This is a genomic window from Daejeonella sp. (assembly GCF_044342615.1).
Lineage (GTDB): Bacteria > Bacteroidota > Bacteroidia > Sphingobacteriales > Sphingobacteriaceae > Daejeonella.
Window position 1 is genome coordinate 1 of the sequence record NZ_JBIIPN010000003.1, and the last position, 44,479, is coordinate 44,479.

Annotated in this window: 41 protein-coding genes; 15 read left to right on the forward strand and 26 right to left on the reverse strand. The window is 35.3% G+C overall.

The window, feature by feature from the left end; translation table 11 throughout:
- From ACIQ0D_RS00415 to ACIQ0D_RS00430, 4 genes are all read right to left on the reverse strand, one after another.
- The coding region (locus tag ACIQ0D_RS00415; protein ID WP_395802010.1) for a hypothetical protein at window positions 1–258 on the reverse strand (258 nt) is incomplete at its 3' end.
- A gap of 69 nt (window positions 259–327) precedes the next feature.
- Window positions 328–1,200, reverse strand: coding sequence for a glycine-rich protein (locus ACIQ0D_RS00420; protein WP_395802012.1), 873 nt, complete (start codon window positions 1,198–1,200; stop codon window positions 328–330).
- Window positions 1,201–1,214: 14 nt separating this feature from the next.
- The gene (locus ACIQ0D_RS00425) at window positions 1,215–2,684 is read right to left on the reverse strand and encodes a hypothetical protein (RefSeq protein ID WP_395802014.1); all 1,470 of its coding nucleotides are present in this window, start codon (window positions 2,682–2,684) and stop codon (window positions 1,215–1,217) included.
- Between the two features lie 47 nt (window positions 2,685–2,731).
- Window positions 2,732–4,081 carry a hypothetical protein gene (locus ACIQ0D_RS00430; protein ID WP_395802016.1) on the reverse strand — a complete coding sequence of 450 codons (1,350 nt, stop codon included), beginning with the start codon at window positions 4,079–4,081 and terminating at the stop codon, window positions 2,732–2,734.
- Window positions 4,082–4,775: 694 nt separating this feature from the next.
- Between ACIQ0D_RS00430 and smpB the strand changes: the two genes are divergently transcribed.
- Window positions 4,776–5,225, forward strand: a complete 450-nt coding sequence (smpB, locus tag ACIQ0D_RS00435; RefSeq protein ID WP_090698302.1) for an SsrA-binding protein SmpB — start codon at window positions 4,776–4,778, stop codon at window positions 5,223–5,225.
- A 444-nt stretch (window positions 5,226–5,669) separates the two neighbouring features.
- Here smpB and ACIQ0D_RS00440 read toward each other — a convergent pair whose 3' ends face one another.
- The 3 genes from ACIQ0D_RS00440 to ACIQ0D_RS00450 form a co-directional block, all read right to left on the reverse strand.
- Window positions 5,670–6,326, reverse strand: coding sequence for a protein-L-isoaspartate(D-aspartate) O-methyltransferase (locus ACIQ0D_RS00440; protein ID WP_395802018.1), 657 nt, complete (start codon window positions 6,324–6,326; stop codon window positions 5,670–5,672).
- Between the two features lie 66 nt (window positions 6,327–6,392).
- The gene (gene priA, locus ACIQ0D_RS00445; RefSeq protein ID WP_395802020.1) at window positions 6,393–8,876 is read right to left on the reverse strand and encodes a primosomal protein N'; all 2,484 of its coding nucleotides are present in this window, start codon (window positions 8,874–8,876) and stop codon (window positions 6,393–6,395) included.
- On the reverse strand, window positions 8,876–9,262 hold the full coding sequence (locus ACIQ0D_RS00450) for a DUF423 domain-containing protein (protein WP_395802022.1): 387 nt from the start codon (window positions 9,260–9,262) through the stop codon (window positions 8,876–8,878). The genes priA and ACIQ0D_RS00450 overlap by 1 nt, the downstream gene beginning before the upstream one ends.
- An 86-nt stretch (window positions 9,263–9,348) precedes the next feature.
- Here ACIQ0D_RS00450 and ACIQ0D_RS00455 point away from each other — a divergent pair, with 86 nt between their 5' ends.
- Both ACIQ0D_RS00455 and ACIQ0D_RS00460 read left to right on the forward strand, forming a co-directional pair.
- Window positions 9,349–10,962 (forward strand): hypothetical protein, encoded by a 1,614-nt coding sequence (locus ACIQ0D_RS00455; RefSeq protein ID WP_395802023.1) that lies wholly within the window; start codon window positions 9,349–9,351, stop codon window positions 10,960–10,962.
- Window positions 10,963–10,968: 6 nt separating this feature from the next.
- On the forward strand, window positions 10,969–12,408 hold the full coding sequence (locus ACIQ0D_RS00460) for a DUF5723 family protein (RefSeq protein ID WP_395802025.1): 1,440 nt from the start codon (window positions 10,969–10,971) through the stop codon (window positions 12,406–12,408).
- Here ACIQ0D_RS00460 and tsaB read toward each other — a convergent pair.
- The 5 genes from tsaB to mscL form a co-directional block, all read right to left on the reverse strand.
- On the reverse strand, window positions 12,405–13,088 hold the full coding sequence (tsaB, locus tag ACIQ0D_RS00465; RefSeq protein WP_395802027.1) for a tRNA (adenosine(37)-N6)-threonylcarbamoyltransferase complex dimerization subunit type 1 TsaB: 684 nt from the start codon (window positions 13,086–13,088) through the stop codon (window positions 12,405–12,407). The genes ACIQ0D_RS00460 and tsaB overlap by 4 nt on opposite strands.
- A 50-nt stretch (window positions 13,089–13,138) precedes the next feature.
- Window positions 13,139–13,375 (reverse strand): membrane protein insertion efficiency factor YidD, encoded by a 237-nt coding sequence (gene yidD / locus ACIQ0D_RS00470; protein WP_395802029.1) that lies wholly within the window; start codon window positions 13,373–13,375, stop codon window positions 13,139–13,141.
- Window positions 13,369–13,761, reverse strand: a complete 393-nt coding sequence (locus ACIQ0D_RS00475; protein WP_395802031.1) for a ribonuclease P protein component — start codon at window positions 13,759–13,761, stop codon at window positions 13,369–13,371. The genes yidD and ACIQ0D_RS00475 overlap by 7 nt, the downstream gene beginning before the upstream one ends.
- A gap of 78 nt (window positions 13,762–13,839) precedes the next feature.
- Entirely contained in the window at window positions 13,840–13,998 is a 159-nt protein-coding gene (rpmH, locus tag ACIQ0D_RS00480; RefSeq protein WP_079701901.1) for a 50S ribosomal protein L34, read from the reverse strand.
- Window positions 13,999–14,191: 193 nt separating this feature from the next.
- The gene (gene mscL, locus ACIQ0D_RS00485; RefSeq protein ID WP_395802033.1) at window positions 14,192–14,605 is read right to left on the reverse strand and encodes a large-conductance mechanosensitive channel protein MscL; all 414 of its coding nucleotides are present in this window, start codon (window positions 14,603–14,605) and stop codon (window positions 14,192–14,194) included.
- A 151-nt stretch (window positions 14,606–14,756) separates the two neighbouring features.
- Here mscL and rpoN point away from each other — a divergent pair, with 151 nt between their 5' ends.
- The gene (gene rpoN / locus ACIQ0D_RS00490) at window positions 14,757–16,226 is read left to right on the forward strand and encodes an RNA polymerase factor sigma-54 (protein ID WP_395802035.1); all 1,470 of its coding nucleotides are present in this window, start codon (window positions 14,757–14,759) and stop codon (window positions 16,224–16,226) included.
- Window positions 16,227–16,239: 13 nt separating this feature from the next.
- Here the strand turns inward: rpoN and ACIQ0D_RS00495 are convergent, their stop codons facing one another.
- Both ACIQ0D_RS00495 and ACIQ0D_RS00500 read right to left on the reverse strand, forming a co-directional pair.
- Complete coding sequence (locus ACIQ0D_RS00495; RefSeq protein WP_395802037.1) at window positions 16,240–17,256, reverse strand: type IX secretion system membrane protein PorP/SprF; 1,017 nt, start codon at window positions 17,254–17,256, stop codon at window positions 16,240–16,242.
- Between the two features lie 335 nt (window positions 17,257–17,591).
- On the reverse strand, window positions 17,592–18,254 hold the full coding sequence (locus ACIQ0D_RS00500; protein WP_395802039.1) for a bifunctional 4-hydroxy-2-oxoglutarate aldolase/2-dehydro-3-deoxy-phosphogluconate aldolase: 663 nt from the start codon (window positions 18,252–18,254) through the stop codon (window positions 17,592–17,594).
- Window positions 18,255–18,469: 215 nt separating this feature from the next.
- On the opposite strand from ACIQ0D_RS00500, the gene ACIQ0D_RS00505 reads away from it, so the two are divergent.
- Together ACIQ0D_RS00505 and ACIQ0D_RS00510 are read left to right on the forward strand one after the other, a co-directional pair.
- The gene (locus tag ACIQ0D_RS00505) at window positions 18,470–19,495 is read left to right on the forward strand and encodes a PfkB family carbohydrate kinase (RefSeq protein WP_395802041.1); all 1,026 of its coding nucleotides are present in this window, start codon (window positions 18,470–18,472) and stop codon (window positions 19,493–19,495) included.
- A gap of 60 nt (window positions 19,496–19,555) precedes the next feature.
- Complete coding sequence (locus ACIQ0D_RS00510) at window positions 19,556–20,005, forward strand: YhcH/YjgK/YiaL family protein (RefSeq protein ID WP_395802043.1); 450 nt, start codon at window positions 19,556–19,558, stop codon at window positions 20,003–20,005.
- A 62-nt stretch (window positions 20,006–20,067) separates the two neighbouring features.
- On the opposite strand, the gene ACIQ0D_RS00515 is transcribed toward ACIQ0D_RS00510, so the two are convergent.
- Window positions 20,068–20,895 (reverse strand): aminotransferase class IV, encoded by an 828-nt coding sequence (locus tag ACIQ0D_RS00515; RefSeq protein ID WP_395802045.1) that lies wholly within the window; start codon window positions 20,893–20,895, stop codon window positions 20,068–20,070.
- 307 nt (window positions 20,896–21,202) lie between these two features.
- Between ACIQ0D_RS00515 and ACIQ0D_RS00520 the strand changes: the two genes are divergently transcribed.
- Entirely contained in the window at window positions 21,203–22,147 is a 945-nt protein-coding gene (locus ACIQ0D_RS00520; protein WP_395802047.1) for an N-acetylmuramoyl-L-alanine amidase, read from the forward strand.
- Between the two features lie 20 nt (window positions 22,148–22,167).
- On the opposite strand, the gene ACIQ0D_RS00525 is transcribed toward ACIQ0D_RS00520, so the two are convergent.
- Window positions 22,168–23,646 (reverse strand): M14 family zinc carboxypeptidase, encoded by a 1,479-nt coding sequence (locus ACIQ0D_RS00525; protein ID WP_395802049.1) that lies wholly within the window; start codon window positions 23,644–23,646, stop codon window positions 22,168–22,170.
- 81 nt (window positions 23,647–23,727) lie between these two features.
- Here ACIQ0D_RS00525 and ACIQ0D_RS00530 point away from each other — a divergent pair, with 81 nt between their 5' ends.
- Together ACIQ0D_RS00530 and ACIQ0D_RS00535 are read left to right on the forward strand one after the other, a co-directional pair.
- Window positions 23,728–24,615: a serine hydrolase gene (locus tag ACIQ0D_RS00530; protein ID WP_395802051.1), complete on the forward strand. Its 888-nt coding sequence runs from the start codon at window positions 23,728–23,730 to the stop codon at window positions 24,613–24,615.
- A 30-nt stretch (window positions 24,616–24,645) separates the two neighbouring features.
- Window positions 24,646–25,635, forward strand: coding sequence for an FAD:protein FMN transferase (locus ACIQ0D_RS00535; protein WP_395802053.1), 990 nt, complete (start codon window positions 24,646–24,648; stop codon window positions 25,633–25,635).
- An 11-nt stretch (window positions 25,636–25,646) separates the two neighbouring features.
- On the opposite strand, the gene ACIQ0D_RS00540 is transcribed toward ACIQ0D_RS00535, so the two are convergent.
- From ACIQ0D_RS00540 to ACIQ0D_RS00580, 9 genes are all read right to left on the reverse strand, one after another.
- Window positions 25,647–26,429: an SDR family oxidoreductase gene (locus ACIQ0D_RS00540; protein ID WP_395802055.1), complete on the reverse strand. Its 783-nt coding sequence runs from the start codon at window positions 26,427–26,429 to the stop codon at window positions 25,647–25,649.
- A 41-nt stretch (window positions 26,430–26,470) separates the two neighbouring features.
- On the reverse strand, window positions 26,471–27,292 hold the full coding sequence (locus tag ACIQ0D_RS00545) for an amidohydrolase family protein (protein WP_395802057.1): 822 nt from the start codon (window positions 27,290–27,292) through the stop codon (window positions 26,471–26,473).
- Window positions 27,279–28,136, reverse strand: coding sequence for a fumarylacetoacetate hydrolase family protein (locus ACIQ0D_RS00550; RefSeq protein ID WP_395802059.1), 858 nt, complete (start codon window positions 28,134–28,136; stop codon window positions 27,279–27,281). Before ACIQ0D_RS00550 ends, ACIQ0D_RS00545 begins: the two co-directional genes overlap by 14 nt.
- An 88-nt stretch (window positions 28,137–28,224) precedes the next feature.
- The gene (locus tag ACIQ0D_RS00555; RefSeq protein ID WP_395802086.1) at window positions 28,225–28,989 is read right to left on the reverse strand and encodes an SDR family NAD(P)-dependent oxidoreductase; all 765 of its coding nucleotides are present in this window, start codon (window positions 28,987–28,989) and stop codon (window positions 28,225–28,227) included.
- 20 nt (window positions 28,990–29,009) lie between these two features.
- Window positions 29,010–30,674, reverse strand: a complete 1,665-nt coding sequence (locus ACIQ0D_RS00560; RefSeq protein ID WP_395802061.1) for a UxaA family hydrolase — start codon at window positions 30,672–30,674, stop codon at window positions 29,010–29,012.
- Between the two features lie 9 nt (window positions 30,675–30,683).
- The gene (locus tag ACIQ0D_RS00565; protein ID WP_395802063.1) at window positions 30,684–31,013 is read right to left on the reverse strand and encodes an L-rhamnose mutarotase; all 330 of its coding nucleotides are present in this window, start codon (window positions 31,011–31,013) and stop codon (window positions 30,684–30,686) included.
- Window positions 31,006–32,262 (reverse strand): L-fucose:H+ symporter permease, encoded by a 1,257-nt coding sequence (gene fucP / locus ACIQ0D_RS00570; protein WP_395802065.1) that lies wholly within the window; start codon window positions 32,260–32,262, stop codon window positions 31,006–31,008. Before fucP ends, ACIQ0D_RS00565 begins: the two co-directional genes overlap by 8 nt.
- A 276-nt stretch (window positions 32,263–32,538) precedes the next feature.
- Window positions 32,539–33,825 (reverse strand): MgtC/SapB family protein, encoded by a 1,287-nt coding sequence (locus tag ACIQ0D_RS00575; RefSeq protein WP_395802067.1) that lies wholly within the window; start codon window positions 33,823–33,825, stop codon window positions 32,539–32,541.
- 140 nt (window positions 33,826–33,965) lie between these two features.
- Window positions 33,966–34,799 (reverse strand): universal stress protein, encoded by an 834-nt coding sequence (locus ACIQ0D_RS00580; RefSeq protein ID WP_395802069.1) that lies wholly within the window; start codon window positions 34,797–34,799, stop codon window positions 33,966–33,968.
- A gap of 199 nt (window positions 34,800–34,998) precedes the next feature.
- Here ACIQ0D_RS00580 and ACIQ0D_RS00585 point away from each other — a divergent pair, with 199 nt between their 5' ends.
- The 6 genes from ACIQ0D_RS00585 to ACIQ0D_RS00610 all read left to right on the forward strand — a co-directional run bounded on the left by ACIQ0D_RS00585 (window position 34,999) and on the right by ACIQ0D_RS00610 (window position 43,444).
- Window positions 34,999–37,491 (forward strand): cation-translocating P-type ATPase, encoded by a 2,493-nt coding sequence (locus ACIQ0D_RS00585; RefSeq protein WP_395802071.1) that lies wholly within the window; start codon window positions 34,999–35,001, stop codon window positions 37,489–37,491.
- A gap of 58 nt (window positions 37,492–37,549) precedes the next feature.
- Entirely contained in the window at window positions 37,550–39,985 is a 2,436-nt protein-coding gene (locus tag ACIQ0D_RS00590; protein ID WP_395802073.1) for a heavy metal translocating P-type ATPase, read from the forward strand.
- Entirely contained in the window at window positions 39,982–40,143 is a 162-nt protein-coding gene (gene ccoS / locus ACIQ0D_RS00595) for a cbb3-type cytochrome oxidase assembly protein CcoS (RefSeq protein WP_395802075.1), read from the forward strand. Before ACIQ0D_RS00590 ends, ccoS begins: the two co-directional genes overlap by 4 nt.
- Window positions 40,144–40,228: 85 nt before the next feature.
- Entirely contained in the window at window positions 40,229–42,364 is a 2,136-nt protein-coding gene (ccoN, locus tag ACIQ0D_RS00600) for a cytochrome-c oxidase, cbb3-type subunit I (protein ID WP_395802077.1), read from the forward strand.
- A gap of 26 nt (window positions 42,365–42,390) precedes the next feature.
- A complete protein-coding gene (locus tag ACIQ0D_RS00605) occupies window positions 42,391–42,558 on the forward strand; it encodes a hypothetical protein (RefSeq protein WP_395802079.1) in 168 nt (55 codons plus the stop codon).
- A gap of 4 nt (window positions 42,559–42,562) precedes the next feature.
- Window positions 42,563–43,444, forward strand: coding sequence for a cbb3-type cytochrome c oxidase N-terminal domain-containing protein (locus tag ACIQ0D_RS00610; RefSeq protein ID WP_395802081.1), 882 nt, complete (start codon window positions 42,563–42,565; stop codon window positions 43,442–43,444).
- A gap of 171 nt (window positions 43,445–43,615) precedes the next feature.
- On the opposite strand, the gene ACIQ0D_RS00615 is transcribed toward ACIQ0D_RS00610, so the two are convergent.
- The coding region (locus tag ACIQ0D_RS00615) for a murein L,D-transpeptidase (RefSeq protein WP_395802083.1) at window positions 43,616–44,479 on the reverse strand (864 nt) is incomplete at its 5' end.

Sequence of the window (44,479 nt, forward strand, 5' to 3'; positions counted from 1 at the left end):
ACCTGTACCAATTTGACCACTACCAGGAAGAGCTATAAATTGCGCCGCCGGATTTACAGTCATATTTTTACCGTAGAAATAAGCAATAGCTCCATCTTCAATATACACTACCGCATTGGGACCAAAGATTACATCCCCATGCCATACCACTGGGGTACCCGCATTTATATTAAAGGCATCATTAATATAAGTAGTTGTTTGCGCTTTTAAGCCTAGCCAAAATAAGCAAAACGTTAAAAGCAAAAATATTTTTTTCATATTATAATTTCGTATAGTGTAATTTAATATAGCACTACGATATAAAAGCTATCTTAAAGGCAATACATCTTAATAGTAAATGGTTATTTTACCATGACCACTCGTGTTCACATTACCTATATTTAAGGTACCTGGCAAGGCTAAAGAGGTAGGATTGATCCAAGAAGAACCACCACCGCCACCACCTTGTGCAGCACCACCACCGGCACCACCACCACCGCCAAAATAACCAGCGCCGCCTCCGCCGCCACCATTATGTGTTGATGTAGCTACAATTCCACCCTTACCTCCTTTTAAGGCTGTACCTGCAGTGGCGAAAACTGTATTAAAATCCCAATAGATTCCACCAGCACCACCACTAGTTTGATTTGCACCAATACCTCTAACTCTACTGGCATTAAAACCACCTATACCATCAGCACCTAAAAGACCACCACCAGCCCCACCATGTGCAGTTGGCGAATAACCAGTATTACCACCGCCACCACCACCAGCAACTACAAGCGCATTAGCTTGAGTTAGAGGAAATGCAGAAGAAATTGCGCTTAATCCACCACCAGCACCAGCTATCGCCGTTGAATTAGTACAACGACCTCCATCTCCACCACCGCCATAAACAGCAATATTGTTTAGAGATTGACCACCTACGGTAACAGCTAAAACATCACCTGGATTTACCCTAATTCTGCATAATACCCTACCTCCAGCACCACCTAAAGAGGTTATAGTTGTACCTTGTGCTCCAATTACGTCCACATAAATTTCTGAAACTCCTGTGGGTACGGTCCATGTTTGATTTGTTCCAGTATATAGAAAAGTTACAACTGTGCGACTACTTGTTGTTGAAATACCATAGGGGGTACCCACCATCTGACTAAAGCCAATGGTATTGAATAATACCACAAAAGACAATAGCACTAAATATTTTATTCTTGTTATCATGCTAATTTTAAGAATTAAATTCCAGTAGCCATGTAAACATATACATATGTCCCAATTACCAGAAAAGTATACAGAGTTTCACTATTAGCAGTAGTTGGCGAATTGTGATTAGGTCCTTTGACAAAAAAACCGCTTGGTACACTAAAAGTTGAAGTCGCCCCAGTTGTGTTTACCCCTCTAACAGATAAAGTATAAGTACCACCGTCTTTAATATTAGTTAATGTAAATGCACCAGGACTAGCTCCTGTATAAGCCAAATTACTCTTTGAGAAGTCAATCGTAGTACTTGTACCTGCTCCATAAGAGGTTGTATTGGTTGATGAACCATTTACTTCTAAACGTGAGGTAGGATTAACAGTGCCAATACCAATATTATTGTTAGGTAAAATTGAAAGCACGTTGGTATTTGATGTTTGATTCCAAATATCAAATCTACTTGCATTAGCAGAACCTTGCCCTATCAACCTCCATGATTGTGCAGTACCAGTTCTAAAATCAATTGATGTTTGTCCACCAACAGAATTATTTGTCTCTAAAAATGCGGTTGTTGTTCCTGCTGAAAATAAATGCAAGGAGTGTCCTGGTGCCGTAGTACCAATACCTACGTTTCCATTCGCTTGCCAGGTCATTACATTGGATAAAGTTGTATTGTCACCACCATTGGTTAAAGCTAAATCCAATCTAGTATTTGCAGCAATAGCGGTAGAATATGACCCTAAATTAAACTGAGCAATATTATCCCATTTTAAACCTGAGAGTGTTGGTCGGGATAATCTCAGCACCTTAGCATCAGCATTCACAGTAGTAGTTGCAGGCAAAGCATTATGAATATGTAAATTGGTTGCTGGACTATTAGTTCCAATAGCTAAATTTCCTGCTCTCCAAATGCTTCCCGATTTATTATTTCCCGCATCATTTGTTGTATTAGCCAAGTAAAAAGGAGTGGAAGGAGCTACGGCATACGTTTTATAGTTAGAATTAGCATTATCGTAAGTCCAGGTAGAGCCATCATTGCCGATATATAAATTAGCAACAGCTGCTTTTAAAGCATTATTATTATTAGCTGCGGGATTAGTTTCATCAAAGATAGTAGCTGTGCTAGGTGACACGGCGTTTACATATACCGTTTTAGCAAATTCTAACGGAGGTGTTTCAACTGCCAATTTTACCCATTTAGAAGCAGTAGCACTCCAGTAATAATAACCAAAGCTTACATTATTAGGTGAAGTACCTGCTGTAGCGGTATTAAAAACCGTCAAACCATCACTTGGTGAAGAGACAGTTGTCACATCAGTAATTGAAGTAAGTGTTACACGAGGGAATAAAACCCCTTTTGTGGCACTTTCCATTTCCAATACAGCATTTGGGGAAATAATGGTAGGGTTATTTCCAATTTTTTGGGAAATAGACTGTGCTTGAGCATTAAAAGCTAAAACCAAGCTTAGGGATAGTATACTAATGATATATTGAATTTTATTTTTCATTTTTAATATTTTGAATGAGATATAAATGCGCTAATTATAACAATGACTTAATCAATTTTATACCAATTGGTTCCATCGCTTTGAATACGGATGGTGGTATTTATATTTAGGGTAGTAAAAGTTATCATTTCAGAAATTTTTATTACTCTACTAAACGTTAAAACATTAGCCGTTTCATCCGTTTTACGAATAACCAAAATTCTCCCTAAACTAGAAGTGGCTGCCGGGTCAGGTAAAGTAAGCGTGAAAGCGCCAGATGAAGCATTGGCCAAAATGGTATAATCAGTAGCAGAAATGGTATAATTTCCAGTTTTCTTAACGATAGATTTTAATCCTGGGCTAGTAGCTGCTAAAACTAAATCATCCACGTATTTTTTATTAGTAACATCTGTGGAAGCAGTTGGAGCATCGGCTAATTTTAATTTTTTTCCAGCTGGAAATTCTAGAGGCCCCTCCATAATATCACCCACAATATTCACATAACGAGCGTCTGTAGCTGCCAAATTAGTTGCTACCTCAAGCCAATCAGTCCCATTATAAATGAACGTACGCCCATTATTAGCATTATCCAGATTTCCCGAAACAATATAAATATCAGATTCCTTAGTATCATTACTTGTATTCGCATCTGTATTAACGGCAACTATTGCAGTAGAAGTGGCTGGTGTGATTACATCCCCTGAAAAAACTCTTCCTAGAAGAACAGCAACGTTTCCATTTGCAGCAGGCGCTACTCCATTAACGCTACGTACAGCACCTAATACATCGGTAACTGGTATTGATGAAACCGTTGTAAGATTTGAACCGGCAGTTTCTTGTTTAACATAACCAGCAGTAAGGCTTAAATTAGAACCTGTACCCCCTTTTGCAACAGAAACTAGTTCAGCTAAATTGGCATTTTTAACAGAGTTGTCTGATAGTTTATCGTTTGTTACGGCGTCATCAGCCAATTTTGAAGTGCTAATAGCCGCATCAGAAATAATTGGAGCTGCAGCTGTTGTGCCAGTTCCACCAAGGTCGCCTGCTAATTGAACCACACCTTTAATAGTAGTAGTTGCATTAACTGTTCCAGTCCCTAATGTAGATTTAGTCGCTATCCAACGCGTACCATCATTATAGTAAATGCCAGGAACAACATCATTCGGAGCAGTACCTGCAGTTGCAGTATTGTATAAAACCATTCCTGGTGAGTGCGCTGCAAGCGGACTCGGATTATCCGCAGATACTAATGCTACTCGAGGCATTAACAAACCTTTGTTAGTACTCTCAATTTCAAGAATTGAAGAGGGATTGATTGTTGTGGGATTAGATCCAATTTTAACCTGTGCACTCGCTATAGTAATTGAAAATGCAGCAAAGTATAAAAGTAGCGCCCCTTTTTTGAATAATTGTTTCATGTGTTAATTGTTGTATTGAACCTATTTTCTATGCTAAAAATTATTTTAAATATTGTTTAACCGGACTTTTTAATTTATTTCCATAAGCTATCCTCATTTTAAGGGATAGATTTAGTAAAATGGATATCAATTGATCAACCAGCTAGTTATTTTCTTTATACGAAATAATTAATCAAGATATTTAAACACATAGCGCAAATATTTTAGATTTATTTTACTAACAGTATAAAAAATGAAAATGAAATGATCGCTTTGATTAAATAATTAATCTTAAACGATTTTTCAAAATCATGCAAACATTAAAAAAAAAATTAATAAAATGGGTATATATACTCATTAAAAATACTCCAGTTTTAAGTTTGTGAACCAATTTTCAATATTTGGGAATTTTAATGACAATTTTATGACAATAATTAATCGATTTTGGACAAAAAAGAACTGTTTTTATTTTTTGTCTTGATTAGTCACCTTAAATTTATTTTCTCTTTATCCGAAAATATTAAGAGATTTTAACTCAAAAATGTCCAGTACAAGTAACTTGAATATTAACTGAATAGAAAATACAATTCAAGTAGTAAAAGCTTTACTAATTATAATCCTTTTCCTTTAAAAATAATTAGCACAGTATTGAGACAATAAAGGAATTTGAATGAGAGTTCTTGTTATGAATTATCTTTCGGATATTTGTGGAGTTATGGGAAGTGGAATTAGTATAAAAAACAAAAGAGCTTATTTTGAGTATCATATTCTCGATACCTATACTGCTGGTATTAAACTTCTTGGGACTGAAATAAAATCCATTCGTGAAGGTAAGGCAGATATAAATGATGCCTTTTGCACCTTTATTGATGGACAGTTATATGTAAGGAATATGCAGATTGCAGAATACTCTCATGGTTCTTTTTATAATCATGAGGCTAAACGCGATCGAATTCTGCTTTTAAATAAGAAGGAATTAGCAAAACTCCGCACAAATATTGAGGAAAAAGGCTTCACAATCATTCCTTTAAAAATATTTACTTCCGAAAGGGGCTTTGCTAAACTAGAAATTGGATTAGCTCAAGGAAAGAAAATTTACGATAAACGCGAAACACTTAAAGATCGTGATGCTAAGTTGGAAATGAGTAGGGCGATGAAAAGGTGATGGTAATCAGTTGTCAGTTATCAGTTGTCAGTTATCAGGATAGCGACATCATTTTACCGCTGGCTGAGGTTCTCGAAGCCCGTTCTTAAGAGTAGGAAAAGAGTTATCAGGATAGCGACATCTGAATTAGGTGGTTAGTTGGTTAGTTGGTTAGGCTAGCGACATCTGAATTAGGTGGTTAGGTGGTTATCAGTTGTCAGTTATCAGGATAGCGACATCATTTTACCGCTGGCTGAGGTTCTCGAAGCCCGTTCTTAAGAGTAGGAAAAGAGTTATCAGGATAGCGACATCTGAATTAGGTGGTTAGGTGGTTATCAGTTATCAAGCTAGCGACATCTGGAATGGCATTAGTATTCAATTAAAGTGTCATATCCGTTTGATCTATTGTCTCATATCTATTGTCTCATATCTATTGTCTCATATCTAAATACTAATTACTAACTACTACCAAGCCTTCTCACCCACCAGCGGTACAAATCGGAAGGTATCTAATACAAAACGTTCGAAATCATTCTCAGCGACTCTAAGTACAGTGATCATTTTTTGTGATTTTTCATCCCCAACAGGAATAACTAGAATACCACCAATTTTAAGCTGTTTTAGCAATACTTCAGGAACAAGCGGTGCTCCAGCAGTAACGATTATCTTATCATAAGGTGCATGTTCAGCAATTCCTTTAGATCCATCTCCATAGAAAAATTCAGCATGATAACCAATATGAGGCAAAACCTGCCTTGTTCGATTATATAAATTTTCTTGTCTTTCAATGGTATATACTTTTGCTCCCAATTCGATTAAAATACAGGTTTGATAACCCGAACCGGTTCCAATTTCCAAAACTTTATCACCTGCTTTGATATGCAAAAGTTCGGTCTGATACGCTACTGTGTAGGGTTGCGAAATAGTTTGCCCATCCCCAATAGGGAAAGCAATATCCTTATAAGCCTGATTCCAGAATGTTTCGTCGAAGAAAAAGTGACGTGGGACTTTCCCAATGGCTTTCAATACTCGCTCATCTCCTATCCCACGTTCTTTGAGATATTCCACCAACTTTTTCCTTGCCCCCTTCTCGCGGTAATGATCTACTAATTTATGTGCCATTTGTACACAAAAATAGTCTTATACGCTTGTTTTAAGAAATAAATAAATTAAAAACAGGAAATATTTTTAATAAGGATCAACGTCAATATGCATATAAACTCCTTTATTATTGGGCTGGCTATCAAATTGAATTAAGATTTGCTGAAGAGCCTCTTTAATTTTCTGAATAGACACCCCTTCCCTCTCCACTTTAATCAGAATAGTTTGAATATAATAATTTCGAATTCTACTAATCATTGGCGCTTCAGGCCCCAAAACACGATTACCAAAATTTGATCTCAATATTTTAGCTAGTGAATTAGCAATAAAAATAAGTTTTGATAGATCTTTATGTTTTACATCCAGTTGAATTAAACGATATAGAGGTGGATAATGAAAATTGCGGCGTTCTAATATCTCTGTATCAAACATCCCTTCATAATCATTTTTTATCACTTGGCTTATAATTCTGTGGGATGTATCATAGGCTTGAATAATAACTTTACCTTGTTTTTCACGTCTTCCTGCCCTCCCCGAAACCTGAGCTAGCATTTGATAACTACGCTCAAACGCTCTAAAATCAGGGTAATTTAGCATGCTATCTGCACTTATTATTCCAATGGTAGTTACATTGCCAAAATCAAGTCCCTTAGCTACCATTTGCGTTCCAACCAAGATATCAATCTTACCCTCCTCAAAATCATTTAAAAGCACCTGAAAACTATTTCGAGTTCGTGTTGAATCAAGATCCATTCGAGCAATACGTGAATTTTCAAAAATACGTTGCAGCTCATCTTCAATTTTTTCGGTCCCGAAGCCTTTTTGCTCAATTCGTGTGGATCCACAAGCAGGACAAGCGCTAACAATATCTTGTTTATACCCGCAATAGTGACAATGAAGCTTTGCACTACTTTTATGGAAGGTGAGACTTACATCGCAATTCACGCATTTAGGAGTATATCCACAGGTGGTACACAATAAAACTGGCGTATATCCTCGACGATTTTGAAATAAAATAACTTGTTCCTTTCGTTCTAAAGCTTCTTTAATTTCTTTAATTAAAACAGAAGTAAAATGCGATTGCATTGTTTTTTTCTTCGTTTCCTCGGCAATACTTACCACCTCAATTAATGGTGATTTAACACCCCCAAAACGTCCCTTTAGGGTAACGAGTCCATATTTTTTAATTTTAGCATTGTAAAAGCTCTCCATACTAGGAGTAGCCGAGCCCAATACTATTTTAGCTTGATGTAGATGTGCTAGGTAAATTGCAGTATCTCTAGCATGGTATCTTGGCGCAGGATCATATTGTTTATAGGATGACTCATGTTCTTCATCTACAATGATTAAGCCCAAGTTTTTGAAAGGAAGAAAAATAGACGACCTAGCACCTAAAACAATCTTATACTCTCCTTTTAATACCTTTTGCCAAACTTCGGCGCGCTCATTATCATTAAATTTTGAATGATAAACCCCAATTTGTCCGCCAAAATGCGCTCTCAAGCGCTCAATAACCTGAGTAGTTAATGCAATTTCTGGGAGTAGATATAAAGTTTGTTCCTCTTTAAGCAGCATTTGCTCAATTAAGCGGATGTAAATTTGAGTCTTACCCGATGAAGTTTCACCGTAAAGTAAAACTACGCCCTTTTCATTGAGCAGATCCTCCGTTTGCTGGAGAGCTTGAGCTTGAGCTTCATTAAGAACAAAATCATGGAGATCTTCAAGATCTTCGGAAGTTAAACGACTGATTACCTTATCTTCCTGTACAAATATCTCCTTATCAATCAGCACTTTAAGGATTGAAGAAGAAGTCCCAGAAGCCTCTAATAAATCAGCTTTTGAAATTTCGTTTTGTTGTTTTTCAAGCTTAAAATAAGCCAATAAAACTTCTAATTGTTTGGGAGCACGTTCTAGGACTTCAAATAAAGCCTTCCTATTTTCTGATTCTAAATACTGAGGATTAAGAATAATAAATGCCTTCTTACGAGGTTTGAATTTTTCGGTAATTTCTTCAGATATGATAATCACATTCTTTTCAAAAAGTGCTCTAAGAAGAGGGAAAACAGTTTTTTGACCTAAAAGTTTACTTATATCGCTTACGCTTAATTCGGGATGAAGCTCTAGCGCGTCAACAATTAAAAACTCCTTATCGGATAAGATACTCTTATCAATTTCTTCAGAAGTATTTAGGACTATTCTAGTTTCACTAGCAAGTTTTAAGGCGGATGGAAGCGCAGCTTGCATCACTTCACCTAAATGGCAGAGGTAATAATCTGACATCCATTGCCATAATTTTAATTGATTCTCATTAACAATTGGCTCATTATCAAGAACATCAATAATATATTTAGCCTCATAAAGTGCTGGAGGAGTTTCAGTAATCAAACAAATTATAGCAGTATAAATTTTACTACGGCCAAATTGAACTACTACACGCTTCCCGATTTCAATCTCATCTACAAATTCTTGTGGAACGCGGTAGGTATAGGTTTTAGAAATTGCTAAAGGAAGAATTACTTCAATAAAAATTGTCTTTCGAACAATGCCATCATTTTCATTAAACTCAAGCATTATTTATTTTTTAGCGTGGCAATAAGTAGAAAGACCCAACCCAAAATAAAAAAGAGTCCGCCAATAGGTGTAATCGGACCAATAAAACTTATTCCAGTAAGATTCAAGATTACTTTAGTAGACAATAAATATAGAGACCCTGAAAAAAGGAGGATCCCGATTGTAAAAAACCATGCAGATAAATTGATAGCGCGACTATCATTTTTTGAGAATGTAGCTAAAAAAAGTAGGGCAAAAGTATGGTAAAAGTGATAATCAACCGCTGTTTTCCATACTTCTAGTTCAGATGAACTTAGACGGCCCTTTAGTGTATGAGCTCCAAAAGCTCCTAAAATCACAGCAATCATTCCAAAGATGGAGGCGGCAATAATTATACGTTTATTCATGTTATTAATTTGATTGCTAATTTAATAAACATGTTTGCAATTCTTATTTGATTCATAAAAATTTAAATTTGTTTAAATTACCATCGATGAAAAGAATTATTGGGCTAATCACTGTTTTATTAATTACTGTGGGAGTCTTTGCATATTTATACTTCTCAAATTTGCATGTTGATAGCCGCAATAATACTAGGTTATTATCTGAAATACCATCTGATGCAAGTTTAATTTTGACTTTCCAACATGAGCAAGATTTATTCGATATACTGAAAGAGAATACACTTTTTGATACCATTGCAGGTTCACAACAAAAAGCAGAGATTCAATTTTTAAGATCATTTATATCAAAAAACAGCGCTTTGGAACCTTTAGTAAAAAGCCAAGTAGTGTTTTTATCATTTCATCCAACACAAGCAGCGCGTGTAGATTACTTATGGTCTATAAACATCAATAATATACAAAAAAAAGATGATATAAGCAAATTTCTGAACCTAAATAATGAATTCCAGCTTAAGATATTTAAAGAAAATGGAGTAGAGGTTTTTCAAATTGATTCACATTTATTAGAAGGACCTTTTTATTTAACATTTACTAAGGATATTGCCCGAGGAAGTTCGAATAAGAGTTTATTACTAGAAAGTTCAGACAAAGGTTCCGAGAAGATTGATTCAGAATTCATAAAAATCATTAATGAAGGGATTAGAAAAGATGAAAATGCGTTAGTAAATCTTTTTATAAATTATAATAAAAAGGCCTTAATAAGTCCGTTTTTAAATAGAACGATTAGTGGCAATTTCGCGTTGTTTGAGAGTTTTTTAGGCTATTCTAGTCTGACTCTAAACTATAAAAAAGATGCATTAATGTTCAATGGAGAAAGCTATCTTAAGCCTAATCAAAGCGCATATATAAAGTTGTTTTTGAATCAGTCTCCAGTAAAAAATAGCCTAAATCAGATTATGCCTTACAATACCGCTAACTCAATAAACTATGGCATATCTAATTTGAAAGCCTATCAATCTGACCTAAGAGAACTATTTAAGGAGAATAAAGAATTGGAAAAGCTTGAGAACCAGATGAAAAAAATCACATTAGAAACAGGCTTAAACCCAGATAGAGACCTTCAAAAATTATGGGGCAATGAATTTTCGACTATACAGCTTTCAACATTTGAGAATTTAGCCATTATTAAATTAAAGAACGGCACTCAAATGCAATTTTTTATGGAGATTTTAAGTTCATCTTATTCTGAGAATATAAAAAAAATGAATTATGGCGACATATTTTATTATTATTGGGGTGATCCATTAAAAAAATACGTTAAGCCATTTTACATGATTCAAGACAATTTACTGATACTTTCAAATTCGCCTAGCACCTTACAGAGATATCTAAAGGATTATAATTCCAATAGATTTCTTGTAAAATTAGATACTTATAAGCAGTTTGACCAATATGTTGCCGATCAAAGTAATATCTCATTTTTACTTCATTACAGTAATTCGGGGAGTTTACTGCAGGATTTATTGAAAAGGAATTACGCTGAAAATTTTAGAACGGGAAAAAGCGGGATTAAGGACCTTTATGCCTTTTCTTACCAATTAACAAGTAATAAAAGTCATTTTTTAACTAATATTTATACCGGATACAAATTATCAACAATACAAGAATCTGTTTTAAACGTAGATAGTTTAGACATTAATTAAATTTAAATGAGCAAAACTCAATTCCAGAAAAAATTATTGAAAAAATTTTTCGCATTGGCTACCTTTTTTTTGTTGTCAGGTATTACGGCAAATGCACAACAGTTTTCTCTTTACAATAGTCGCACACTGTATGACAGTTTTGAGAACCCTTCCCAAAGAGCCTATCAAGTGGATACCAGTAAGCGAATAGCCTTCAATTTTTTTATTCCCACAATTAGTTTCAATACTACCTTTTCTGGTCCAGCAGAATCATCGTTTAAGACATTAATTTACAATGGATTATTTAATGGGCGAGACCTTGTATTAGGACAAAACAGAAAAAACATTCTTACTTTAAATTCGAATAATTACATAGCGATGCTTCGAATATTAAAATCTGTAAAGAATTATCAAGAAATTGGTGTGTCCTGGCAAATTAGAAGTGATACACGAGCTGAAGTAACGAATGAGGTATTTGCGGTTTTTGATGATTATAGATTATTCGAAGGAAATGCTACAAATGATTTATTGAATGTAAATGCTTATAATCAAAACTATCATCAATTCAGTCTAGCTTACCGTCAAAACCCCACAAAACGATTGGCTGTTGGAGCAAAATTTAGTGTCTTGAGTGGCATTAGCTATAGTAATTTACAAGTTTCAAAGTCAGATGTTGAGATTGATGAATTAGCAGATATCATGAAAGTCTCATTAGCAGGTAGATTTCGATCAAGTTTCAAATTTGACAAGTTTCAAAATGAAATGATAAAACCTAATTTTAAAAATCCGGGATTTTCGCTTACAGCAAGTGCTAGTTATAAATATCGTAATGGCTGGTTTGTGATGTGGAATTTAAAGGATGTGGGATTCATTAAATGGAATAAAGAATCATTTGAGTACGATTTTGATACTGGGAAGATGATAATTAATAATGCCTCAAGAGAAAGTGCAGATGAAAGACTTGCCGATAGTATTGATCGAAAAATAAGTTTATCATCAAAAAATAAATCTTATTTGAGTGCATTAAATGGAAAATTAGAGGTATTATTCAATAAAAATTTCGGCAATTATAGGCCGAATTTGATTCTTTCAAAAAGCGTTTACTACAAAGGAGGAGATATCGCCTTGGTAAATAATTTCCATGTAAAAAACTATGTATTTACAGGAATGGCAGATTATAATACGAATGGGTTTTTACAGCTAGGCGGCCAATTTATGGTTAAGAAACCAAATTTTGAGTTCTATGGTGGCAGCGATCACTTGGTAAAAACAGTTGAAATATTTAAAAACGCCACCAACAATGGAAGTGAGTTTAGTAAGGGTTATACTGGAGCTTCCTTTTATATGGGTCTTGCATTTAAATTTGGGAGAATATTAGAGCATCCAGCAAACGCGACTCAAATTCCTGGCTTTACAAAAGACCCAGATGGAGGCTTTTTAAAGAAATTAATTAAGAAAAAAGACTAAATATTATCCTTTTTTGGGGTTGTTACCAGAAAATCTTTTAAATAAAAAGGTTCGAAATAAGCAACATCTTCAAATTGAGCCTGATTAAACTTTTGAATAGCTAGATCGTTTAAATGTGAAGCAGACGTTGAAAAATCTACGAAATTTATATTTCCATGATTGGAGAAAAGGGTCTTAAATTTATCAGATCCATCTCCAAATAAAAAAAGTTGATGCTTTTCGAATTCTTTAAATGATTCTTCATCCACAATTTTAGCACTTACTGCTTCCACAAGTCTTAAATCTTTGCGATATACCCCAGTATAAACCTCCATCCTTCTGGCATCTAGCATAGGAATTAAAAGTCCTGTATCAGGAATTGCCACAGTTTTTATTAATCCTGAAGCCATAGCTTCAATAGTATCTATCGCGATTAAAGGAATATCGAGCGCATAGCATAGTCCCTTAGCGGTAGAAACACCAATTCTCAATCCGGTATAAGAACCTGGACCCATACTAACCGCAACAGCCTGTAAATCAGAATAGTTTTTCTTAGCGTTTAACATCACTTCCTCGATAAAAACTGTAATTTGGCCAGCGTGTATATTTGATTCATTGAGTTCTTTAAGGGCAATTATATGTCCATTTTCGCTTAACGCTACTGAGCAAGTAGTTGTAGCAGTTTCGATAAGTAAGATCAAAGGATTTTTCATAGATACAAAGGAGCGAAATTATCAACAAATAAAAAACATCAAGGAACTGGATCATGACCATGAGCACCCCAAGGGTGACAGCGAGCGATACGTTTGATAGTTAACCAACCCCCTTTAAATGCTCCATGTTTTTGAATGGCTTCCAAACCATATTGGGAGCAAGTCGGATTAAAACGGCAGGATTGACCAAGAATTGGAGAGATTAAATACTGATAAAATTTAATCAGCAATAGGAACAGTGCAGAGAAGGCCTTATTTATTAATTTACCTAACATACTGGTTCAGAAATATTCTTCTTTAAACGTTGAATAGCACTAATAAATTTCTTTTCAAGACTTGCATATTCACTAATTTCATTGCCAATATAATTAATGGCAAGAATTATCTTTTCTGAACGCTGATTGAGGAATGGATAAAGCATTTCAGACTTATTCAAACGGTAAATTTCACGAATTCTACGTTTGAGTAAATTTCGGTCTACAGCTTTCTTAAATCTTTTTTTAGGAATACTAATCAGTATTTGAGCAGGAAAAGGCAAATCTGAATCGGCAGCTAACCAAATAATGCGGAAAGGATAAACTAAAAAAGAAGAACCATTATGATAAAGCTTATCAATAAGCTTTACGTTACATAATCGTTCTTCTTTGTTAAAACTGTTCATTTTGATTGTTTAATTAGCCTAAAATCAAGTAGAAAATAATCTACAAGATCGTAAAAGACTACGAAAATACAATCAAAGTTATGCTTTATGGCGACGTTCGTCAGATACTGATAGTCTCTTTCTACCTTTAGCTCTTCTAGAAGCTAATACCCTTCTTCCGTTTGCACTGCTCATACGCTCTCTAAATCCGTGCTTATTTCTTCTTTTTCTTTGAGAAGGCTGGAATGTTCTTTTCATGACTTTTTAATCTATTATTACTCTAAAAAACAGGAATGCAAATATAAGCTTGATTTTTCACAATTCAAACAATTGATTTAAAATAAGTCAATGTTTAAAAAAAATGCTTTTTTCAATGCTTTAAACAATTCATAAACACCTTAATTCAATCAATTAGCTCGAAACTTAACATATATGAATCAAATAAAGGCGATTATTTTGTTTGCTGCTTCAATAAATCTCTTATTTCTGTAAGCAGTGTTTCTTCCTTACTAGGTGCTGGTGGCGTAAGAGGTGCAATTTCTTCTTTGCGTTTCAGCGTATTCATAGTTTTTATGACTGCAAAAATACAAAAAGCAACAATCAAAAACTGAATAACGGCATTAATGAAATTTCCATAACGAATGGCAACTTCTTCTACCTTATTAACAGCATCCGCTGTAATTAGTATAAATTTCTTATCGGAAAAGTCAACACCACCCGTAAGAAAACCTAATGGCGGCATCAAAACATCATCAACCAATGAGGTAATAATCTTCCCAAATGCAGCTCCAATAATCACGCCGACCGCTAAATCGACTACATTACCCTTGGAGATAAATTCTTTAAACTCTTTAATAATTGCCATAATTATTCTAGTATTTTTTCCTCTAATCCACAATTATAAACTTTTTATTTAACCTAAACAAAAACAATTTTCTGTGAAGATGTTTACAATAATTACATTTTATCTATTCCATACGCCATTAATTGTGTAATTTTGTATTAGAATTTCTATCATGTTAAGACAAAATCTTCAGCAAAAGCTTCTTCAAAAACTTTCTCCACAACAAATTCAATTCATCAAATTGTTGCAGGTACCCACTGTATCACTTGATACAAGAATTAAAGAGGAGTTAGAAGAGAACCCAGCGCTTGAAGACATGAGTTTGGCAAACATGAATGAACCTATTGAAGAGTATCCTGATCGCGACCCAGATGACACTTTCAATTCGGAAGATAGTCAGGAAAGCATGGATGAATTTAATGTTGACGACTATCTTCAGGATGATAATATTAATGATTTTGGCTCTAAATATGAGCAAAACGGGGATGATGATGAGGAGCGAAAGGAAATTCCCATAGCGGTACAAAATTCATTCTTCGAGAGTTTACAAGCACAGCTAGATCTAGAACCCTTATCCGACAAAGACTTTAGAATTGGACAGCAGATTATAGGAAGCCTAGATGATGATGGTTATCTAAGAAGGCCGATAAACTCACTAATTGATGACCTTGCTTTTTCACAAAATGTATTTGCTGAGGAGGAGGAAGTATTGGAAATATTAAAAGTTATCCAAACATTTGACCCAGCAGGAGTTGGCGCAAGAGATTTACAAGAATGTTTATTGATACAGCTTCATAAAAGAGAACAAACACCATCTGTTGTAAAAGCTGTAAGAGTTGTTGAAGATTTTTTGGAAGAGTTTACGAAGAAACATTATGACAAGCTTGAGAGAGCCTTAAATATGGATTCGGAGGAGCTAAAAGAGGTAATCCATGAGATTCTTAAGTTAAATCCTAAACCAGGTGATTCGAATGCGGTAACCACAAAGCAGCTTCAAATTATCCCAGATTTTCATATAAGCAATAATGATGGCATATTATTTTTGACCTTAAATTCAAAAAATGCTCCTGAATTACGTGTAAGCAGATCTTACCAAGACATGTTTGAGCATTATGACAAATCGGCTCAAAAAGATAAAAAACTAAAGGAAGCTGTACAATTTGTAAAGCAAAAATTAGATTCTGCGAAGTGGTTTATTGATGCTATCAAACAACGTCAACAAACCTTGCTAAAAACGATGAATGCCATCATGCATTATCAATATGATTATTTCTTGACCGGCGACGATAAAAATCTGAAGCCAATGATTTTGAAAGACATCGCAGATCGAATTGGGATGGATATTTCTACTGTTTCGAGAGTTGCGAATTCAAAATATGTACAGACTGAATTTGGTACCTTTTTATTAAAATCATTTTTCTCGGAAGCTATTCAAATGGAAAGTGGCGAGGAAGTCTCGAACAAAGAGGTAAAGAAAATTTTGGAAGAATGTATTGGAAAAGAAGATAAAAGACGCCCTCTTGCGGATGAAAAGCTAACAGAAATTTTAAAAGAACAAGGTTATAATATTGCCAGAAGAACGGTAGCCAAATACCGCGAGGCGATGAACATACCTGTTGCGAGACTAAGGAAAGAGCTTTAAAAATGGGCTTTTCTTACCAACTTTTTTGAGGGCAGGTAACTTTATATCTGTTATTGAGATAAATACCTAGCACAACTTCGTGACTTCCATTACTCACTCGATTTAAACCCGAAGTAGTAAAATCATATGAATAGCCGATATTCATAAAAGATCCTAAATGAAATCCAGCCATTCCGGCAAATGCATCATCTTTCCGGAAGCTACCACCTACCCATAATCGATCTTTATAAGCAACTTTTAAGTTTACATCAACAGATGCTGGTACAGGATTTACTGATTTAATAAGAGCAGAAGGCATTGCAGCAAAATCATCTCCTAAATAGAATTTATACCCTAGGCTTGCAAAAAAGTGAGGAACATTACTGCCTTGATTATAATTAACAGGATCATCACTAAATCCAATGGGGTTTTTTAATAATTGTTGAGCCGAAATGCCTGCAAAAAAACGTGGCCCATACAACCATATTCCTGCACTCATATCAGGCTTAAACTGATTGAAATTATCCCTACCCATAGCCTGATCAGTTGGGTTTTCAAGTTGAACTTGTGTTTTATCAAGAAAAATTTTTGAAACACCTCCAGCAACTCCAACAGAAACATTAATCTGCTCAGTTATTCCGATGTGGTAGGCATAATTTAAATTTACATCAGTACGTGAAATAGGACCTGCTCTATCTGAAACCGCAGTAAATCCAACTCCATGATGAGGCTCGGAAGCCATATAATTTTGAAGATATGAGCGATTATTGGGGTTTGATCCCCCACCCTCCGCAACAGAAGTGGAAGTCCCATAACGGAATTTATTACCCAATGGAGCATGTATAGATACATATGATGTAACTGGAGCGCCACTTAAGCCTTGCCACTGACTCCTATATCCTGCTTTTACATCAATATAATTCTCTATACCTGCAATTGCTGGGTTTAAAACAAAATTATTTAGAATATATTGTGTGTACTGTGGTTTCTGCTGCGACTTTGCTGCAAAGCCAAAAAAAATACAGAATATTGTTATTACCGCTTTATTCATCCTTATCATTTTTGAGTCTGTTACTCATCCCTGTCATATTAACCTTAGCGGTTTAAATTTCAGGATTAAGGTAGTAAATAATGTTTCAATAAATAATATAAAGAGCAAATATGTTTAATAAAAACAATGACCATTATATTTTTGTTTCGGGTTAATATATTTTAAAAACAAAAAGTCAATTACCTAATCAATAAATTATTTCTTTTTAATTAATAATTATAAATATATTGATTAATTATTATTTTTATTGATTTTAAATTAATAAATATTATTATTGTAATATTAAAAAGCCTAAAGAAAACTCTCTAGGCTTTTTAAAAAATGAAATGAACAGTTTATTTTTTAATAGAATCAATTATCGCCAAGGCTTCTTTGGTTGAAGCAATAAGTTCGGCATATTTTTTATTATCCATTACATCTTTACTCACCAATTTACTTCCCATTCCAACGGCACAAACACCTGATTTAAACCAAGCTTCAATATTAGCTTTATCAAGCTCAACACCACCTGTAGGCATAAATAATAAATTTGGGAACAATTCTTTGATTGCAGACATAAAACCTGGACCAAGAATATTACCAGGAAATAGTTTAACCATTTTAGCTCCTAATGTCTCAGCTTTTATAATTTCACTCGGCGTCATACATCCAGGAACCCATAATAAATCGTACTTATCAGCAACTTCAGCAACGCTTTCAACTAAACCTGGACAAATAATATAGTCGGCACCCGCATCAATAAATGTTTGAGCCATTTTACCATCTTTTATGGTACCAATTCCGAGATACATTCCCTTAAGCTCTGAATCAACAACTTTACGCATAGCTTTAAAATTAGCAAGCGCCGCTTCCCCTCGATTGGTATATTCTACTGTACGAATTCCTGCCGAATACAATGCTTTTAATAATTCAATACTTGTTTCTTCATCTTTATTGAAGTATAATGGCAATATACCCTGCTCTGGGATTAATTTTAAGAGTTCTACTTTTTTACTCATATTAATCGTTTAATAATAATTTTGAGCCTCTAATTTAAATAATAAATAATAATTCAGACTAATGATTTTAAAACTCAATGCTTTTCGTAACAATTTGAATTAAAAATAAGATTTTGAGATGATTTAAGCTTTTATTTGTCGCTCATTAGTGTATTTTTGTTTTAGCGAACAAGAATTTTTAACAAGCATTTTTTCATATAAATACAAAATAAATCATGGCTAAGAAAGTCGTAACACTTGGAGAGATAATGATGAGATTATCCACTCCTGATTTCAAGAGATTTGTACAGAGTGATAGTTTTGATGTTACTTATGGTGGCGGCGAGGCGAATGTTGCTGCTGCATTATGTAATTACGGACTCAATGGAACATTCGTTTCGAAAGTACCTAATAACCCTTTAGGACAAGCAGCAATTAACCATTTACGCCGTTATGGTGTTGATACCCAGTTTGTTGCTAGAGGTGGAAATAGATTAGGAATTTATTTTCTGGAAACTGGTGCATCCATGCGAGCATCTCAAGTGGTTTACGACCGTGCTGATGCATCTATTGCAGATGTTGATGCGTCTGAATTTGATTTCGACAAAATTTTTGAAGGAGCTGATTGGTTTCATACAACAGGAATTACCCCTGCTTTGAGCGATAAGGCCGCAGCATTAACTGAGGCAGCCTTAAAAGCAGCTAAAGCTAGAGGAATTACTACTAGCATCGACCTTAACTACCGAAAAAAATTATGGAGCAAGGAAAAAGCTAGAGAAGTAATGACCCGACTTTGTCAGTATGTAGACGTTTGCATTGGTAATGAAGAAGATGCAGATACCACATTAGGCTTTACAAGTAAGGGGACAGATGTAACAAAAGGAGAGCTTAATTTAGATGGCTACAAAGATGTTTTTCAGCAGATGAAGGCAAAATTTGGCTTTAAATATATTGCATCCACCCTAAGAGAAAGCCATAGTGCCTCAGATAATGGTTGGTCGGCATTAGTATATGATGGTACCGAATTCTATCATACCAAATCTTATGAAGTTAGAATTGTTGACCGTGTAGGAAGTGGAGATTCATTTGCAAGTGGTTTCATTTACGGCTTAGTAACTGGAATGAAGATGAGCGATGCAGCTGAGTTTGGTGTTGCCGCATCAGCTATTAAGCATACAATTCCGGGCGATTTAAACCATGCAACATTAGCTGAAGTTAAAGATTTGGTTGGTGGAGATGGCTCTGGTCGCGTTCAGAGATAAATAAACTCATTTTAAATCCGCCTCAAAAAGGCGGATTTTTTTTTAATTAAAATAAAAATTATGATCATAGATAGTTTAGAGAATGCCAAGAGGTACACAAGCATTCATCCACTTTTTGCTGAGGCCTTTAAGTACATTGAGTCAATCGATTTAAAAAACGCTGAAATCGGCAAAACTGACCTCAGTGAAGGATTAAAAATAATAGTAGCCGAAAAGGGAGGAATGACGAAAGAGGAATCTACTGCAAAATTTGAATGTCATAATCAAAACATCGATATCCAACTATGCATTACTGGTAAAGAAAAAATGGGTTGGAAGTCGCGCCAATCGTGCAAATCACCAAGAGGTGAATATAATTCGGAAAAGGATGTATTATTTTACGATGATGCTCCTGACATGTATTTTGAATTAACTGACAATCAATTCGCCATTTTCTTTCCTGAGGATGTACATGCACCTATGATTGGAGATGATGTTATTAAAAAGTTAATTGTTAAAGTAAGAGTCTAATTCAATTATTATCAAAAAAGGGATGTTTTGATTGCTCAAAACATCCCTTTTTTGTTCGAATTTCAGGAATTAGCAATTTTTTCCAAGTATTTCTCTGAAAGTGTGTGGGTAACTTCTCCTGGCTTGCCATCGCCAATCAATTTTCCATTAATTTTTACTACAGGTAAAATATTTTTGGTTGAACTTGTAATAAAAACCTCTTTGGCTTGGCGAAGCTCTTCCAAGCTGATATCCCTAGCTTCCGTTTTAAAAAGAGTTTGAGACAGCTCCAATACATGTTTTCTACTTACTCCTTTGAGCATTTCAAATTCAGGAGTTAAAACCTGATTATCCTTACTTACAATAAAAATATTGGCCCTTGGACATTCCCGAATAAATCCTTTACTATGGTACAAAACATCGTCAGCTTTCTTCTCTTTTAATACAGGTTGTAACCAAATGGCATGAAGATAATCGAGCGTCTTTGCGCCAGAAAATTGCCTTTGATACTCATCAGTAACGATGCTTATACCCTCTTCATTTAGTCTATTAGGAATATGAAAATTCTGCTGACTAATAATTAAATTGGGTTCAGCAATTGTGAAACCATCGGGAGAAAAACCGCCTGTAAGAATGATTTTTATACCTGAGTCGCCTAAATTATTGGTAGCTATAAGCTTTAAGATCATATTTCTAAGCTCATCTCTGCTTGTTTTAAAATCCAAACGCATTGACCTTGCCGAATGAAAGAAACGATCGAGGTGATCTTCTAAAAAAATAGCCTTATTATCAATTGTTTTAAGAAAATCAAATATTCCATAACCCCTTTGAATGGCAAGATCTGTTATGCTTAACTGCGCTTCGTCCGCAAGAATTAAAGAATTATTAAGCCATACATGAAGTTTATTCATTATTTCAAAAAATTATAAATTAAAATAAAGGCTGAAAAATGCCTAAACAATAATAAACAATTATTTAAAGCTTTGACTAAGGAAGGCTAAGGAAAATTACAAATTCAATAAATGGTAAAATTTTAAATAGCTAATAGTTTTTCTAAAAAATTATGAAACCTTAGACTTATATTGCATTTGTATATTAATATACGAAAAAAAAACGGAAAAATCAAAGAAAAAACGGATCATTCGAAAAAGACTATTTCAAATAATACCACAAACCATGCGCAGCTCCAGACTTTATTTCACAGCATTGACATTAATCTTGTCGCTTAACTTAGCATTTGCACAAAAAGCATCTGTATTAGAGGGGAAAGTTATTGTTATTGACCCCGGTCATGGTGGTACGGCTGCAACAGATAGTTATCGTCAGGGCCCAACAGGCGAACGTGAAGAATGGATTGACCTTAGAGTAGGATTAATTCTAAAAGAATTACTGGAGGCCAAAGGAGCTAAAGTTTTAATGACTCGCACAAGCGATGTTTTTGTCCCTCTTGCTGATCGATCTAAACTAGCTTTAGACAATAAAGCTGATTTCTTCGTTTCAATTCATCATAATGCTACTGCTGATTCAAGTGTTAATTTTCCGATTATCTATTATCACGGATTAGCGTCTTCAAATAAAGCTGGACTGAACTTTAGCAAAGAGTTGGCTAAAAACTTAGTAAAGTACATGTACAAAACAAAAGTACCGGTGAGTATAGTGTCAGATTTTACCGTGTTTTCATCTGCAGGATCATCTGTTCTACGAGGTACATATGGCATTCCGGGAGTTTTAGCTGAGGCATCATTATTTACTAACCCAGAAGAAGAATCACGTTTAAAACAGAAGGAGCACAATTATAATGAGGCATTTGCTTTTGCGATGGCAATTGAGGATTTTTTTAAAGGAAGCATACCTCTTATTCAACCCAAAATCTCATCTGATTTTCCAACACCATTTGCTACACTTCAAGAGGCAGAGCGCATGAGCCCTATTGCAAAACGCTGGTATCAAGATTATCTCGATGCTAAAGAATTGATGAAGAGCAAGAATAAAGAAAACCTTCAAAAAGCCTTTGATCTATTTACACAATCAGCCAAATCATTTCCAGATTCTTATGTTGCTGGAGAATGCCATAAATACAGAGCTGAAATTTTAAACAAATTAGGCAAAATTGATGAAGCCTTACAAGAGGAAAAAAGAGTCAGAGAATTTTATCCAAACTAAAAAAATTAACATTCCCAGGTCTATTCTGGGAATGTTAAATCTTTTAATTCCTTTGTTAAATCAATTATAAAACCTTTGAGAATGGCATATCTAGGTTTTGATTCACTAAACAGAACAAATTGAGCTTGATGACCGATTGTAGCGGTTTGCACGGGACTATTATCCTGATTAGTGAGATGCAATATTCTTCCACTTACTGATCCGATAGGAGTTTGAGCATCCGTATATTTTACATATAAATACCCTTCTTTTAGGAGTTCAAATTCGTCATCACGGCTCAAGCTATCCCATTCTGCTTTCATTAAAAATTTGACTTTTCCTGGGACAAGATTCAAACTCGAAGCCTCAATTTCTTGATGACCATAGCTAAGCTCCATATCGCCAATCTCTTCTACACGTCCATTGTAGGTCATGCTCGTGAAATTTGGACCTTTTATTTGTGCTAAGTTTATCCCAAGATTAGTTCTAAATGCTATTCCCTCTTTTGTGATGCTAATATTACGAATCAGTAAATCGTAAAGCGACCGACTATTTTCTGGAATGGCATCATATTTTGCAAGGCTTTGGCTTTCATAAGAATTAGTTGCGATCGACTCTAAAGCCCTTAGTAAAGCGTAAAAATTAAGCTTACGAATGAACTGCTTCTCAGGATCAGCGCGAAAGCCACCCGATTCAATTAAAATAGTTGAAATGCCCATAGCTTGAAATGTATCACCAAAACAACGGGGGTCAAAAGCATCATCATATTTGGCAACATTACCTGGGGATTTACTTTGCAAGACATCATTCATCTCTAGAATCAATTGCGTAGCCCTTTTCCTGCTCTCATTCATGTCTTTAGGATAATTATAAGCTGGGGCAAGAAAAGAGATTGTGGCGGTTTTATCGGTACGACCAGCCGCATATAGCGTACTCTGGTCATGTAAATTAAAAGCAATTTCAGGGTTTAGCCTTTTGGCAATATCCATTAAGGTTCTGCCTTCAGGAGTAACCAATAAACGTGCATCACGATTGATATCAATTTCAAGCTCATTCCTTCTCTTCCATTCTTGAGCACCATCTGGATTTAACATCGGGACAAAATGAAGTTCCAGATTATTTTTAATCAACCTACGTAGAGGATCGAATTCATCATTCCCAGATAAAAAATTAAATAAATCAAATAAAGCCATGGTGGCAGTTGATTCATCTCCATGCATTTGCGACCATAGTAAAACCTTAGTCTTACCCCTACCAAAAGATAAATGATTAATACTTCGTCCACGAACAGATTTACCAATTTCCTCATTGATAAAAAGTCCCGAATTAACGTGCTTCTGTATCAATTGAACTACATCAGCATGCTTTATGAATCGGTTTTGAATTGTTGCCTCGTGAAAAAGATCATAATTATCCCAAACTTGATCTAGCTCACTTTTAACTTTTAAAGAATCTTGAGCGAATCCAAATTGAACGATAACAAAAAGAAAGGCCGTGAAAATTATACGTTTGAAATCCATAAATGAATAATTAATTGATAAAAATACAAAATTTACATTTCCTATATTCGTTTAGTATTTATTAGTAATAAAAAACTAAAAATGTTCACATTTCTGATATCAATCATGCTATTTACAACACCGATAAGTGATCAATTAAATCACAATAGTGAAGATCTAAAAAAGGAAATACAGAAAGAATTAGCTAAAAACAAGGGCACCTTTGCCTTAGCCTTTAAAAATCTTACAAGCGGTGAAGAAATTTTAATCAATGAAAAGGAAAGTTTCCATGCGGCAAGCACCATGAAAACACCAATTTTGATTGAAGCATATAAGCAAGCTGCAGAGAAAAAGATTTCTCTTGAGGAGAATTTAACCATAAAAAACGAGTTTAAAAGCATTGTAGATGGCAGTATTTTCTCTTTAGACCCAAAAGATGATAGCGATACTGAACTTTATGAAAAAATAGGCAGCAAGGTTAAAATTTATGATCTACTTTACCTCATGATCATAAAAAGTAGCAATTTGGCTACCAACATAATTATTGAGCTTGTTGGAGCACAAAAAGCCAATAATACCATGCGTGAGATTGGAGCAAATGATATTCAGGTTTTACGTGGAGTTGAAGATGGCAAAGCATTCAGAAAAGGCCTAAATAATACGAGTACAGCATACGATCAATTATTGATTTTCACCAAAATGGCTCAAGGTGAACTAGTAAATAAATTTTCCTCAGATGCGATGATTAAAATCTTACTCGATCAAGAATTTAATGATAAAATACCTGCAGATTTACCCCAAAATGTAAAAGTGGCCCATAAAACTGGCTGGATAAATGGTGTTAATCACGATGCGGGAATTGTTTTTCTTCCTGATGGCCGCAAATATGTATTAGTCTTCCATTCTAAAGATTTGGAAAATGATAAAGACGCAATTAAAAGCATGGCAAAAATCTCTAAAATGATTTATGATTATGTTGTTCAAAAATAATTGAAAAACATGATTGTAAAATATTCATTATTGTCAAGTTTACTAATATTTATATTGTTTAGTTCCTTTAAAAATCCTAAAAACAAAGGCTTAGAATTAAAGGCTTATACAATTGAAGGTTTTGCACAAGGAACGAGTTATCAAATCACATATTATGCTGAAAAACAAATAGTTAGTAGCAAATCCATTCATCAAATATTTACTGAATTAGATAGTTCTCTATCCATTTACAAGCCCTATTCATTGATCAATAAATTCAATAATTCAGAAAATGGGTTCATAATGGATGAGCACCTTTCAAAGGTTGTAAAGCGTTCCCTAAAAATCTGGGATGAAAGTGAAGGCGTATTCGATATCAGCATTTTACCCTTGATAGATGCTTGGGGTTTTGGTGTAAAGAAACACAATAAGAAGCCAAGTGATTCAGATATTGCACAAGCACTTTCCTGTTCTGGTTCTGATAAGCTTAAAATTAAAGGCCAAATGCTGATAAAGACCAAACCCTGCCTAAAAATTGACGTAAATGGAATTGCTCAGGGCTATAGCGTAGATTATATTGCCGAATTTTTAGACAAAAAAGGAGTAAAAAACTATCTAATTGAAATTGGTGGAGAAATACGTGTGAAGGGAAGAAAACAACCTGGAAATCAGCGAATGCGTATTGGGATTGAACAAGCCTCCACTAATGATAGTGCAGCGCTACAAAAAATACTGCAATTAGGATCAGGTGCAATAACAAGTTCAGGGAATTATCGCCAATTTAAACCAAGTGGGACTACACAACTTTCTCATTTAATGGATATAAAAACGGGCAAACCCCTTGATAATCAAATTATTAGTGTTACTGTTCGCGCAAAAAATGCAATGAGTGCCGATGGTTACGATAATGCATTAATTGGCATGGGCATTGAAAAAGCTTTCCAATTTCTAAAAAAGCATAAAAAACTAGATGCTTATTTTATTTATAAAGACAGTCAGGGTATCGTAAGGGATACTGCTAGTCAAAAGTTCTTTAGATAATATAAAAATAACTAACTTATTGAACGATCTAAATGAACATATCCCCCATCAACATGGAAAAACTGCCCTGTGGTGTGCGAAGATTTATGAGATAATAAAAATGCTACGGCATCAGCAATTTCATTGGCCGTGGTCATGCGTTTGCCTAAAGGAATTTTGCTAATGATTTCTTGTAATTTTTCTTCAGGATTTGGAAGACTTTGAATCCACGTTTCATACAGAGGTGTATAACATTCGGCAACAATAACTGCATTTACACGAATATCATCTTTTAACAATTCAACAGCCCATTCGCGAGTTAAGGCATTTCGGGCACCATTAGAAGCAGCATAGGCAGAAGTCCCACCCTGCCCTGTTTCAGCAACTTTAGAGCCAATATTTACAATAGAACCTTTAGAAGCTTTAAGTGCAGGTAAAGCATGATGAGCCATCAAATAGTAATGAATTACATTTTTATGAAGACTTTCTACAAAGCGTTCATAATTGCCTGATTCAAGTCCTACACCATCATTAACCCCTGCATTATTAACCAATCCATCGATTTTACCAAAATTATCAAGTGTAATTCTAACAACCTTTTCACATTCAGAAGGTTTAGTTAATTCTGCAACAATTTGAACTGCTCTACCACCAAGGGATTCAATTTCAGATAATAACTTCAGATTATCAGCTTCATTTCGTCCAACAATCACCGGTATTGCACCCTCTTCGGCTAAAACTTTCACAATTCCTGCTCCAATACCCTTGGCACCACCTGTTACAATAATTACCTTGTCTGTTAGTTTAAGATCCATGAATTCTATCTAAAATATTATCAATTAAAAAATTGCTCGCATTAATCCAGTTTATAGAACGTTGATGCGTTTTTTCCCCATATTAATTCTTGCTCTGAATGGGTCAATTTTGCAATATATTCATCAACTAGCTTACAAACCATTGAGTATTCCGCTGCGAGTTTACATACCGGCCAATCAGAGCCAAACATGAGTCGCTCGGGACCAAAAAGCTCCAATACCTTATCCATATAGGGATAAATATCTTCTTTCTTCCAATTTTTAAGATTTGCCTCAGTCACCATTCCTGAAAATTTACAATACACATTCTGAAAAGAGGCAATATCTTTCAAATTCTTATCCCAGGGTGAAAAAACACCATTTTTAATATCCGGTTTTGCGAGGTGATCAATTACAAAAGCTTGGTCACTTATCAGTTTTAAAATATTGGGAAGATGTTGCGGAAAAACCAAGATATCATAAGTATATCCATAAGATTTTAAAGCATTCAAGCCTCTTTTAAATTCAGGCTTAAGCACAAAATCTACTGGTTCAGCTTGTAAAATATGCCTAAAACCTTTTAATAATGAAAATTGAGAATAATAATCCAAACGTTCATCAATATTTTCGGCACATAAATCAATCCAACCAACTACCCCTTTAATAAAGCTATTTTGGGATGCTAGATGAAGCAAAAAATCAGTTTCCTTTTCCGATTGATCAGCTTGAACGGCAATGCATCCATCAAAACCATTCGAATCCAAAAGAGGTTTTAAATCTTGAGGAAGAAAATCACGTCGAATAACTTCCATTTCATCATTGATCCAACTATCTCTTACCGGATCAAAAACCCAGAAATGTTGATGAGAATCAATCTTTAGCATAAGCTATTGCTTCCTGTTTAGAGATACCTAAACCATCAATACCTAGCTCAACAACATCACCATGCTTAAGGTAAACTGGTGGATTTAAGCCCAATCCCACCCCAGCTGGAGTCCCTGTAGAAACCACATCTCCAGGTAAAAGAGTCATGAATTTGCTTACATAAGAAATCAGAAATGGGATATTGAAAATTAAGTCGTCAGTATTGCTATCCTGCAACATCTTACCATTAAGTTTAAGCCAAAGTCTCAAATTATGAGGATCAGCAATTTCATCTTTGGTAGCTAAAAATGGGCCTAATGGGGCAAACGTATCGCAACCCTTACCCTTATCCCAAGTTCCACCACGTTCTAATTGCCATTCGCGCTCCGAAACATCATTATGAAGTACATAACCTGCTACATAATCCATTGCATCAGCTTCCGAAACATAAGATGCTTTTTTACCAATTACAAATGCAAGCTCCACCTCCCAATCCGATTTAACGGAATCTTTAGGAATGATAATTGGATCAAATGGCCCGGATAAAGAAGTAGTAGATTTCATGAACAAAATAGGCTCTGCAGGGATTGCCATATTTGATTCGGCAGCATGCTTAGCATAATTTAGGCCAATGCATAATATTTTTGAGGGACGGGCAATCGGAGAGCCCAAACGTTCTTTATCGCTAATCACAGGCAATTGACCTTCATGAGCTTTTAAAAATGTCTCTAATCTTTCTAGCCCATTATTCTCAAAAAAGGCTTCGTTATAATCTTCACCAAAAGCGGAGGTATCGTATTTAATCTCACCGATTAGAACACCAGTTTTTTCTTGTCCGTTTTTACCCCATCTAATTAATTTCATTTTATGCTATTTTTATTTATTTATATTTTAAACAATAATATATTTTTATAAGAAATTTATTATTTTTTATATTAATTTATTATCGATTTTAACTATTTAACTTGATATATCCCCCATCAATTGGATAATCATTTCCGGTGATGAAACTAGCTTCATCTGAGCAAAGATAGAGCGCTAATCCTGCAATATCATCTGGATTCGCCATTCTACCAATGGGTTGAGATTTAGACAACTTTTCAAACATTTCTGCTTCCTTACCTGGATAGTTTTTAGCGATAAAGCCATCCACAAAAGGAGTATGAACTCTTGCAGGAGAAATGCTATTGCAACGAATATTATCCCCTAGGTAATCTTTAGCCACCGAAAGAGTCATGGCATAAATAGCCCCTTTACTCATGGAATAGGCAAAACGATCGGCAACACCAACAATGGCCGCAATGGAAGCTAAGTTTAAAATTACGCCACCACCATTCGCTTTCATCAAAGGAATACTTGCAAAAAGGCAGTTATAGGCACCCTTCACATTTACATTGTAAATACGGTCGAAATCTGCAGCACTAGTCGTATCTGCTCTTCCTACATGCGCTATACCCGCATTATTCACCAAAATATCAATCTTACCTATGCTATTAAACATAGCGACCACCTTTTCTTGATCAGAAACATCGCAAGCATGAACGGCAGCTTTACCCCCATTTTTTTCAATTTCTTTGCAAACAGTCCGACCGGCATCCTCATTAAGCTCTACAATGTTTACAAAAGCACCCTGACTTGCAAATACATTAGCAATTCCTCTACCGATACCACTACCCCCACCCGTAATTACCGCTATTTTCCCTTTTAAACTAAACATACTCATTAATTAAATTATTTTTAAAGTGAAACTCCACGCTTCCAGGGAATAAAATCATCTTGTCCCAATTGCACTGCTTTAGGCTGAACTTCACCATTAGCTACGCTTATCACATAATTAAGAATTCTATGCGCATTTTCTTGGATAGTTTCTGCACCATCGATAATTGTACCGCAGTTAATATCGATAATATCAGGCATTTTCAAGAAGGTATTTGTATTTGTGCTCAACTTAATTACTGGCGCTATGGGATTTCCTGTTGGAGTACCTAAACCTGTTGTAAATAAAACAATGTTAGCACCAGACGCTACTTCAGCAGTAGTACTTTCCACATCACTTCCCGGAGTACAAAGAAGGTTTAAACCACCTTTTGTTACCTTTTCAGGATAATCGAGCACAGCTGTTACAGGAGATGTACCTCCTTTTTTTGCTGCACCAGCCGATTTCATGGCATCCGTAATTAATCCATCTCTAATATTACCTGGTGAAGGATTTGCATAAAAACCAGAGCCATCAGCTTCAGCTTTAGCGTTGTAGGTTCGCATTAAATGCATAAAACGATTAGCAGTTTTCTCATCCACACAACGATCACTTAGCTCCTGCTCAACACCACATAATTCTGGAAATTCAGATAAAATAACAGAACCACCCATGCTCACCAAAATATCAGAAAGGTATCCAAGCGCAGGATTAGCTGATATCCCAGAAAATCCATCTGAACCACCACATTCGAGTCCGATGCATAATTTAGACAATGGCGCAGGTTTACGTGTCACTTTATTAGCCTCAATTAAACCAGCAAATGTTTGTTTTAGGGCTTCCTGCATTAAAATTTGTTCAGTTCCTAAATTCTGTTGTTCTAAAATTGCAAGTGGCTTATTAAAAGAAGCATCACGTTTTTCTATCTCATTTTGAAGAATACTTATTTGAGAATGTTGGCAGCCAAGGCTTAAAACAGTGGCTCCAGCAACATTTGGATGAGTAATATATCCTGCTATAAGTCCGCAAAGCGCATCCGAATCCATCCTCGTACCACCGCATCCCATATCATGAGTAATAAACTTAATTCCATCAATATTTGGAAAAAGTTTGCTCTGATTTAATCCTTCAGGAGTTGATTGTAGATCAGCATGAAGGATTTCTTGGGTAGTTTTACCTGTTTTATACAGTGAAATTAAGCTTTCGACCTCATTTTCGTAACTTTTTGCCTTTTTATAGCCCAATTTCTCATCCAAAGCCTCTTTTAGCACGCTCACATTACGATTTTCGCAAAATACTAATGGAATAACCAACCAATAGTTTGATGTCCCGACAGAACCATCAGCACGGTGGAAACCGTTAAATGTTTTACCTTCAAATTCAGAAACATCTGGTTTTTGCCAATCTAATTTTCGTTCAGCGAGCACAAAATCGTTTGCATCATGTTGTACATTATCTACTCGTAAAGATTCGCCCAAAGCGATAGGCTTACTTGCCCTACCCACTAGCACACCGTACATAAAAATCTTATCCTCAATAGCTAATGCTTGTAGGCTAAACTTATGTTTTGAGGCTACATCTGTGCATAAATGAAAAGTTTTTCCTTCAAATACAATCTCCTTTCCCTTACTCAGATTTTGAAGGGCTACCAAAACATTATCGTCCGGATGGATCTGTAAAAAACGATGACCTTTTCCTTCTTCCATAGTATTCAATTATAATTCAAATATTTTATCCATCAAGACCCACTTTTCGCCGGCTTTTGCACCTGGGACTGCCTGTTGATATTTCCACATGAGTGTTTCCCATTCTTGAACCTTCTCATTTCCAGCATCAGATGCCCCTTTTTTATCAAAGCTAAAAGTCTCATTAACCTCCATGATCATGAAAAGTCTATTCGAAAATCTATAAATCTGCATGTTTTCGATTCCTGAAGTACGGATACTTTCAATAATTTCTGGCCATACATTTTTATGATAAGCTTCATATTCTGCAATTAAAGCAGGATCATTTTTTAGGTCGAGGGTAAAGCAGAATCTATCCATTTGTTAATTCCTTTTTTTCAATTTTATGCCCTTTGAGTGCAAAAGCAAGAATAACTACAAAACAGATTAAGGTAACAATATAGCCAAATTGAAGCGTACCACTTAGGTCAGAGATATATCCAAAAGCGAGAGGTAAAAATGCACCTCCTACAATAGCCATCACAATTAAGCTACTACCATACTCTGTATCTTTGCCTAGTCCTTTGATACCCAAAGAAAATATCGTTGGGAACATAATTGACATGAAAAATGCGATTCCAATTACAGAATAAACTGCGATTATACCTTGCATGAAAATTGCGGGAATACACAATAAAATGCAAATAACTGAGTAAATAGCTAGCAGACGCTCTGATTTGATAAAACGCATGAAAAATACACCAATAAATCTGCCAAGCATAAATGCTAATCCGCATCCCCAGCCTAAATAATCTGCTGCTATTACCCTATCAATTTGGGCAACTTCTACAGCATATAAGATAAAGAAGCTAAAAACAGAAACTTGGGCTCCAACATAAAAAAACTGCGCAATAACTGCCCAAGTCAGGTGTTTATGACGAAAAGCCTGAAATACATTTTTACTTTCAGTTTGATTTTCGTTTTGCTCAATTTCTGGGAGACGAAGAAAATAGAAAATCACTGCAATAATTAGGATGACGCTACCCAATACAAAGTAAGGCCCTTTCACGCTCGAGGCTTCTGCCGCAAGTGCGATTTGCCTTGCATTTTCAGTCATGGCATTTAATTCTTCATCTGAGGAACCTTTCGTTAAAATAAGTCGAGCACCAATTATGGGTGCCAATGTTGCTGCTAGTCCGTTGAAAGATTGAGCAAAATTCAAACGAGATGTCGCTGTTTCCGGATCACCGAGTAGTGAAACATAAGGATTTGCAACTGTCTCCAAAATGGTTAATCCACAGGCAATAATAAATAATGCCCCTAAAAAGAATACGTATTCTCCTGTATCTGCAGCAGGAATAAACAAAAATGAGCCTAAAGCAAATAACAATAAGCCGAATATGATTCCTTTTTTATAGCCATATTTTTTCACGGCCAAGCCAGCAGGAATTGCCATCAAAAAGTAGGCAATAAATACGGATGAATCGACTAAAGACGACTGAAGATTGGTTAAACTAAATGATTTTTTAAGATGTGGGATAAGAATCGGATCGAGGTTATGAACAAATCCCCACATAAAAAACAGGGAAGTAACCATGATAAAGGGAAAGAAATACTTGTTTTTAGCCATAGGATTCTAAATTTCGATTGATAATAAATTTGCCTTTTCACATTTTCAAATGATGTAAATCAATTGAAATAATCATGCATTCGAAGGATTATATTACAATTATACTAATTCAGAATGTTTTATTTACAAGAGAATTTAAGGAATATTATATTTAATCATTAATCAAAAATCGATAAAATTATGCTTTGAAAGAAAAAGCAATGATTATTGTTTTTAGCCAAAAAATGCTAGGAATAATTAGAGCGGGAATAGTTAAATTTATATTATGACTAATAATCAATAGATATAAGATACGAAAAAATAAGCAAATCCCGAAATAAATATTGCAAAAAAGCCCCAGAGAGCAGTTTTACGCAATTCAATACTTCCCAAAACAATAACTATAAAAAATTTTACGAGTGTATTTGACAGCGCCGCAATAAGTATGGTTTGGATGGCTAGTCTTGTGCTGCCCCCAGCTTTTTCAATTTTGGCCATTGACAGTGTAATGGCATCCACATCAGTAATTCCAGAAATGGCACCAGCAAGATAAAAGCCATTATCTCCAAATTGGATACTTGCATATTTCACCAGCCATTGTACAGCAGCAAACAATAAGGCAAACTTTAGGGCGGTTAGAAAGTCTAATGGGTTTTTTAAAGCAATTTCATTATTGCTATGATTCCCATTTTCCACTTTATAGATGAGTACTGCTGTTCCAAAACCAGCACAAGTAATTATGATAATAGGTATGTGCAGCTGACTAGCCAAATTGGCATTAACGATATAGACTTCAAAAAGTATCCTTGGGAACATGATTGTACAAGCAAGTATAATTCCCACAGCATAAAAAAAGGATGATGATTTTGATTCCTTGCTCTTTCTGGAAAATGCAAGAGAAACGGAAGTGCTAGAAACAAAGCCTCCAATTAATCCAGCTAGCACTGTACCTTTTTGCCCCATGAATTTAGCGATCATATATCCCACCAAACTAGTTCCAGATACTATCACCACCATTTGCCATATTTCTTTCAAGTTCCACAGTTTATAGGGGCCAAAATTCTCTTTGGGAAGGAAGGGCATTACAAGTGCCGACATAACTACAAAAAAAATGATTGCAAGTAATTCTTGGCGTTTTAGCTTCTCAACAAAAAGGTGTAAAGATGGCTTAAAGGCCAATAAAAGCAACATCACAACCATGATGATGAGCGCAAAAAGAATCATCTTATAAAATACTAATGCACCCAAAGTAAAGGTGATTAGGAGTGCAAATTCGGATGTTCCTCCTCTATTACCTGGCATTTTAGACATTTGCACATAGGATACCACTACGAAAGCAAAAACACATGCTAAAGTTAAGCCGAATACCCAATCCCCAACAAAAGTTGATAAAAGCGCAGAAATAAAACCAAACATAGACACCATGGTGAAAGTTCGGATACCTGCAAACTGCTCCTGATGCTCAATTGCTTCTTTTGAAAATTGGCGTTCCATCCCAATGAGGAAGCCAATGCCAATGCTGCTAGCTAGACCTATTAGGTGAACTAAATTTAAATCAGAAAATTGAGAGGCACCAATCTCCATATGCTTATTTTATAATTGTTTATTTAAAAATATAAAAAACAGGATATGGGAATTTTCAATGATTCAAAATTTCAATAAATGCTTATGAATTTAATGCCCCTTATAAAACATCAAAATAAAATTCTATTCAACAAATATTATCAATTTTTCTTGAAAACTAATAATGGCACAGAAGCAATTAATGAAAATTCTGCGGTACTACTTGAAAGGAATAATTTCTCAAAAAAACCAAGATCTTGATCTGTAAACATGACTAAAATTGATGGTTTAGTCTTTTTTATTACATGTTCCAAATTAGAAACCAGATTATAAATAAGATCAATATTTTCTAATCGGTAGGTGATGTTTGTTTTAGGATAATGTTTAATCACATCCTCAATGGCTTTCATATTATCAGATGTATCAGAAGGATAATTTAAATGTAGAAGTTCGATTGTTGCTCCAAGAGGTTTTGCAAAAGCTATAACTTTATCCATTTCATGCTTTAAATTGGCTAAATCGGAGGCATAGAGTACCGATTTAATTTTCATGCTTTTATAGTTATTTGGAATTGCAATAACTGGCACTTTTGAACGCTGAATTAAATTTGTGGTATTGGTGCCAAATATTTTTTTCAGCTTCCCTTCTCCCCGCCTACTAATACAAATCAAGTCAAATTGATGATCAGTAGTATATTTAATGATGTTACTATCAATAACAAAGGAACAACTAATTACATAATGGACTTTTTCAGGTTTAGTATCTAAGGCTTTATAAATAGCAGCAACAAACTTTTCCAATTTGTTTTTAATCTTTACCGTTTCACTCTTTTCATAGCTAGTAAATCTCTTTGCATCCCAAATACTAGGCTTCATAATATGATAGGAGTGAAAAAAAGTAATTTCACATGCTTGCTGGGATGCTAATTGAATGGCAAAGCGAATACCTGCCTTTGAGTTTGCGGAAAAATCGGTTGTGGTGAGAACTTTAAGCATATTTATTGGGTTAAAGAGTGAAATTATACGTTAATTATTCAGATTCGAATCTCAAAAATGTTTGGATTATTGTCCTGAATAGCAATTTACGCTTTTCAATAGTCAAAAAATATGACGCTCGTCAATATTCATAAATATGACTGATAAATCAATCAAAATGCTTAATTTGAGAGTAGTTTAAATGGTGAAATATCAGACAATGACGAAAAACCCATTCCCCTTTCATGGCTTAAGTAATGCCGAGGTTGAGTTACGAAAAAAGGATGTTTCGGTTTCAGGGAAGGAGCAAAGTGAATTCATCATTATCCTGAAGGAAACGGTTCTTGAACCCATTTTTATTCTTTTAATTGCTTCGGCACTTGTTTATTCTTTATTGGGTGAATTTTCGGAAGCAATATTCCTGCTATCGGCAGTAGTTTTGGTCTCAACAATTTCTTTTTTTCAAAGCTTTAGAACACGAAAAGCACTTTCATTACTACAAGCTTTAACTGCTTCAAAAACTAAAGTTATTCGAGATAATAAAATCATTGAAATTGCCTCTGAAGGAATTGTTTTAGGTGATTTTTTAATTTCAGAGGAAGGTTCAGTTATAGCTGCCGACGGAGAGATTGTACATAGCAATGACTTTGCTGTAAATGAATCTGTGTTAACTGGCGAATCATTTTCACAGAGCAAAAGTAGTGCTAAAGATCAGAATAATGTATTTCAGGGCACTTTAGCTGTATCCGGATTAGCCGTTTATAGAGTAACTGCAACCGGAGACCAAAGTAGAGCGGCGCAGTTAGCCAAATTAGCCAAAGAAATTAAAACAGAAAAACCACCTCTCTACAAACAAATATTAAGTTTCGTAAAATCCATGACTATTGTAGGGCTAGTTTGCTTTCTATTGGTCTTAATATTTTACTATTTCCAAACACATAAATTCCTCGATAGTCTCCTGATGGCTCTAACATTGGCCATGTCTATCCTTCCAGAAGAGATTCCGGTTGCGTTCACAACATTTATGGCCTTGGGGGCATGGAAACTCTCAAAAACAGGAATTCTTGTCAAAGGACTTAATACGGTTGAAACGCTTGGTGCGGCAACAGTTATTTGTATTGATAAAACAGGAACCATCACCGAGAACAAAATGGAATTAGCAGCCATATATTCTCATAAAAACAAGGAATTACTCGATAAAGAGCAAATTAAGGAGCAAAAGAAGCTAAATGAAGTGGCTGAATATGGTATGTGGGCAAGTGAGCCAATTCCATTCGATCCGATGGAGATTGCACTTCACGAACATTATAAAAAACTAATTTCGAAGGATAATCGCCAGGATTTTAAGATGATCCACGAATATCCTCTTGATGGCCAGCCACCTATGATGACGCACATTTTTGAAAATGGAAAGGGAGATCGTCATATTGCTGCAAAAGGCGCACCCGAAGCAATAATGAATGTTTCGGAGCTCAGTGAAGCTGAAAAAACTGAAATTAATTTAAAAATCCAAAGTCTTGCATCACAAGGGTATCGGGTATTGGGCGTCGGGAAAACTAATGTAAAGGCTAATGTATTTCCTGAAAAGCAGCAGGATTTCACATTCGCTTTTTTAGGTTTACTTGCATTTTACGATCCTCCAAAAGAAAATATAAACAAAGTGTTTAAGCAATTTTATCAAGCAGGAATTGGGGTAAAAATCATTACTGGCGACAATGCAATTACAACTTCAGCTATTGCAAAGCAATGCGAATTTAAAGGCGCTGAAAAAACTTTGGATGGAAAAGAGCTGATAGAAATGAATGATGAAAAACTCCTAAGCATAGTAGATGATGTGAATATTTATACTAGGATGTTTCCAGAGGCAAAACTTAGAATTATCAATATTTTAAAGCAAAAAAGCCATGTGGTGGCCATGACTGGTGATGGAGTGAATGATAGTTTGGCGTTAAAATCTTCGCATATCGGCATAGCAATGGGTAAAAAAGGCTCTGAAGTTGCACGACAAGCCGCATCACTCATCCTCATAGATGATAATTTAGTCCACATGGTAGAAGCCATTGCTATCGGTAGAAGAATCTACGAAAATCTTAAAAAAGCCATTCAATACATTATATCTATCCATATTCCTATAATTTTAATTGTTACTGTACCCCTACTTCTTTTCTGGAAATACACTAATTTTTTCTCACCAGTTCATGTGATATTTTTAGAATTAATTATGGGTCCGACTTGCTCCATAATCTTTGAAAATGAGCCTATAGAACAAAATTCTATGAAAAAAGCACCGAGAAAACTTAGCGCGACTTTTTTCTCATTTAATGAATTATCAATTAGTATTATTCAGGGACTTATCATTACAGTTTCATGTCTGGGGATGGGTTATTATTACATGGAGAATAACTACAGCATTGCCGAGGTTCGTACTATTATTTATAGCACGCTCATTTTCAGCAATATTTTCTTGACCCTTGCCAATAGGTCATTTTATTACTCCATATTTACTACAATCCGATATAAAAATGCATTAATTCCCTTAGTACTCAGTATTTCTATTCTCATTTTACTGCTATCGATTTATTTTAAGCCGATTCAAAATATCTTTGAATTTGTTCCACTCTCATTTACAGAATTAGTTTATTGCCTTGTTGCAGCCTTTATAGGTGTGATGTGGATTGAAATTTTCAAAATTATGAAGAGAAGGCAAAGCTAAAAAAGCAATTTATCATAAGGAATGTGATTGAAATCACTTTCTTTAATAATGCAAATCATTGGAATACTTTGAAAATCAAGTGATTTTTGAAGATATGTATACTCTCGATACTCAAAACCAAACTGAGAAATTAAAACAATGTTATCATTGTGGGAATGAATGCCCAGATCAAGAATACCATTACGATGAAAAAGACTTTTGCTGCATAGGTTGCCAGAGTGTTTATACGATTCTGTCAGAAAATCAACTTTGCAATTATTACAGCTATAATAATGCTCCTGGAACAAGCCAAGATGTAATTTCATCTCATTATGATTATTTAGACGAGCCTAAAATTGCAGCATCTCTTCTCGACTATTCTGATGAGAATATTAGCATCATCACCCTTTACATTCCATCCATTCATTGTAGTTCATGTTTATGGTTATTAGAGCACCTTTATAAGATTAATCCATCAATCGTGAATTCAAGAATTGACTTCCTGAAAAAACAGGTGGTGATTACCTTTAAGCACAAAGAGTTTTCCTTACGTGAACTTGTTAAAATGCTTGGCGCCATTGGTTATGAGCCACTTATCAGTTTGCAGGATGTAGTAAAAGAACAAAACAAGGTTTCGGATAGAGATATTATAAAAAAGATTGCAGTAGCTGGTTTCTGTTTTGGAAATGTCATGCTTTTGAGCTTCCCCGAATATTTTGGAATGGCCGCATTTGAGCAACAATTCAAGACATTTTTTGGTTGGCTAAATTTGATTTTCGCCATTCCAGTGGTATTTTATAGTGGCCGCGACTATTTTATTTCTGCTTGGAAGAACCTGACTAATAAGGTATTAAACCTAGATTTCCCCTTAGCACTTGGAATTGCGGTGATGTTTATTCGTTCCATTTATGAAATTTTAAGTGGAAGTGGAGCGGGCTTTGTGGATACACTTTGCGGACTTGTATTTTTCCTCTTGATAGGCAAATGGGTGCAGCAACGTACTTACCATCACCTATCATTTGAGCGCGATTATCGTTCCTATTTCCCAGTTGCAGTTACCTTAATCAGTGAAGCAGGCGAAAAACCTATCCCGATGGATGAATTGCAGGTTGGGGATCGAATTTTAATTCGAAATAATGAAATTATCCCTGCAGATACCATACTTATGAAAGGTGAGGCGGTAATCGACTTTAGTTTCGTTACAGGAGAATCGGCACCCGTACAAAAAGTTTTAGGTGAGATGGTTTATGCGGGAGGGCGACAAATTAATGAAGCCATTGAGCTTGAGGTAATTAAGCCAGTATCGCAAAGTTATTTAACTAGCCTTTGGAATAATGAAATTTTTGATGAAAAAAGAAAGGAAATTGACACTTTTAGTGATACGGTAAGTAAATATTTTAGTGTAGTACTCTTAGTTATTGCTTTTGGCTCTGCCGCATTTTGGATGTTTGATGACAGTTCTAAAGCATGGCAAGCCTTTACAGCTGTATTAATTATTGCCTGCCCATGCGCCTTGGCATTAAGTTCCCCATTTACCCTTTCGGCGGTGCTGAGTATTTTCGATAAAAATAAATTCTACCTAAAAAATACTGCTGTTGTGGAGCAGATGGCAAAAATAAATACACTTGTTTTCGACAAAACTGGAACAATTACAGCTCCTGAGGGTTTTAGAATTAGCTTTGAGGGCGACCTCAATTATGAGGAACAGTGCATAATCAGCTCATTAGCTCGTAATTCGGGACACCCACTAAGTAGAGAGCTTGTAAAATGGATAAAAATCAATGAGTATTTTACTGTGAGTGACTATAAAGAAATTCCTGGAAAAGGGATTGAGGGAATTGTTAATCGCAAAATGGTTCGTATCGGAAGTTCATCATTTATCAATATAAAATCTGAGAAAAAAGACTCCGGCACGGTTTACATACAGATTGATGAGCGATATGTTGGACATTTCAGTTTCAGACAGAGCTGGAGAAAGGGTTTAAAAGAACTTTTTTCTCATTTAGGAAGCAAACTAAACATGCATTTATTATCAGGGGATCAAGATACAGAACGGGAGTATCTACTTCCAGCATTTCCTTGGGAAAGTCAAATGCACTTCTCTCAAAGTCCGCAGAATAAGTTAGACTACATCAAAGCACTTCAGAAAAAAAACGATAAGGTAATGATGCTTGGAGATGGTTTAAATGATGCAGGAGCACTGAAACAAAGTGATTTAGGCATAGCCGTTACCGACAATATCAATAATTTTTCGCCCGGTTGTGATGCCATTCTAGATGGAGCAAGTTTCGAAAAATTACCCCTATGCATTCAACAAGCCAAAGATGCTGTAAAGGTTATACATATCAGTTTCAGTATATCCTTAGTATATAATGTGGTGGGATTGTTTTTCGCGGTACAAGGCTTATTATCACCACTTTTTGCAGCCATTTTAATGCCACTTAGCACAGTAACTATCATTTCATTCACCAGCATTGCAACACATGTGTTTGCTAGAAAAAATAAATTAATATGAACATCTTATACTTTTTGATTGGTTGTAGTGTATTCTTAGCACTGATTTTTTTATTCGCTTTTTTCTGGGCGATGAAAAATGGACAAAACGATGATACCTATACACCAGGTGTTCGAATTTTATTTGATGATGATATCCCAAAAGAGGTCAAAAAGTGATTAGAATCACTTTTTTCTCGATGTTCTGTCACATGATTGTCACGGCCTGAAAATTAGATTTACACCATAAATAAAACCCAATAATATGCTTGAAAAATTTAACTATGACAACAAAATTGTAAGGAATTTTGCCATTGCCACAGTCATATGGGGACTTGTGGGAATGCTTGTCGGTCTTTTGGTAGCCCTTCAACTCTTTAAACCAGAGATGAATTTAGGCAATCAATACACCACATTCGGCCGTATTCGTCCTTTACACACCAATGCAGTAATTTTTGCATTTGTGGGAAATGGAATATTCATGGGTGTTTACTACTCACTTCAGCGCCTTTTAAAAGCCAGAATGTTTAGCGATAAGCTGAGCAGCATCCATTTCTGGGGTTGGCAACTAATTATTGTTGCCGCTGCAATTACTTTACCATTGGGATTAACAACTTCACATGAATATGCTGAGTTAGAATGGCCAATTGACATTGCGATTACCCTTATTTGGGTGGTATTCGGAATCAATATGTTCGGTACAATTATAAAGCGACGTGAGCGACACATGTATGTAGCTATTTGGTTCTACATTGCCACCTTTGTTACCGTTGCAGTGTTACACATAGTTAATTCATTTCAGTTACCAATTTCAGCATTTAAAAGTTATTATATCTATGCAGGAGTCCAGGATGCATTGGTACAATGGTGGTACGGACATAATGCGGTTGCGTTCTTTTTAACCACACCATATTTAGGAATGATGTATTATTTCCTACCTAAAATGTCGCAGAGACCAGTATATTCTTATAAACTTAGTATTCTACACTTCTGGTCATTAATCTTTATCTATATCTGGGCTGGCCCACACCACTTATTATACTCATCGCTTCCAGATTGGGCTCAATCTTTAGGCGTTGCATTCTCAATTATGCTTATTGCACCAAGTTGGGGTGGAATGATTAACGGATTATTAACTTTAAGAGGTGCATGGGATAAGGTACGAGAAGATACAAACCTAAAGTTTATGGTTGTTGGTATCACGGCCTATGGTATGGCAACTTTTGAGGGACCTATGTTGTCGTTAAAACAGGTAAATGCAATTGCCCACTTTACCGATTGGATAGTTGCACACGTGCATGTAGGAGCATTAGGATGGAATGGTTTCTTAACATTCGCCATTTTATATTGGTTAATCCCAAGAATTTACAAAACCGAAATTTTCTCTAAAAAGCTTGTAGCATTCCACTTTTGGATAGGAACATTAGGAATCCTTTTCTATGCTATACCGATGTACTTGTCTGGATTTTTACAGGGATTAATGTGGAAAGAATTTACTCCAGAAGGATTATTAAAATATCCAAACTTCTTGGAAACAACAATTCAACTTTTACCGATGCATATTTTCAGGTCTATTGGAGGTACATTATACCTAATCGGTGTATTTGTAATGACCTATAACCTATATAAAACTGCAAAAAGCGGTAAATTAGTCGCTGATGAACCCGCAGAAGCTATGGCATTAGAACCAGCCTATGCACCTAGTTCATCCGAAAAAACATGGCATCGTGCGTTAGAGCGCAAACCAATGTATTTCTTAGTACTCTCGCTAATTGTAATTTTAATTGGTGGTATGGTAGAGATGATGCCTACCTTCATGATATCTTCGAACATACCTACCATTGCAAGTGTTAAACCCTATTCACCACTTGAATTACAGGGTCGCGATTTATACATCCGAGAAGGTTGTGTAAATTGTCATTCACAAATGGTTAGGCCATTTAGATCAGAAACTGAACGTTATGGCGAATACAGCAAGGCAGGTGAGTTTGTATATGATCATCCATTTTTATGGGGATCAAAACGTACAGGGCCAGATTTACATCGCCAAGGCGGAAAATATTCAAACGCTTGGCAATACAATCACCTGATGGACCCAACAAGCATGTCGCCAGGAAGTATTATGCCTGCATATGATTGGCTTGGAGAACAGATCTTAGACACCACTACAACCGTGGCTAAGATAAATGCCATGCGAACACTTGGAGTGCCCTACGCGCCTCTATATGAGCAACAAGCCAATTCCGACCTTAAAAAACAAGCCGAGGGAATTGTTGCAAGCCTAGCTAAAGACAATATCAGAGTAAACAGCGATAAAGAGATAATCGCAATTATAGCATACTTACAACGCCTTGGAACAGATATCAAAGTAGGAAATGTGGCATTACAACCATCAAAATAATTAATTGAACTAATAATAATTAAGTCATGTTTAGACAATTTATAGATAAAACATCTGGTGCAGATGTTTATTTGATCACCTCACTAGGAATATTTATGGTTTTTTTCATCATTGTTACCGTATTACTATTTACCATGAAAAAAAACCACGTAAACTATATGAGTGAGCTACCATTAAATGACGATAAAGCTTAGAATTATGAAACGCTTAATTTTTATAATCACCTTATTGTTTTCTGGCAATATCAGCTGGGCAGCAGAGGCAAATACTGGAGGTAATACAAGTAATTTTTATCTGGAAACAATAGTTATTTTGTTTCTTGTATCATTACTCCTATTAATTGTTGCACTTGTTTTGCTTAAAACAGTACGCATAATGGCAGCCGAAATAAAATCACCAACACAAATTCTTGCTACAGAACCAGCTAAAATGCTGGAATATCATGAGTGGAAAGCTGCCGAAAAGTCTGCAAGTAGCTCAAAAACAAGTATTTGGGTTAAATTGATGGGATTAAGACCTCTTTCCGAAGAAAAAGACATAATGTTAGATCATGATTTTGACGGAATTACTGAATTAGATAACCCTACACCAGCTTGGTTTAATGTGCTATTTTATGGATCGATCCTTTTCGGAGCTGTTTACCTATTAAATTATCATGTATTTAAATGGAGTCCGCTTCAAGATGAAGAATATGCGATTGAAATGAAGGCAGCTGAAGTTGAAAAAGCAGCTTACTTGGCAAAAGCAGGAAATCTTATTGATGAAAGCAGTGTAAAAGTTGATAATAGTCCCGCAGTAATTGCCGCTGGCAAGGCAGTTTACATGCAAAACTGTGTAGCATGTCATGTTGCGGATGGTGGTGGATCTGTTGGTCCGAATTTAACCGACGAATATTGGATTCATGGGGGAACAATCAGCAGTATCTTTAAAACCATTAAATACGGTGTTCCTGAGAAGGGAATGATTGCATGGGAAAAAACACTTACGGCGAAGCAAACTGCTGATTTGTCTAACTTCATACTTACTTTGAAAGGCACAAAACCTGCCAACCCGAAAGAACCGCAGGGGACTCAACTCTAATAAAATTCTAAAAACAAACCCGGATCATGAAGATGAATCCGGGTTTTTTATTCTAAGCCATTTAATAATGGTCTTTTTAAATTTATAGATTAAGCTTTAGCGACAAAAATTACTGCTATTCAAAAATACTAAGGATTTACTATTCAAAAATAGAAAACAACAGGAGTGGCTCTAAAAATCCATAATCATTTCTGCCAATCTTTCATCTCGACCATATATATCCTTACGGAAGTTAATTTTCCCATCAGAATCGACAAAAGAGGTAAAATATACGATGAAAACCGAAACTTTATCGGTCAAGCTTACATATTTTTCTTTACCTGAATCCATTGCTAACTGAATAGCTGCATCATCCCAATTGGCTTCGTTTCTTAATAAGAATTGAGCAAGTTTAAATGGCTCGCTGATACGGATGCAACCATGACTAAATGCCCGAATAGGCTCATTGAACAAAGATTTACTGGGGGTATCGTGCAAATAAATATTATAGCTATTGGGAAAAAGAAACTTCACTTTACCTAAAGCATTTAAAGGGCCTGGCTTTTGTCTAATTTCGGGCAAACCATTACGGTAAGCTGTTATTTCCATGTGATGTTTGCTCAAGTAATTTCTATCTCTACGCATGTCCTTAAGAATTTCATTTCTCACAATACTTTGAGGAACATTCCAGTAGGGGCTAAAAACCACATATTTTATATCGGCATTAAAAACCACCGTTTTATTCATGACCTTTCCTACCACCACCTTACAGCTCCACTGCAATTGATTATTGCTAAAAACGTGCAATTTAAATTCAGGAATATTAACTGCAATATAATCTGTATCGACATTTTCTGGAACCCACATACATCTTTCCATATTGACAATAAGCTGCTTAATTCTCTGCTTGTAGGGCACGTTTAGCTCCGTTACAGTTCCTTTGCCCACAATACCATCATCAAGAAGTCCATGCCTAATTTGAAATTGTTTAACCGCATTCTCTAGTTGAAGGTTGAAGATGGGATTAGGGTTTTTATCTTGAAGATCACCTAGCTC

Bases quoted from the DNA above. Each gene is read 5' to 3' on its own strand.
- ACIQ0D_RS00475 (WP_395802031.1), bottom strand. From the start codon at position 13,761: ATGAACAGTTTTAACAAAGAAGAACGATTATGTAACGTAAAGCTTATT.
- ccoS (WP_395802075.1), top strand. From the start codon at position 39,982: ATGAACATCTTATACTTTTTGATTGGTTGTAGTGTATTCTTAGCACTG.
- ACIQ0D_RS00455 (WP_395802023.1), top strand. From the start codon at position 9,349: ATGAAAAGAATTATTGGGCTAATCACTGTTTTATTAATTACTGTGGGA.
- ACIQ0D_RS00525 (WP_395802049.1), bottom strand. From the start codon at position 23,646: ATGGATTTCAAACGTATAATTTTCACGGCCTTTCTTTTTGTTATCGTT.
- ACIQ0D_RS00510 (WP_395802043.1), top strand. From the start codon at position 19,556: ATGATCATAGATAGTTTAGAGAATGCCAAGAGGTACACAAGCATTCAT.
- yidD (WP_395802029.1), bottom strand. From the start codon at position 13,375: ATGTTAGGTAAATTAATAAATAAGGCCTTCTCTGCACTGTTCCTATTG.
- ACIQ0D_RS00495 (WP_395802037.1), bottom strand. From the start codon at position 17,256: ATGAATAAAGCGGTAATAACAATATTCTGTATTTTTTTTGGCTTTGCA.
- rpoN (WP_395802035.1), top strand. From the start codon at position 14,757: ATGTTAAGACAAAATCTTCAGCAAAAGCTTCTTCAAAAACTTTCTCCA.
- ACIQ0D_RS00565 (WP_395802063.1), bottom strand. From the start codon at position 31,013: ATGGATAGATTCTGCTTTACCCTCGACCTAAAAAATGATCCTGCTTTA.
- fucP (WP_395802065.1), bottom strand. From the start codon at position 32,262: ATGGCTAAAAACAAGTATTTCTTTCCCTTTATCATGGTTACTTCCCTG.
- ACIQ0D_RS00420 (WP_395802012.1), bottom strand. From the start codon at position 1,200: ATGATAACAAGAATAAAATATTTAGTGCTATTGTCTTTTGTGGTATTA.
- ACIQ0D_RS00540 (WP_395802055.1), bottom strand. From the start codon at position 26,429: ATGGATCTTAAACTAACAGACAAGGTAATTATTGTAACAGGTGGTGCC.
- ACIQ0D_RS00450 (WP_395802022.1), bottom strand. From the start codon at position 9,262: ATGAATAAACGTATAATTATTGCCGCCTCCATCTTTGGAATGATTGCT.
- ACIQ0D_RS00610 (WP_395802081.1), top strand. From the start codon at position 42,563: ATGAAACGCTTAATTTTTATAATCACCTTATTGTTTTCTGGCAATATC.
- ACIQ0D_RS00605 (WP_395802079.1), top strand. From the start codon at position 42,391: ATGTTTAGACAATTTATAGATAAAACATCTGGTGCAGATGTTTATTTG.
- ACIQ0D_RS00505 (WP_395802041.1), top strand. From the start codon at position 18,470: ATGGCTAAGAAAGTCGTAACACTTGGAGAGATAATGATGAGATTATCC.
- ACIQ0D_RS00550 (WP_395802059.1), bottom strand. From the start codon at position 28,136: ATGAAATTAATTAGATGGGGTAAAAACGGACAAGAAAAAACTGGTGTT.
- ACIQ0D_RS00460 (WP_395802025.1), top strand. From the start codon at position 10,969: ATGAGCAAAACTCAATTCCAGAAAAAATTATTGAAAAAATTTTTCGCA.
- ACIQ0D_RS00515 (WP_395802045.1), bottom strand. From the start codon at position 20,895: ATGAATAAACTTCATGTATGGCTTAATAATTCTTTAATTCTTGCGGAC.
- ACIQ0D_RS00580 (WP_395802069.1), bottom strand. From the start codon at position 34,799: ATGCTTAAAGTTCTCACCACAACCGATTTTTCCGCAAACTCAAAGGCA.
- rpmH (WP_079701901.1), bottom strand. From the start codon at position 13,998: ATGAAAAGAACATTCCAGCCTTCTCAAAGAAAAAGAAGAAATAAGCAC.
- ACIQ0D_RS00430 (WP_395802016.1), bottom strand. From the start codon at position 4,081: ATGAAACAATTATTCAAAAAAGGGGCGCTACTTTTATACTTTGCTGCA.
- smpB (WP_090698302.1), top strand. From the start codon at position 4,776: ATGGGAAGTGGAATTAGTATAAAAAACAAAAGAGCTTATTTTGAGTAT.
- ACIQ0D_RS00555 (WP_395802086.1), bottom strand. From the start codon at position 28,989: ATGTTTAGTTTAAAAGGGAAAATAGCGGTAATTACGGGTGGGGGTAGT.
- ACIQ0D_RS00575 (WP_395802067.1), bottom strand. From the start codon at position 33,825: ATGGAGATTGGTGCCTCTCAATTTTCTGATTTAAATTTAGTTCACCTA.
- ACIQ0D_RS00545 (WP_395802057.1), bottom strand. From the start codon at position 27,292: ATGCTAAAGATTGATTCTCATCAACATTTCTGGGTTTTTGATCCGGTA.
- mscL (WP_395802033.1), bottom strand. From the start codon at position 14,605: ATGGCAATTATTAAAGAGTTTAAAGAATTTATCTCCAAGGGTAATGTA.
- ACIQ0D_RS00530 (WP_395802051.1), top strand. From the start codon at position 23,728: ATGTTCACATTTCTGATATCAATCATGCTATTTACAACACCGATAAGT.
- ACIQ0D_RS00440 (WP_395802018.1), bottom strand. From the start codon at position 6,326: ATGGCACATAAATTAGTAGATCATTACCGCGAGAAGGGGGCAAGGAAA.
- ACIQ0D_RS00560 (WP_395802061.1), bottom strand. From the start codon at position 30,674: ATGGAAGAAGGAAAAGGTCATCGTTTTTTACAGATCCATCCGGACGAT.
- ACIQ0D_RS00425 (WP_395802014.1), bottom strand. From the start codon at position 2,684: ATGAAAAATAAAATTCAATATATCATTAGTATACTATCCCTAAGCTTG.
- ACIQ0D_RS00585 (WP_395802071.1), top strand. From the start codon at position 34,999: ATGACGAAAAACCCATTCCCCTTTCATGGCTTAAGTAATGCCGAGGTT.
- ccoN (WP_395802077.1), top strand. From the start codon at position 40,229: ATGCTTGAAAAATTTAACTATGACAACAAAATTGTAAGGAATTTTGCC.
- priA (WP_395802020.1), bottom strand. From the start codon at position 8,876: ATGCTTGAGTTTAATGAAAATGATGGCATTGTTCGAAAGACAATTTTT.
- ACIQ0D_RS00500 (WP_395802039.1), bottom strand. From the start codon at position 18,254: ATGAGTAAAAAAGTAGAACTCTTAAAATTAATCCCAGAGCAGGGTATA.